40 protein-coding genes, 1 tRNA gene, 2 pseudogenes and 1 CRISPR repeat array (2 of these 44 cut by a window edge) are annotated in these 57,671 nt (G+C 43.3%); of the genes and pseudogenes, 13 read left to right on the top strand and 30 right to left on the bottom strand.

What is annotated here, in order from left to right; all coding sequences use genetic code 11:
* From AC5JM2_RS19640 to AC5JM2_RS19625, 4 genes are all read right to left on the bottom strand, one after another.
* Window positions 1–2,205 carry the 5' portion of a CHAT domain-containing protein gene (locus tag AC5JM2_RS19640; RefSeq protein WP_495836518.1) on the bottom strand. 393 nt of this gene lie to the left of the window's left edge, so only the first 2,205 of its 2,598 coding nucleotides appear in the window; it begins with the start codon at window positions 2,203–2,205; its stop codon lies beyond the left edge, outside the window.
* Window positions 2,206–2,222: 17 nt separating this feature from the next.
* The gene (locus AC5JM2_RS19635; RefSeq protein ID WP_495836517.1) at window positions 2,223–3,035 is read right to left on the bottom strand and encodes a DUF928 domain-containing protein; all 813 of its coding nucleotides are present in this window, start codon (window positions 3,033–3,035) and stop codon (window positions 2,223–2,225) included.
* Between the two features lie 32 nt (window positions 3,036–3,067).
* Complete coding sequence (locus AC5JM2_RS19630) at window positions 3,068–4,774, bottom strand: CHASE2 domain-containing protein (protein ID WP_495836516.1); 1,707 nt, start codon at window positions 4,772–4,774, stop codon at window positions 3,068–3,070.
* 440 nt (window positions 4,775–5,214) lie between these two features.
* Window positions 5,215–6,147 (bottom strand): CHAT domain-containing protein, encoded by a 933-nt coding sequence (locus AC5JM2_RS19625; protein ID WP_495836515.1) that lies wholly within the window; start codon window positions 6,145–6,147, stop codon window positions 5,215–5,217.
* A gap of 565 nt (window positions 6,148–6,712) precedes the next feature.
* On the opposite strand from AC5JM2_RS19625, the gene AC5JM2_RS19620 reads away from it, so the two are divergent.
* Window positions 6,713–8,245 (top strand): SagB/ThcOx family dehydrogenase, encoded by a 1,533-nt coding sequence (locus tag AC5JM2_RS19620; protein ID WP_495836514.1) that lies wholly within the window; start codon window positions 6,713–6,715, stop codon window positions 8,243–8,245.
* 308 nt (window positions 8,246–8,553) lie between these two features.
* On the opposite strand, the gene AC5JM2_RS19615 is transcribed toward AC5JM2_RS19620, so the two are convergent.
* The 9 genes from AC5JM2_RS19615 to AC5JM2_RS19575 all read right to left on the bottom strand — a co-directional run bounded on the left by AC5JM2_RS19615 (window position 8,554) and on the right by AC5JM2_RS19575 (window position 23,403).
* Entirely contained in the window at window positions 8,554–13,632 is a 5,079-nt protein-coding gene (locus tag AC5JM2_RS19615) for an SDR family NAD(P)-dependent oxidoreductase (protein ID WP_495836513.1), read from the bottom strand.
* A gap of 40 nt (window positions 13,633–13,672) precedes the next feature.
* Complete coding sequence (locus AC5JM2_RS19610) at window positions 13,673–14,167, bottom strand: hypothetical protein (protein ID WP_495836512.1); 495 nt, start codon at window positions 14,165–14,167, stop codon at window positions 13,673–13,675.
* Between the two features lie 1,068 nt (window positions 14,168–15,235).
* Window positions 15,236–16,297, bottom strand: coding sequence for an anthranilate phosphoribosyltransferase family protein (locus AC5JM2_RS19605; RefSeq protein ID WP_495836511.1), 1,062 nt, complete (start codon window positions 16,295–16,297; stop codon window positions 15,236–15,238).
* A 67-nt stretch (window positions 16,298–16,364) separates the two neighbouring features.
* A complete protein-coding gene (locus AC5JM2_RS19600; RefSeq protein ID WP_495836510.1) occupies window positions 16,365–17,321 on the bottom strand; it encodes a LysR family transcriptional regulator in 957 nt (318 codons plus the stop codon).
* Between the two features lie 416 nt (window positions 17,322–17,737).
* Window positions 17,738–19,042: an ABC transporter permease gene (locus AC5JM2_RS19595; protein WP_495836509.1), complete on the bottom strand. Its 1,305-nt coding sequence runs from the start codon at window positions 19,040–19,042 to the stop codon at window positions 17,738–17,740.
* Window positions 19,043–19,069: 27 nt separating this feature from the next.
* On the bottom strand, window positions 19,070–20,608 hold the full coding sequence (locus tag AC5JM2_RS19590; protein ID WP_495836508.1) for an efflux RND transporter periplasmic adaptor subunit: 1,539 nt from the start codon (window positions 20,606–20,608) through the stop codon (window positions 19,070–19,072).
* Window positions 20,609–20,765: 157 nt separating this feature from the next.
* Complete coding sequence (locus tag AC5JM2_RS19585) at window positions 20,766–21,344, bottom strand: cytochrome b (protein WP_495836507.1); 579 nt, start codon at window positions 21,342–21,344, stop codon at window positions 20,766–20,768.
* An 84-nt stretch (window positions 21,345–21,428) separates the two neighbouring features.
* Complete coding sequence (locus AC5JM2_RS19580) at window positions 21,429–22,283, bottom strand: intradiol ring-cleavage dioxygenase (protein ID WP_495836506.1); 855 nt, start codon at window positions 22,281–22,283, stop codon at window positions 21,429–21,431.
* A gap of 904 nt (window positions 22,284–23,187) precedes the next feature.
* Entirely contained in the window at window positions 23,188–23,403 is a 216-nt protein-coding gene (locus AC5JM2_RS19575) for a hypothetical protein (RefSeq protein WP_210614153.1), read from the bottom strand.
* A gap of 151 nt (window positions 23,404–23,554) precedes the next feature.
* Here AC5JM2_RS19575 and AC5JM2_RS19570 point away from each other — a divergent pair, with 151 nt between their 5' ends.
* Together AC5JM2_RS19570 and AC5JM2_RS19565 are read left to right on the top strand one after the other, a co-directional pair.
* Window positions 23,555–24,232 carry a response regulator transcription factor gene (locus AC5JM2_RS19570; RefSeq protein WP_495836505.1) on the top strand — a complete coding sequence of 226 codons (678 nt, stop codon included), beginning with the start codon at window positions 23,555–23,557 and terminating at the stop codon, window positions 24,230–24,232.
* A gap of 2 nt (window positions 24,233–24,234) precedes the next feature.
* Window positions 24,235–25,692: an ATP-binding protein gene (locus AC5JM2_RS19565; RefSeq protein ID WP_495836504.1), complete on the top strand. Its 1,458-nt coding sequence runs from the start codon at window positions 24,235–24,237 to the stop codon at window positions 25,690–25,692.
* A gap of 47 nt (window positions 25,693–25,739) precedes the next feature.
* On the opposite strand, the gene AC5JM2_RS19560 is transcribed toward AC5JM2_RS19565, so the two are convergent.
* The 6 genes and pseudogenes from AC5JM2_RS19560 to AC5JM2_RS19535 form a co-directional block, all read right to left on the bottom strand.
* Window positions 25,740–26,135 carry a type II toxin-antitoxin system VapC family toxin gene (locus tag AC5JM2_RS19560; protein WP_495836503.1) on the bottom strand — a complete coding sequence of 132 codons (396 nt, stop codon included), beginning with the start codon at window positions 26,133–26,135 and terminating at the stop codon, window positions 25,740–25,742.
* Complete coding sequence (locus AC5JM2_RS19555; protein WP_495836502.1) at window positions 26,132–26,332, bottom strand: hypothetical protein; 201 nt, start codon at window positions 26,330–26,332, stop codon at window positions 26,132–26,134. The genes AC5JM2_RS19560 and AC5JM2_RS19555 overlap by 4 nt, the downstream gene beginning before the upstream one ends.
* A gap of 59 nt (window positions 26,333–26,391) precedes the next feature.
* A pseudogene (locus AC5JM2_RS19550) lies at window positions 26,392–26,721 on the bottom strand (type I restriction enzyme HsdR N-terminal domain-containing protein); the annotation flags it as partial.
* 165 nt (window positions 26,722–26,886) lie between these two features.
* Window positions 26,887–28,305 (bottom strand): ATP-binding protein, encoded by a 1,419-nt coding sequence (locus AC5JM2_RS19545; RefSeq protein ID WP_495836501.1) that lies wholly within the window; start codon window positions 28,303–28,305, stop codon window positions 26,887–26,889.
* Window positions 28,302–28,487 carry a hypothetical protein gene (locus AC5JM2_RS19540; protein ID WP_495836500.1) on the bottom strand — a complete coding sequence of 62 codons (186 nt, stop codon included), beginning with the start codon at window positions 28,485–28,487 and terminating at the stop codon, window positions 28,302–28,304. The genes AC5JM2_RS19545 and AC5JM2_RS19540 overlap by 4 nt, the downstream gene beginning before the upstream one ends.
* Before the next feature lie 566 nt (window positions 28,488–29,053).
* A tRNA-Pro gene (locus tag AC5JM2_RS19535) sits at window positions 29,054–29,127 on the bottom strand.
* An 82-nt stretch (window positions 29,128–29,209) separates the two neighbouring features.
* Between AC5JM2_RS19535 and lipA the strand changes: the two genes are divergently transcribed.
* From lipA to AC5JM2_RS19515, 4 genes are all read left to right on the top strand, one after another.
* A complete protein-coding gene (gene lipA / locus AC5JM2_RS19530; protein WP_495836499.1) occupies window positions 29,210–30,145 on the top strand; it encodes a lipoyl synthase in 936 nt (311 codons plus the stop codon).
* Entirely contained in the window at window positions 30,145–31,065 is a 921-nt protein-coding gene (locus AC5JM2_RS19525; RefSeq protein ID WP_495836498.1) for an NAD(P)H-dependent glycerol-3-phosphate dehydrogenase, read from the top strand. Before lipA ends, AC5JM2_RS19525 begins: the two co-directional genes overlap by 1 nt.
* Window positions 31,066–31,534: 469 nt before the next feature.
* Window positions 31,535–32,785, top strand: a complete 1,251-nt coding sequence (sigC, locus tag AC5JM2_RS19520) for an RNA polymerase sigma factor SigC (protein ID WP_495836497.1) — start codon at window positions 31,535–31,537, stop codon at window positions 32,783–32,785.
* 711 nt (window positions 32,786–33,496) lie between these two features.
* Complete coding sequence (locus AC5JM2_RS19515) at window positions 33,497–33,952, top strand: Fur family transcriptional regulator (protein ID WP_169153439.1); 456 nt, start codon at window positions 33,497–33,499, stop codon at window positions 33,950–33,952.
* Window positions 33,953–34,088: 136 nt separating this feature from the next.
* On the opposite strand, the gene AC5JM2_RS19510 is transcribed toward AC5JM2_RS19515, so the two are convergent.
* Both AC5JM2_RS19510 and cobN read right to left on the bottom strand, forming a co-directional pair.
* Window positions 34,089–35,249, bottom strand: a complete 1,161-nt coding sequence (locus AC5JM2_RS19510) for a peptidoglycan-binding domain-containing protein (RefSeq protein WP_495836496.1) — start codon at window positions 35,247–35,249, stop codon at window positions 34,089–34,091.
* A 6-nt stretch (window positions 35,250–35,255) separates the two neighbouring features.
* Window positions 35,256–39,179 (bottom strand): cobaltochelatase subunit CobN, encoded by a 3,924-nt coding sequence (gene cobN / locus AC5JM2_RS19505; RefSeq protein ID WP_495836495.1) that lies wholly within the window; start codon window positions 39,177–39,179, stop codon window positions 35,256–35,258.
* Between the two features lie 93 nt (window positions 39,180–39,272).
* On the opposite strand from cobN, the gene AC5JM2_RS19500 reads away from it, so the two are divergent.
* Both AC5JM2_RS19500 and dacB read left to right on the top strand, forming a co-directional pair.
* Window positions 39,273–41,297 carry a GAF domain-containing sensor histidine kinase gene (locus AC5JM2_RS19500; RefSeq protein WP_495836494.1) on the top strand — a complete coding sequence of 675 codons (2,025 nt, stop codon included), beginning with the start codon at window positions 39,273–39,275 and terminating at the stop codon, window positions 41,295–41,297.
* A gap of 462 nt (window positions 41,298–41,759) precedes the next feature.
* On the top strand, window positions 41,760–43,229 hold the full coding sequence (gene dacB / locus AC5JM2_RS19495; protein WP_495836493.1) for a D-alanyl-D-alanine carboxypeptidase/D-alanyl-D-alanine endopeptidase: 1,470 nt from the start codon (window positions 41,760–41,762) through the stop codon (window positions 43,227–43,229).
* Between the two features lie 201 nt (window positions 43,230–43,430).
* Here the strand turns inward: dacB and AC5JM2_RS19490 are convergent, their stop codons facing one another.
* From AC5JM2_RS19490 to AC5JM2_RS19465, 6 genes and pseudogenes are all read right to left on the bottom strand, one after another.
* Entirely contained in the window at window positions 43,431–44,153 is a 723-nt protein-coding gene (locus AC5JM2_RS19490; RefSeq protein ID WP_495836546.1) for a Uma2 family endonuclease, read from the bottom strand.
* 55 nt (window positions 44,154–44,208) lie between these two features.
* Window positions 44,209–45,851: direct repeats of the CRISPR family, unit length 36 nt; unit sequence GTTTCCATCCCCGTTAGGGGCGATGTAAGTGGAAAG.
* A 529-nt stretch (window positions 45,852–46,380) separates the two neighbouring features.
* Window positions 46,381–47,187: an FHA domain-containing protein gene (locus AC5JM2_RS19485; RefSeq protein WP_495836492.1), complete on the bottom strand. Its 807-nt coding sequence runs from the start codon at window positions 47,185–47,187 to the stop codon at window positions 46,381–46,383.
* Between the two features lie 322 nt (window positions 47,188–47,509).
* The gene (locus AC5JM2_RS19480) at window positions 47,510–49,360 is read right to left on the bottom strand and encodes an aspartate kinase (protein ID WP_495836491.1); all 1,851 of its coding nucleotides are present in this window, start codon (window positions 49,358–49,360) and stop codon (window positions 47,510–47,512) included.
* Window positions 49,361–49,392: 32 nt separating this feature from the next.
* The gene (locus AC5JM2_RS19475; RefSeq protein WP_495836490.1) at window positions 49,393–50,334 is read right to left on the bottom strand and encodes a putative bifunctional lysylphosphatidylglycerol flippase/synthetase; all 942 of its coding nucleotides are present in this window, start codon (window positions 50,332–50,334) and stop codon (window positions 49,393–49,395) included.
* Window positions 50,335–50,710: 376 nt separating this feature from the next.
* Window positions 50,711–50,807 (bottom strand): annotated as a pseudogene (locus AC5JM2_RS19470) (IS5/IS1182 family transposase); the annotation flags it as partial.
* Between the two features lie 77 nt (window positions 50,808–50,884).
* Entirely contained in the window at window positions 50,885–51,031 is a 147-nt protein-coding gene (locus tag AC5JM2_RS19465) for a hypothetical protein (protein WP_495836545.1), read from the bottom strand.
* Window positions 51,032–51,201: 170 nt separating this feature from the next.
* Here AC5JM2_RS19465 and gntT point away from each other — a divergent pair, with 170 nt between their 5' ends.
* The 4 genes from gntT (at window position 51,202) to AC5JM2_RS19445 (ending at window position 55,523) form a co-directional block, all read left to right on the top strand.
* Window positions 51,202–52,539 (top strand): guanitoxin biosynthesis MATE family efflux transporter GntT, encoded by a 1,338-nt coding sequence (gene gntT / locus AC5JM2_RS19460; RefSeq protein ID WP_495836489.1) that lies wholly within the window; start codon window positions 51,202–51,204, stop codon window positions 52,537–52,539.
* Between the two features lie 163 nt (window positions 52,540–52,702).
* Window positions 52,703–53,650 (top strand): aldo/keto reductase family protein, encoded by a 948-nt coding sequence (locus tag AC5JM2_RS19455; RefSeq protein ID WP_495836488.1) that lies wholly within the window; start codon window positions 52,703–52,705, stop codon window positions 53,648–53,650.
* 206 nt (window positions 53,651–53,856) lie between these two features.
* Window positions 53,857–54,267: an ester cyclase gene (locus AC5JM2_RS19450; RefSeq protein ID WP_495836487.1), complete on the top strand. Its 411-nt coding sequence runs from the start codon at window positions 53,857–53,859 to the stop codon at window positions 54,265–54,267.
* A 50-nt stretch (window positions 54,268–54,317) separates the two neighbouring features.
* Complete coding sequence (locus tag AC5JM2_RS19445) at window positions 54,318–55,523, top strand: glycosyltransferase family 4 protein (RefSeq protein ID WP_495836486.1); 1,206 nt, start codon at window positions 54,318–54,320, stop codon at window positions 55,521–55,523.
* Window positions 55,524–55,671: 148 nt separating this feature from the next.
* Here the strand turns inward: AC5JM2_RS19445 and AC5JM2_RS19440 are convergent, their stop codons facing one another.
* The 3 genes from AC5JM2_RS19440 to AC5JM2_RS19430 form a co-directional block, all read right to left on the bottom strand.
* A complete protein-coding gene (locus AC5JM2_RS19440) occupies window positions 55,672–56,346 on the bottom strand; it encodes a histidine phosphatase family protein (RefSeq protein WP_495836485.1) in 675 nt (224 codons plus the stop codon).
* Between the two features lie 108 nt (window positions 56,347–56,454).
* A complete protein-coding gene (locus AC5JM2_RS19435) occupies window positions 56,455–57,153 on the bottom strand; it encodes a glycosyltransferase domain-containing protein (protein ID WP_495836484.1) in 699 nt (232 codons plus the stop codon).
* Window positions 57,154–57,364: 211 nt separating this feature from the next.
* Window positions 57,365–57,671, bottom strand: partial view of an acyltransferase family protein gene (locus tag AC5JM2_RS19430; protein ID WP_495836483.1) — the 3' end only. The gene runs 1,025 nt beyond the window's last position; only the last 307 of its 1,332 coding nucleotides appear in the window; its start codon lies off the right edge, out of view — the gene reads right to left on this strand; the stop codon is at window positions 57,365–57,367.

The raw sequence follows: 57,671 nt of genomic DNA, 5'->3' as shown, positions 1-57,671 counted from the left end.
GTCAAGTAAACCGTGAGTCGCCAGGTGAATAATTCTTGCTTTGACCATTTGTTGTTGAACAGCAGCCTTAGTTGCTTGTTTCCCCACAAGCGGTTGAGTTTTGAACAATTCAGCAATATTTTTCGCTTCTGTTTCTGCGTAGGGTAATGACTTGAGTTGTTCTGCTGATTCCCCAATTTTAGGAGCAACCTTGGGCATGGTGGGATTACCGACAATTAAGGCTGAGTTTTTCTGAGCAGCTTGCTGTAATTTGAGTCGCTTTTGGTGAGTCAGTTCAAGTACTTGAACTGAGGGAGCAATTAATATAGTATGTTTTTCAATCAAGAATTTCTCATTCTCGTCTTGCAAAGCAGCGAAAGGAACCAGGAAGAGAGATTCATGAGGGATGAAGATAACACGCGAGTCAGGATTGGTTGGTAGTTCAGCCGCAATCGGCTGAATCAGTAACTTATACATCTGTTTGAGACAACTGTTACCCCGACAGCCCAGAGGACGTACTGTCTGTGTCGTATCTGCTGTCGTCTCTGGTGAGGATACGTTATCAGTTGTTGTTTTGAGAGTAGAACGAGTCTGGCGAACTAAGCCATTAATCACATTATTTGCCACGCCGCGCCCTTCAGCCAAAGTTGCAGCAGCAGTGCGTGTATCCTCTGCAAAATTGACTAGGTTGGTGTTTTTGATGTCAACTTTGTGAAAGGTAATTTTGCCAGTTGGTTTGATAACCCAAATATATAAGTCATCCGAAGCAATTGAATATTCAACCACAGTGGCGTTTTGTTGTTTAGCAATTTGTTGGATTCGTTCAATATTAGGTGGAGCGGATGAGTTCGATTGTTGACGCGCTGCAAGTAACTCTGCAAAAGCCTGTGCTCTACCTCGTTCGGCAATTAAGAGAGCTTGTGTTGGTTGATTTTGAGCAATCAGGGCTTGTTGCAGGAGGCGGTAGGTAACAGCTTGGGTTTCAAAGATGGAGACTTTGAATGTGTCGTTATCGCCTAAGCTAGTTCGTATAGATTCCCAGACTGTAATTGCTTTGTGGAGATTTGTTTCAGCAGCTTTTGGGTTGTTAGAATTGAGCAGGGCAAGTCCTAGATTGTTTAGAGACGCCCCCTCCCCAAGTTTATCACCGAGAGCCAAGGCGATTGACAAACTCTGCTGCTGGTAGTGTATCGCCTGTTTGTACTCTCCCAGTGAGTGGTAAGCACTTCCCAGATTGCCCAGAGAATTCCCCTCACCTTGTTTATCACCGATAGCTCTGGCGATTGACAAACTTTGCTGCTGGTACTGTATTGCCTGTTTGTACTCTCCCAGTGAGCGGTAAGCAAGTCCCAGATTGCCCAGAGATGCCCTCTCACTTTGTTTATCACCGAGAGCCAAGGCGATTGACAAACTCTGCTGCTGGTAGTGTATCGCCTGTTTGTACTCTCCGAGTGAATAGTAAGCATTTCCCAGATTGCCCAGAGAATTCCCCTCACCTTGTTTATCACCGAGGGCCAAGGCGATTGACAAACTCTGCTGCTGGTAGTGTATCGCCTGTTTGTAGTCTCCCAGTGAGCGGTAAGCAAGTCCCAGATTGCCCAGAGATTTCCCCTCACTTTGTTTATCACTGATAGCTCTGGAGATTTTCAAACTCTGCTGCTGGTAGTGTATCGCCTGTTTGTAGTCTCCGAGTGAGAGGTAAGCAAGTCCCAGATTGCCCAGAGATTTCCCCTCACCTTGTTTATCACCGATAGCCCTGTCGATTGACAATGACTGCTGCTGGTAGTGTATCGCCTGTTTGTAGTCTCCGAGTGAGTCGTAAGCAATTCCCAGATTGCCCAGAGATGCCCCCTCACCTTGTTTATCACCGATAGCCCTGTCGATTTCCAAACTCTGCTGATAGTACTGTATCGCCTGTTTGTAGTCACCGAGTGATTTGTAAGCAATTCCCAGATTGTTTAGAGACATCCCCTCCCCTCGTTTGTCTTTGATGCTTTGGTAAATCTTCAATGCTTGCTGGTAAGAACGCAACGCTGCTTGAAACTGGCTGGTATTTAACTGTTGGTTACCTTGCTCTATCAATTTGTCTGCTTCTTCTTTGAGGGAATTTGTGCTTTGAGCTAATACCCGCATTGACGCAAACAGCACTTTTGTAGAGATGAAAGGTGCTGTGCTACTGGCGAGCAGTGCTATCAGTGTTGCAAGGCTAATGCTTTTCAACTGCATATTTTCCTGTCTTTCAACTAATTTCTGCTGTTGTTTTCAGTGCGGTTAGGAAGGGGATAAGTTGTCCAAGTCTGTGGGGCATTTTTAGGTAAACCCATTAATTGCAACACGTTAGCCCAATCAGTCTTTACTTCTGTATCCTGTGGATTGCTACGCTGAAGTTCAGCCAGTGCAGTTAGTGTTTCATACCACAATTTGGCATCAGTATAGAGGGAGACACGCTCTTTTGGTGGCGCTGCTTTTAACTGAGTGTTTAAGGCTGAACTCACAGGAATGCGCTCTAACCTCCCGTTGACGATCGCATCAGCAGCACGATTTTGAGGATTGCAGATAGCAGAAAAAACCCAACGGTACTCCTTACCTTCTTTTAGGGCGGGTACTATTTTTGGCAGTTGAAGGTTAATAATTCCTGGTTGCTGTTTGAGCGCAAAGGTTGCAGAATAAACTTCTTTGTCTTGGCTGTCGATAAGAACGAACTCTGCATTCAGGCGAGAAACAGACAAGTCGGGAATATAAAACCAAAAGGTAGGATGTTCACTGATTGTTTGTTCAACAAAAGGAATTTTATTCTCAGTTGAGGGTACTAAAGCTATAATTTGTTGATCTAAATTAGAACAGCGCCCTCGTACGGCTCCTCCTCGCTGAATACCCTTAACGACTCCTCCTGGGCGAGTGCCAAAGAAAAAACGTTTTATTTTTTCAGTTAAATTCGGGCTGCGTTGTGATTGTTGTGCTTGGGCAGATGGTAAGCTTTGTAGCGAATGAGCCAATATCAAGCTCAAAATACAAGCAAAAGTTACTTTTTGAGCAGTTGATACATATTGGTGCATTGGTTATTGTTTATATTTATTGTTTGTATTTATTACTTATACGTATTCTGTTTGGGCGATCGCGGAAAAAAAGAAACAATATATATCACTACAGAACTCGTACCAACCAAACCTAGTGCAGGTGGGATGAGTGGTATCCAAACACTGGCAAATGTGAGACTAAACCAACAGGTAACGGATAATACTATAATCCCGCTGCCTACGGCTATTGCTAAGGGCTTGAATGAGCGCCAGTAGCAAGCAAAGACAGCACCTATCAAAGACCAACTCCAAATCCAGAGAATTTCTCCACCTTGTGACCAAACAGACAAAAGTGGTCGTTTATCAAGTGCAGTACTGAGAACTTGACTAATCATGTGCGCGTGTACTATGACACCGCTGAGTGTACCATAAGGTGTAGACCAACGGTCAGGAGGTCCTTGTTGCTCGGCGTAACTACCAATTAAGATAATCTTGTCGCGCAGATCTTCATCTTGAAAGTTATTATTTAAAATCTCTTCGAGTGTTAACTCTTTGGCGACTTCGCCAGAACTCGTGGCGCGATAATTTAACAACACTTGGAAGCCAGCAGCATCTACGTCTTGATAACCTCCAGTAAATGGTTGCAGTTGAGGGAAGACAACGCCACCCAGTTGCAGGTTATTTCCAGATGTGAGGGTATCTTGATAGTTACTGTTTTCTTTCAACTCCTGTTCTAAATAACGACGCGCTAGCATGAAGCTAAAAGATTCTTCTGTGCGACACTTAGCTCCTGGTACCCAATCTTGAAACATAAGATGACGACGCACGGTATCATCTGTGTCTGAGACAAAATCACTAAAACTAATATTCTCTGTAGACACTTCTTTTGGTGGAGCCACCTCTTTTTGTGGATTTCCTTGCTCGTCGATTATGGGTACTTTGCAGACGGCAATAATGTTGTTTTGTCCTAGTCGCTTTAAGAAGTCTGGTATATTAGAATCAGCAGAAAAGGGACGATATAAATCTATTCCAATAAGTCTCGGTTTATGCTGCTCTAGTATTTGCAACAAACGATTAAGAGATGGATCTCGTAATGAGCCTTGTCCCTTCTCTCCTCTTTTATCTTGTGCTAAAATATCATCATCTGTAATTTTGACTATCAGCAGACGTTTATCGATACCTTCATCAGGTCGGAGTTGGATGAGGTGATCAAAGGTTTTCAATTCCAACGACTCTAATACACCAAAAAAGCGCAGTCCTACCAATGCAACGGTGATTGTAAGACTCGCAGTGAACACTGTTTTTAGGTTAAAACGTCTGAGTAAGGAAAGGTGAATTCCCTTTGTTCGCCCTGGTAATGTAGCTTTAGTTACCTCAGTTTCGGACGGCGGTTGAGTGAATTGATTTGAATATTGTGTTGGAGGCTGGGTTGTTGAAGTAGAGTAATCTGGTTCTGAGTTTAGTTCTGAGTTGTAATGAGGGTTGAGTTTATAGGCGATCGCATCTAATTGAGGTGCGTATTCTCCTCCTCTAAAAGCAGACTTGAGTTCTTCACAAAGTTTAGAAACAGAGTTTTCTAATCTTCTTGTTTGTAACAAGTAAATCAGTTCTACTGCAAAGTCGTTTGGGGGAAGCAACCAGATAGCACTCAGTTCTCCTGGGTTGATTCCAATTTCTATGCATAATGCTCTTCGTCTGTCGGGTGCAGTGCGTCCGCTTAATTGTAAAAATTTTCGCAGAGTTTCTATATCTGAATCATTCAGGTCTTCTAAAGACATATGATTTTTTGAAGAGGGTGTTTTAAAAGTTTTGTTTCATGCTTTTAGTTTAGAGGAGATTGCTTCCCTCCACTGCGTTGCGATCGCAATGACATCTTACGTTCCCTTATTTCATGCTTTTATAGCAGTTCTGACTTGAGTGTAATACAGATTGTTTGTAGGGGCTGTTCTATACCCATTGATGTCAACTTAAGCCAAAAGCCATTATTGGCAAGCATTTGATCATTTTTGATGTACCATCTAGATTTTCGATCCCCCCTTAATCCCCCCTTAAAAAGGGGGGAAATAAAATCTTAGCCCCCTTTTTAAGGGGGTTGGGGGATCTACAACGACGCTCAATTGGGTGTTTGAACGTGATTGTTGACATGTATGGGCAAGACGAAAGCCCGTACCGAGTTGCGTGTATTGTATGCAAGTGAAATTCGTTATAAAGTTCATTTTCATAGAGAATCGGTATGACAATTGAGTTTAGCTATAATTGCTCCTAATTTAGAACTGTATCCTCCTCCTTTGAAGTCTGACTCCAGTTTTTTACAAAGTTTATAAATTGTTGTTTGTAATTTTCTTTTTTGTAATAAATCAATCAGTTCTACTGCAAAGTCATTTTCAGGAAGTACCCATATAGAACTTAGTTCTCCTGGGTTGATGCCAATTTCTATACATAATGCTCTGCGTCTTTCTGATGCTGCGCGTCCGCTTAATTGTAAAAGTTCTCGTAAAGTTTCTATGTCGGAGTCGTTGAGATCTTGGTTGATTTCAACTAGAGGATTGATTTGCGAATTAACTGGTGATGGGGATTTATCTAATATGTTATTTTTAACTAAAACTGGAATTTGTCCTTGAGAAACATCTTCCATTTGAATAGCAACCAAGCCTTCCTCAAAAGCTCTTTCAATAACATCTTGACTATCTGGATTTTCGTACCCTAGTCCATCATAAAAGCCAATAGCAAATACAATAGCAGCTTTGTCACCAATCGGCTGATTCATGCCAATAGTATAATTAATGTGTTGGCTAATTGCTTGGGCGGATTTTTCGGAATAACAAGCATTCAGTAATACACACTTAACATAATTGGCGTGTAGCTTAAACAATGCTGCTAATCCCGTTGGTGATACGGGTTTATGGTTCCCGCCATCGTCTTCTAACACCAAACTACCATCCTCCATCCCATGTCCACAAAAATGGACAATTTGAGGATGTTCTTCTGCTATGGCACGACGAATATCTTGAGGACGTACAGCAGTTCTAATTTTTATTTCAAACAAATCCCGTTTTACTGCCCGTTTAATAGCTTCTTCAATTTCCCGGATTTCTTTATCTAAGCGTAAACCGTGGGGAATTGCTGTTAAAATTAATACTTTTTGTGGCATTGGCTGAACTCCCGTTACTGCAATACGGTTCGGTTAAGATCCCCCCGCCTGCGGCGACCCCCTTAAAAAGGGGGTAAAAGAGGGTTAGAAGCCCCCCTTTTTAAGGGGGGGTTGGGGGGATCTTCAGGGGATCTTCAAAATATTAAAACGTTAACCGAACCGTATTGCCTGTTACTGCCTTCTTACCCATTTAAACTTTGCACCCTAAACTCTTGTTTGGACAGTGCCGACAGTCCTGAGTCTTGTGGCAGCTTATTCACTGCTTCTACCTTTTTGTTACTGATGATACCATTGCTCATTGCCAGCGATAAGCTAAGTACTCTGGCATTAACGGCAGTTAGATTTAGTTATTTCTAGAAGATTTGTAAAGAAAAAATTAAAAATTTTGAAAATAAAAATTTGGAATCTTACATTTTTGATCAAAAATTAAACAACCTCTACTGCTTGTCTACTTACTCGTTTATGCTCTAATAACCTTCTGTTTGTTCATTATTTGTACTAATTAAGACTAAATGATGATCCGATAGAATGCAAAGATATGTAGCAGAAGCATATTTAAACTCTTATGCCAGAACTACGTCAGTCAATCGCTCAGCACTACCACGAACGAACTAAGTACGATCCGCAGACTATCGCCTCAAAGAACAAGGGGTTAAACTGGTCTAAGCAACCAGTGCCGTTCAAAGAGTACAAAATTGGCTCTACTTTTGACCTCAAGCCCTATATCCAAGAGAAAGCAGAAGCTTTTGTTGACAAGCCTGATGCTCAATGGTGGCAGAGGTTGTCGGGGCTACTGTTTTGCAGCTACGGACTCACAGCAAAAATGCCTTCTATGGGAAATACGGTATATTTGAGGGCTGCACCCAGTGCGGGTGGCTTGTATCCTGCGGAGATGTATGTTGTTTCTCGTGGCACTGCGTTGTTGCCGCCGGGAGTGTACAATTACCAGTGTCGAACTCACTCTCTGATCGCTTGTTGGGAAAGTGATGCTTGGCAAAAGCTGCAAGAAGCTTGTTTTTGGCATCCAGCTTTGCAAAAGACGCAGTTAGCAATTATTATTACTGCAGTTTTCTATCGTTCAGCTTGGCGATATGAAGATAGAGCTTACCGAAGAATTTTTTTGGATACAGGACACCTGTTAGGTAATATGGAGTTAGCTGGCGCTATGACTCAGTATCGCCCTCACCTGATTGGTGGCTTTGTAGATGAGGCGGTGAATGAATTGCTCTACATCGATTCTCAACAGGAAGGTGCGATCGCCGTGATCCCCTTAGCAGACTTGCTGGATATTAAGCAAAATATACTCACAGGACCAACAGCTTTACCCTCTGCGACAGAAACGAACTATCCTGATATTCCCGATGGTAAACTCCTGAAATATTTTCATGACTGCACGCAAATTCCACCAGGAACAACCAGTAAACTCACTGCACCTGAAGTCAAACAAGAAAAATCTTTAGAGGATAAATATAACTTCCCTTTCTGTGAAAAAATCTCTACTGTTAGCCAACCTATCCACTGGGGAGAAAAACTCGATGGACTAGAAGTGACGATTCTCAAACGGCGTTCTACCCGTGCTTACAGTGGTGATGATTTAACATTTGATGAACTAAAAGCTTTACTCGATTTTTCTTACCAACCTCAACATTATGTTGACCAAGGTTTTGATCATTCGACTGATTACTTTGACTTAAATTTAATAGAAACATTTATTGCTGTTTCTGGGGTAGAAGGTGTTGAGGCAGGGTGTTACTATTATGCGCCCAAAGCACAACAATTACGACAAATTCGTTTTAAATACTTCAGAAAAGAGTTACACTTTCTTTGTTTGGGACAAGAGTTAGGACGAGATGCAGCAGCAGTCGTTTTTCATACAGCTGATTTAAAATCAGCAGTCGCTCAGTATGGCGATCGCGTTTACCGTTATCTGCACATGGATGCTGGTCATTTAGGACAAAGGCTAAATCTAGCTGCTATTCGCCTTGGTTTGGGTGTTAGTGGTGTTGGTGGTTTCTTTGATGACAAAGTGAATGAAGTACTTGGTATTCCTGCGGACGAAGTTGTGTTATACATGACTACGTTAGGAAGACCGAGGTAGTTTGCAACAGAAGTGGTGTGGGATTCAAGCCAGAATACCCAATAGGGGAAATAGGGGAAAAAGAGGTTTTGTTACTAACGACCATCTTTACAGCGCTTTTCAAGTAAATAAACTAAGGGGTAGGGGCAAAGACTAGACGTGCCTTACGAAGATTTGTGGTTCAATTAACAGAAAATAGCTGTAAAACCCTTTCCCCCCTGCACTCTGCACCCTACTCCCTTGCAGCCTTAATGATAAGTCTTTAATCGGACACGATATTACACCCCCTAGTTCTTGACACCAATTCTCCCCCGCTATACCCGTTCGCGTTAGCGGTGGGAGGATGTCAACTGTGCAGTATACGCCTTTTCTAGGCAAAGCTTCAATTGCTCTGCCAGCATTGCTACCTCGGGTTCTTCAAGGAGGGAAAGGTGAGAACCGGGAAGATGATAGACATCTACTCCAGCGGTTACCTCGCTCCAACCAAATTGCGGATCATACTTTACACCGACAGCATCGTCCCGATTCTTATCGTCAGTCCGAAAAACAATCATTCGACCAGGATACGCTTTCAAGGTGTACTGCTCGATTGCTTGGACGTTAGCAGCTATAACATCTAAGTGTTCGTCGCCTTCAGGTAAAACTTCGGACTTTTCCAGCAAACGCCGGTATTTGTCTCGGATATGGTACGTGCCCCACTCAGTCCAGCCCACAAGCTTTTGCTGTAGGTAGGTAGGTCCTTTTTCTATAAAATTATTTATGTGCTCGAAAATTCTTAGCGCAAAGGGTAACCGCTTCTCACTACCCGGACGAGAAGTATCAAGCATAGCCAGAACAGCGACTTTCTCACCTTGAGAGTGGAGTTGTTGTGCTATTTCGTAAGCAATTATACCACCCAAGGAGTAACCTCCTAAATAGTAAGGACCATTGGGTTGAATCGTTTGGATTTCTTTAATATAGTGTGCTGCCATGTCTTCAATCCGGGTTAAAGGAGGGTGTTTTCCATCTAACCCTTGTGGTTGTATTCCATAAACTGGTTGATCCGAACCTAGACGTAATGCTAAAGGACGGTAACACAGGATTTCTCCGCCAAGGGGGTGGATGCAGAAGAAAGGTGGCTTGGAACCCTTGGGTTGAATTGGTACCAAAGATGACCAAACTGCAACGGATTTGTCCTCACCAAGCGCCGCTATCAAAACCTGCTCACCAATTGCTTTTTCTTCTTCAGAATAGAGCATCTTGGCAAGAGCTTCCACTGTACCTGATTGGAAAAGGGTGGATAAGGGAAGTTTTTTGCCGAATCTATTCTCTATCTGTGCGAATAAGCGTACTGCCAGCAGTGAATGTCCTCCCAACTCAAAAAAGTTGTCATGAATACCCACTTGTGGAACACTCAACACTTCTTGCCAGATGCTAGCAATTTGGCGTTCCAACTCGTTCCTTGGTGCGACTCGCTCAGCTGCGCGACGCTTCCGACGTTCTGTGGTGACTAGTTGCTCTCGATCAATTTCACTCGTTGCCAAAAGCGGCATTTCTTCAAGCTGCACAAAATCACAGGTGGATGGAGTCCCGAAGCGATCGCTCACCTCTAACTCTTGCAACTTGGCTACAGGCACTGGACTTATTGAGGCAGTAAAATGTGCGGATAATTTCTGGATACGATAAGATTCCGTCTTAATGTATCGTCGAATCGGACGTTTACTTGCATCCAGTCCCACCAAAAGTTGTGTCTGATTATGATGCAATAAAGTGAGCAATGATTGCAAGCCTTGCTCACTTGTCATGGCATGGTATCCTCGGGCGAGCGTCAAATCTTTCATTTGGTAGTTGCGGCTCATGCCCACCTCATCCCACATACTCCAGGCAAAGCAATAGCTGTGCAATGAACTTTGATGTCGCTGGTAGTGAGAAAAGGCATCCACAAAACGGTTAGCAGCCGCGTAAGCACCCGCACTAAACCCTCCAAAGAAACTGTTCACCGAAGAAAAGCTGATGAAAACACTCTCTGGCTGGTTCTTGATCAGTTGATGCAGCGTCCATGTACCAAAAACCTTGGGACGAAGTGTCGCGGCAAAGCTATCCGGCGTTTCCTCAAGTAGCAGGCGTCTTGTAGGAATCCCTGCTAAATGGATAACTCCATTTAGCTCGCATTGCCAGCTGGCACAATGCTGCTCAACCACCTGTTGCAACTGAGTCAAATCACAAACATCAACAGCTTCATAAATGACTTCTCCTTGCAGTTGCTCTAAGGATAGATAAGCTCGAATCCGCTCAGAAACAGCATTTTCTTGTTGCAGATGAGTTTCCCATGTACTTCTTTCCGGCAGGGGAGTTCTACCCACTAACAACAAACGAGCACTATACTGCTTTAGAAGATACTTAGCAATCTCTACACCAACGCCTCCTAATCCACCAGATATCAGATACATTCCCCTTGGTTGGAAGGGAAGTTCTTGCTTTTCTTCCTGGCGCAAGTCCACCTTTTCTAGGTAAGGTACTAGACGCTCTCCATTGCGGTAAGCGACTTCTTGCTCTTTTTGAATGAGTTGGAGTTCTTGAAGAATGTATGCTGCATTGACTTCGCTGTTTTGCACGGGCAGATCGAGATGACGAGTATCCAACCAGGGCAATTCTGCGGAGATTGTTTTAATAAGTCCTGGTATGGGCGATCGCTCGCAAGCAATTTTTTCTTCTTTTGAGGTGACTTGGCTGAAGCTTGCAATTACCTGTAGCCGCACTGGCGTATCCGAACCTTGAACTTGCTCCAATGCCTGAACTAAGAAAAGCAGACTATAAACTCCTCGCTGTTGTGCCTGCTCTAGCGCTTCCAAGCTAGAGATTTCTCCAGCATACTGGTCATAAGTCCACAAATGTAAGATTTGTTCAATTGGAAGCTTGTTTGTTGCTTTTGAGACAAATTCCAGCAGTTGTCGATAGTGGTCAGGATTTTCCGGAGCAATGCGATAGCGATTATCAGCTAGTTTGGCAAAGTCTGTCCCAGCCTCAATGCGAACATAAGGCTGGTTGAGTTTACCTAGCTCGGCGCACAAAAACTCTCCCAAACCCAATGAGTCCAAAAATACCAAAACAAGACCCGTCTGGGGTTTAGTGTCTAAAACAACCGTTTCTTTCCGTCGCCATATTGGGCGGTAAAACCAGTCTGGCAGAGTCTTGTCATTTTCAAGCAAAATATCAACTTGCTTGAGTATAGAATCAAACTCACCAGCTTCAAAGCTCTTTTTGAGTTGCGCGTGCTGAATTTTGCCAATTGAGGTCTTAGGTATTACCTCTTTTTCAACTGGGATCAAATAAGCAGGTTTTATTCCTATCTTGCTAACAACCTTCTGACGAATTTCTTTTAACAGTTCTTCTAAGCGGTTATCGTCAGAAATAGAAGTGTGGAAAAAGACAATGACTTCATCAGTATTACTACCAACTTGCCGAGTTGCACAGGCTGCTGTGTAAGACACTTCCACTCCTGCAACCGCTTCCACCACCTGTTCAATTTCATGAGAATAGTAATTAACACCGTTGATAATAATAATATTTTTTGTCCGCCCTGTAATGGTTAGACGCCCGTTATGCAGAAATCCCAAATCCCCAGTATTAAACCAACCATCCTCAGTGAATACTTCTTGGTTGAGTGCGGGATTTTGATAATAACCTGAGGTGACAGTAGAGCCTTTGACTTGCACATAGCCAATTGTTTGCTCGTTGACAACTTCATTTTTGTCATTCACGATGCGAAGGGAAATCCCAGGAATGGGGGAGCCTAATTCTGCAAAGGAAGCATATTCTGGTATTGAGGTGTTTAGCAAATATTCTTCAGAAGAAGTCACACCTGAGGAAGTTTCAGCCATACCCCAAGAAGAATGCATCGCATTATCTGCTAGCCCGTGAGGTGAAAGCAGTTCTCGCACCTTTTGTGCTGTCTGAGGGACAATAGGCTCAGCCGTATTTAGAAAAGACTTGACTGAGGATAAGTTCCAACGCCGCTGCTCGATTTCAACACTACGTTCGCTCAGCAGGGCAAAAGCAAAATTTGGTGCCCAAGTCGTCGTCACTCGATAGCGCTCGATCAAATCGAGCCATTTCAAGATATCTTGCAAAACTACCGTAGTCGGAGCATGGATTTGCTGGCATCCTAAAAATATACACCTGATGAGACACCGAATCAACGGACCAGGGTGATCCAAGGGTAGCCAGTTCAACGAGATATCTTGGCTTGTAAGATGATTGATTTGGGATGTGCCAACGACACTGCTTATAATATTACGATGCGTCAGCGTCACCCCCTTGGGCATACCAGTACTACCAGAGGTGAGCAATAATAATGCTAAATCATCTGGCTGGCTGGAGTACCAATTTTGATCTGGATCGTGCAATCGCAAATTCTCGACTGTCTCAACTTGCAAGTTCTCAAGGTTCAACTGATTGGACAGGGTGCTAATCTGAGGGGTAATGCTATCATTAGTCAGCACTATTGGTTGGTCCAAAACCTGCCAAGCATTTTGTAGCTTTTTAACATTACTGTCGGATGGATCGTTGTAGTTAGATGCGATCGTTATCGGTACTGGGACAAACCCTCCCAAAATGCAGCCCCAGAATGCCAAAATGAAGTCTTGATATCGGTCTAATTGTAAAATGACTTTGTCTTGAGGCTGAAGATCCAGCTTTCTTAACCCTGCTAGCAACCGTTGTGCGTCTTCAAGCAATGCCTCATAAGACTGAATTGTTTCGGAACCGTCAGAGTGGATGTAGACAATTCCTCGCTCTGATGCTTCTTTAGCAGCTCTCAGTAGCACTTGCGAAAGATTTTTTGGAGCATCCGTTGCTAACTTTAGCGGTTCACCATGACTGATGGCAATAGAGTCTGACTTCTGTGTGCTTGCTTGAGGAACAATTTTGGTGGGGTGAGGTGTGCTGTCATTACCAACTTTCCACTCAGGTAGCAAATCCAATAGATGCAGGGGGGGGATTTTCTCGTTATACTCTTGAACCACTACTGCGGCTTGCTCGATTTCGGGGAGCGATCGCACTTGCTCTTCCCATTGCTCCATTAACTCAGAGTCGATCACTTCCAAATTTAATAAAGCTTGTTCGTCTACCAGTCCTTGCTTGGTGAGCGGCAGGCTAGACACCATAACATAAGCATTGGGCATTTTAGCAGCAGGGAGCACGCCTTGCAAGTGGGACTGTAGCTTCTCCAACGAAAATGATCCTGCCGCAACCAGATAAGCAACTAGCTCTGGTTTGGAAGTTTTTCCTTCCCGAACCAGTACCACACAGTCGTCAATCAGCGGATAGTCCAGCACAGCTGCTTCCACGATTTGCTTATCTGTCATATCATCCGGTAGCTTCTTTTTCACTGTTGAGAGAACAGTAGTCTTGTTGCTGATATCGTCCATATTTCGTCATCCTTCGTTCCTATTACTTAGTCAATAGACATTAACCTAGCCACCCGTGTGTCGCATTTTCCTCTCTGAAATCTACGAAAGATATCAGAGAGGAAAATTTATGCCTTGTACCAGTTATAGTGCAACCATTTTCTGTCCTTCTCCCTGTTGGAAGATGACAAACGTTATTATACAAATTGTTTATCTGTATATAGAAAGCATCTTTTCTTTTTGCGTGTCTTTTTTTTAACGGCAATCGAGGAGACTTTTTTAGTTGTTCAAAAGGATTCGCGATACACATGATTGCGTCTGCTGTTTGGGCAATCCCTTTGTTTTTTGCATTTGAGTCTTCTTTAATTTTTTGGAATTTGATGAAGGTTTTTCGAGTGTAAAAGGACATAGAAAAGCTATTTTTCACGAATATCATAAATGAGCTTATATAATTTTGTTGTTTTTGATTATTACAATTGTCAAATAAATCTTCAGAAATAACTTGATAACAGAGATTTTCTTCGCACGATGCTTTAGGAGCATCCCAAATATTCAAGTTTCTGCCCGATACAGTACAAGCATCTTACTTGCTATCGTGCGCCAACTTTCCGGTTCACACTACGTTTACACGTATTAGGATGTTCCCTTACGTTTTTTTATTTTCTGGACATCTGGCTTTCTTTCAGTACAGTTTTTGATCGGTTAGTGATTTGAATTAAATTTCAATGTATATTTAATGACTTCAGGTTAATTCTTGCAATTTTAGGCTTTATTCAATTTCTTACAAGACAAGAACTCATCATGTAAAAAATCAGCATTCATTTTGGTACAATTACATCTAACATAATAATCAAAGTTGCTAGTTCTAAAAAATAACAATATAAGTACCAAATATTCCTGATGTTTTAGAAAAGAATCAAAATAGAAAGTTATTTGATTTTTTCTAACAGACCTGGAAATCGAGTTCATAACTCATAACTCTCATTTGTTGAAACCAATCTTTATTATGAGTATAATTCGGTTTTCATGAACTTCGGCTATTAGACAAAAAATGAATTTATAAATTGTTCTGCATAGGATGATATAACATGCTTCAAAACATGGTTTTCGTTTTGTTTTAATACGCTTTTTACGAGTAACTGGTAATCGATATTAATAGATAATTTTACATTTTTTAAATAAACTTAGCGTTGTTTTATAGCATTTTTCATATAATCTTTATTTTTTCTTTAAAAAAGATCACTAAATATACTAGTAATACTAAATCCGCTTTTGTAACCCCCTTTTTATCCTGGCACAGGTGCGGCTATACAGACAAAGTCCTTCTTGTGCGGACTAATGGAAAAGGGGTCATTAACCCGGATTGGTATTATACCAAATTGTCTTTGATGGTATTATTTGCTCGGAAGTTAGTCCAGTAGCGACTTTGATTCCAAACAAGACTAACTATGGCAACTTGGTATAATAATTGCTACAAATTAACTCTGAGTAATTATAAATTTAATGATCACAGTAATTTTACACAGACGTTATCAGACAAAATTAAAATCTAGATTAGCTACCAGTCAAGCTATCCATTTAAAGGCTGACAACTACAAGGACAGTATGCGGTAGTATAAAATTATTAGCAAAGGCTTGAGGAAAGTTCTTCTAACTTCTGAGTGATCACACCACTGGTGAATAATTCCTTTGCCTTGATAATACCTTCACGCATATCTGAACAAATTCCACAACGCCAAAGGTAAAATCCTCCATTCCACAAAGCTGTTTCCATCAGAGGTGAGGGTTTACCATTCAATACTCCCTGTATATTGGCAATTAATTCTTCAGTGGTACCGAGAGGTTCATTCTTTGTCGTGAAGCCGTAATCACGAGGGGACAGGTGTAAACGTTCTATTGATATATTGCCTGTCTCATCCAGTTCTGAAGTTCTGGTTATGCCAATGATAGCAGTGCGATCGCGTGGTAACTCGCAGCTTCCCTCCAACCCTTTTACTGTTGTCAATTGAGTCACCCCTCGCAATGCTAGGGTGTTTTGAAACAACATTTCTGTGGGAGGATGAACAAACCCAGCAATGATATGAGCATTTCCTGCATAAGGACACCAAATGAGTTCCATTGTCGCCAAAGGTGGACGCTTGCCAAGCTGGTCGCGGTACTCCCAGATACTATTTGTTAAGGGGAAATGCTTAGAAGTATAAACAAAGCCAAGTCCACTTTTCTCAAACACTTGCTGAGTTTTTTCTAATGATAGTCTAGTCCAATCAACTCCTAAACCCTGCCAAATATTTACTAATGGCACTCCGTACTTTGTAGGGAAACAATCTCCACCGTGCATAATCACTGGCTGTCCGCTTGCTGCTAGTAATAAAGCCGTTACTGGGCTAATCGGTGCGGTGCGAGTTCTGCCATCATAAGGTATGCCTAAAACTATCACAGGTCGTTCGCAGGTGATTGGTTGCAGTTTTGGTCCTAGTTCATCATAAGCATCTAACATTCCAGCAATTTCTTCAGCCGTAGGACGTTTGATGCGATGAGCGATTAAAAATGCCCCAATTTGTGCTGGTGTCGCTTCTTTGCGCAGCATCATCTTCATTGCGGTGGCTGCTTCAGTGCGAGTTAAGTTCTGTCCAGTATGCTCACCACTAGCTATCTTTTTAAGTAAATCTCTGAATACTATGCTCATATTTTTGTCCTTTGTCGTTTGTCAAAAGTCAAATGACAAACGACAGATGACTGATGACTTATAACTGCTAACAAGCCGACTTTACTAAAGAATCCAATTGTGGTGGTACATTGTCCCTAACCAACTGCCAAAAATGCTTGATAGGAGGAATCTGAAGTCGGTCTTGAGTTGTGACCATAACGACCTGCCGAGTCAAACTAGAACTCTCAGGTGAAGAACTATTACTGTTAGTGTTGCAGGCTAGGGAACGAACTGCAAGGCTAGGGTCAATACGTGCTTCAACTAGTGCCGACTGTGGTAGCATAGCCACAAGTTCCCCTTGGCGCACGACTCCCCGGAAAGCATCTAGAGTATTCACTTCTAAAGCCGCATGCAGTGTGACTTCTAACCGTTCAAATCTATCTTGTATCAGGCGTTGCATCCCATAACCATCCTTAAACACGACTTGCGGATAACGAGTGAGCTCCGACCAAGGGATGCGTTCATATTGGGCTAACGGATGATTTTTTGCGACTAAAACTTCTATTGGTTCATCATACAGCACTTCTACTAGCATTTCTTTGCCAGTGCATAAGAAGCGATTATTCATGACGATTGCCAAATCCACGAGTCCATCTTTGAGGACTTTTAAGGCGCGATCGCTACCCAGCGATGTCACCCGCAATTGGACTTGTGGATAATCATGACAAAATTTTTGCAAAACTGGTGGCAGGTAATAAGCACATAGTGAGTGAATTGCTGCGACACAAAGTTCTGGCTGCTTTCCTGCCAATAAATCAGCAATTTCCTGTGTAGCACTTTGCCACTCTTGGCATATTTTTTGAGCACGAGGTAGCAAGCGTTCACCCGCCAACGTCAGCTTTGCTTGGCTGGTTCTATGAAAAAGTTCTAACCCCAAATCTTCTTCTAATGCTTGAATTTGCCGACTAACAGTCGATTGGGTGACACCGCGTGTTCGTGATGCACCTTGAAAACTACCAGTTTCTGCGATCGCCAGAAAGGCTTGCAACTGCTCTAGTCGCATCTTGATGTAGCCTGAAGTACACTTATGGCAATATTTAAGTTATCGTACTTTCGGGCCCAAATTAGTACTGGTTGTTACCGATGATTTTTGCTGAGAAATTTTTTGACAACTTTTTTACTCAAAGGTTCTATCTTCATACCAAGTTGGATTCATGACTTACACCCCACCCCTATCTCGTTCAAAAAGAAGTTCGGGTTTAAGTAGATAGAATTGTCAGAAATTCTTCTAAAGAACTCACAGTGATTGCCTACGGCAGAGCTGCGCTTAACGCACTATCCATCAAACTTTCTAATTGTTCCACACTCTCGCCCTCAAACCTTGCTTTTATTTCTTGAGATATTGACATAAAAACAAACATGTGTATTTAAGACTGTTTGCGTGAGTTGTTGCATGAAGCATCTTTGACATGAATTCTCCTAATCACTCCTCAGTGCGGTGATTGGGTCAAGTCTAGCAGCATTGCGAGCTGGGATGACGCCAGCCAGCAGTCCAATCACAAATGTCAAACCAAAGCCGAATACAATCGACCAGGGCGAAATTACGAAGGGAAATTTGAACAGGTTTGAGGCTGCGAAGGCGATCGCAACTCCAAGGCATATACCAACTACCCCTCCCATGATTGCAATCACCACTGCCTCAGCTAAAAACTGCGTCAAGATGGCAGTACCAGTCGCTCCAATCGCTTTACGAATCCCGATTTCTCGTGTCCGTTCGACCACTGACACAAGCATGATATTGGCAATACCAATGCCGCCAACAATTAAAGAAATTGCGGCAACTGCCACTATCATTACGGTAAAAAGCTTGGATGTACTGGTGAGCGTTTCGATGATATCGGCTGAATTCACAGTCCGAAAATCATCCGTTTCTCCTTTTTCGGGAAAAATACCGTGTCGTACCCGCAACAGATTCGTAGTTTGATACTGGGCAGCATCTAGCAGATCCTGGCTTTTGACTTTGACATAAATTCCTCGGATGGCAAGTCCCTTGACAGCGTTGTTTCCCACTAACCGGGCAGACATATTGGTAAGCGGGATATAAATTTGTTCATCCGGGTTTTGTGGACCTTGCGCTCCCTTCGTCTCCATAACGCCAATTACGTCATAGGTTTCTCCGGCGATGCGGATTTGTGCGCCTTCTGCGTTGCTTCCTGTTCCCAGCAGTTCATCTCGTGCGGTGGGACCCAATATCGCCACAGCTTTCGCTGAATCGACTTCCTCCTGACTGAAAAATCTACCTGTTTGAGGATGCGTGTTGCGTACATCTGGATAATTAATATCAGTTCCAATAATGGTCATCGAGTCGTTGTTTCCGGCATAAACGACTTGGGAATTTTGTTGCAGGAAAGCAGACACCCGGTCAACACCTAAAACTTCTTGCGCGATCGCCTGAGCATCTTCTAGAGTTAATGTTGTTGCACTACCACTGCCTTGCCGGACTCCGCCACTTCTGGCTGCACCCGATTGTACTTGTAAAATGTCAGTTCCCAGTGATTGTAATTGTTGCTCGGTTGACTTTTGGGTGCCTTGACCGATCGCGGTAACGGCGATCACTGCTGTAATGCCAATGATGACGCCTAACATGGTTAGCAGGGTGCGGAGTTTATTACTCCACAGTGCCTCTAGAGCCATCGACAGAATTTCAGGTAGGGACACTGATGAACTCCCAACCAGAGCAGATGCCTGTTTAACCAGTGGTTTGCGCTCACGTGATTTTGTCATTGCTAAACCTCGCTTGTAAAATCAAGTCTAAAAACCACCGGGAGGACGACCCATACCACCAGAACGACCACCCGTCCTGCCAGAACGACCACTTCTATTACTATCCCTGGAACCCGCTGGCGCACTCACCAGAACTTTTTCATTTCCTTGTAAACCGGAGCGCACTTCGGTTTTGTTACCCACGGTCAATCCGGTTTGAATTGGCACAAATCGAGTCTTACCATTTTCCCTAAGTACCCGCACTCCAGTGCCATTTTCCTGGCGGGCGATCGCCACAGTTGGCACAACAAGCACATTGTTTAAGTTCCCTGCATTGAATTTCACATCAACATTCATGCTTGGAAGTAGCAGAGTTTCAGGATCGGTGAGATCTACTCTCACTTTCAGGCTGGTGACGTTGGATGTCACAGTTGCCTGGGCTGCAACCTGGGCAACTTTCCCCTGAAAGGTTTTATCAGGATACGCATCGGCTGTAATAGTGACCGACTGCCCGATCTTAATTTTGCTAATATCGGTTTCAGCAACATTTGCCACAACCTGATAATTTGATGCCAGCGACAGAATCGAAGAAGAGGTTGATCCCGAAACCGAACTCCCGGATGTTGTAGGTGTCACGAAATCACCCGGATCGGAATACTTGGAAGTCACAATCCCACTAAATGGGGCACGAATGACCATGTCTTGAATTTGTGTTTGAATCGTTTTCAGGCTGCCCTGCTGCTGAACCACCTGAGCGCGTGCGGAGTCAATATCTTCCTTGCGGTTTCCCGCTTTCAGCAGTGCTAAAGCTTGCTGTCTTTGCTCTACCACCGCCTTTAATTGCTCGATATCTTCTGTGCGTGATCCTGCTTTTTGCAATGCCAGGGCTTGCTGCGCTTCATTTACCGCAGCTTCGGCGCTGTCCTTGTCCGCACGTTTTTGGTTTACAGTTTGAAGCGAAATGGCACCAGCATTGTATAGTTGCTGATTGCGCTGGAAATCATCTTGAGCTTTTGTTAAACTTGCTTGAGCGCTTTTTAAACGTGCCTGTGCTTGAGCAATATCTTGAGGGCGGTTACCTGCTTGTCCTTTTTGCAGATTCGCTTGGGCTTCTTCTAATTGTGCCTGTGCTTGAGCAATATCTTGAGGGCGATTCCCTGCTATTACCTTTTGCAAATTCGCCTGGGCAGCAGCCAGAGATCCCCGTGTTTGAATCAGTTGCCCTTGCAGGTTTGAGTCATCCATGTATGCCAGGATTTGCCCTGCTTTTACAGAGTCACCTTCATCCACCAGTAAGCTCTTTAGCCGTCCAGAGCTTTTGGGGCTGACGTTGGTCGATTGTTTGGCTTCAATGATGCCGTTGGCTGAGATGGTGATGGGTAAGGTTTCTCGCTGGACTGGGACTGTCTGCATTTTACTTCTGGCTTCCTGAGCGGAGGAAATCACCGTCTGATGGTAAACAAGGTATCCACCCCCCGTCAGTGAACTGAGAATAAGTAACCCCGTCAGCCACTTGGTTAGCTTGTCTTTGACCAAGCCTTTTCCTAAAGGCTTGAATGTGGTAGGTTGGGGAGAATCAAGTGTCATAGGCTGCTTTCCACCTTGAGTGTAAACAAAGTTATTACGTTCGTGCTTTGTGCGCCTCCCGGAGGGAGCATCGCTTTTGCTTCGTTGTATTGAAACTACAAGGAGTTGATACTTTTAATTACAGCAGCACAACATGACAGCTTGCCCTTTGTGTAAATTACAATTTTGTAATTTGTTTTGCACTGTTATCCTTGAAAGTTCGTTTCCAGGTTCTACGGAGAAACTGACGTTGCTCAATTATATGCAGGATAACCAGTGTCAGCAAAGTGTACGATAGCCAGAAGTGTAGATTGCGAGCGATAGCACCAACAGAACGATTTTCCTCAAACCAATTGGGCAATGTCACAAAAAAGAACGGAATTTCATGCCCACCTGAGTTTGATAAAAAAATGCCGCTGATTGGAACAACCAGCATCAGCAGATAAAGCACTAAATGCAGGGAAAAGGTTTTTATCCACTGGGGTGTCAGTTTGGGACTGCGCTTGAGATACTTTTTCGCCATAACTTGCAGTAGGGTAAAAACCCTCAAGAGCAGTAGAGCGAGAACTAATACACCGAATGATTTGTGGATGTTGTACAGAGAACCTCTAAAGAAAACTTCACGCGGCAAGCGAGCCATCACCATACCAAGCAAGTAGATGACAAGAAAACAAGCCGCCATCACCCAATGCAGTTTCCATAACCGCCCAAACGCATCATTTAATCGTCGTTTCAAGGGAGTTGGAGTGTTTGGCATAAAGACCATTAATTGGTAGAAAATAGAAAAGCTTGACAGTGCCAAGCCGTTATAGTGTCAGACTAACCTTAAAGTGAAACGGTATTACACGGAGGCGGGAAGCCTTTCACGACTTTGTGGAGGTGCTGTCTCGTTCGGTGCAGTACTGTTCACGCCATCTGAAGCCGAATCCATGTTAAGCCCAATGTTGAATGTTGCTGCATAACCATCGGTTGTTTGGGTGAGCGCGAGCAATAATTGGTCTCCACCATTACTGAAGATCCCGTCTCCAGCATTCCTTAGCGTGCGTTGTCCTTTGATTGCGTATGGTGAGAGTGCGTGTACTTGATCTGTGATCGAGTCATCAAAGTACAACTGTGACGTAAACTCATAACTCTGCCCTGATGTCGCATCCGTGCGAACCTTAAAGTGCATATGGACTGTTCTGCCTTGGTACCAACCGGGATAGTTGGTTGTGAACTGGACGGTTCCATCCGTATCTGTCACTTGATAGCCGCGCAGAAACTTTTGCCCGACGGTATTGAAACTTGGATCTGACACGTCGGAATAGACGCCTAGTGCGTCACAGTGCCAAATATCCACAGTGGCATTTGCAAGCGGCGTGCAGCCAGTACTCCCGACTGTAGAAACACGTAGCGTCAGTTGGAGTGGCACACCTTCTTTCACCGAACCGTTTGCCGGATCGGAGCGGATGTCCGAGCGGTTGAGCTTGTCGTCCACGAAATAGGGTCCTTCGGTCTGCTGCGGACTCACGACACAGTTCGGCAACGTAGAATCTGCTGTAGATGATGCTGCTGTGTCTGTACTCGACTCTGCCTGTGCAAGGCTGGACTTTCTAGATATGAATACAACAAGCATTGCACCTGCTGCTGCTCTGGATAAAGCAAGTACCTCTCTTCGACTCATAATCCGACTTACTTGACGATTGTTGTTTTTCATGCTGCCTTATAAAATAGATGGACACAATTAAACTGCACAGGCAACACCGTGCATATTTCTCCTCTTCTAAGGGAGAGCAGCAACGGTGGGGGAATCGGGTGGAACAAATCTTGCGTTGAAGTCAGTCCATCTACTTATCTGCCTCCAAAAGTTGACATTTATGATTCAACAGACACAAAATGACAGTTCGCCCTGCTTTTGGATTACAATTTTGTAATTTAAAGTTCGTTTCGCGTTTTTTGCGATAAGCATATCGCAAGCGGGCTTATCGCTGCGAAGTGCGAGATCCTCTCCAGTGTTAACTTCTTCGTCGTAAGTCCCACACTCTAATGGCACTCGGTTTAGTGTCGGGATATAAGACGGGCAGCGACGATTGCATTTTTAATTTATTTTTACCAAAGGTAAAAGAAAGAAAAGATGTATGTTAGCGGAGCGGCGCGTTAGCGCGAAGTTGCCAATATTCCTGGAATTCACATGTTTGATGTTGTATCATATTATTGGTCGCTGACCCTCCTGATTGTGTCGGAACAGATAGGTTAAGTAGCGGTACGACGCTTACCACAGAAAGATCAAAGCTCAGGAAATCGGTGAAACCGCTGGAATGCAAAAGCACACTCCATGTTAAACCTCGAAAAATAATTCAACAACCTGCGGGAGGCGGGTTGCTGCCAGGGTACACACGGGTGTACGGGAGTAAGGGACGCGTTCCAAACCTCCGGAGGACAAGTAAGACCATCATCGTTTTGAGTGACGAATACCCTTGTGGTATACCCAACGTGGCATTGACCAATGAAACTGGAAGCCCCCATCATAAACGGTACTCCGTTTTGATGGTGTGTACTTCACTCTGCGCTTTCAAACGGTTATTAAGTTATTGAATCCTACGCAATTTTGAGCCGTACCCTCAATTAGGACGTCGGGGAGGTTGGGGAGGAGGACACTTTTTACCTGGGCGGGGTTTGCAAGCCTTGGGTTTAGGAGGTTTTCTATCGGGCCGTTGTGCAATCTGTGTGATCCGATTCGATGGAACTTGGGCGATCGCTTGCTCGGCTACAGCAAAACCGAATGTGCCAATTACAAAAGGAATCGCTGCTGTGGCTAACACTCGACGAATATTCATCACAATCAACCTCTAAAAGTATTTGATAATCACATTGATAATTGAGCCACCTGAAAATGACAGCCCGCGTTGTATTTGAATTACACTTTTGTAATTTGAACCAAATGGTAATGAATCTAGAATGGAGCAATAGGTCGAGTAATGAATTGTTGTGAATGTTCTGTTTGTCGAAGACGAAGCAAAAATTGCTAACTTTGTCCAGGCTGGACTGAAGGAGCAGGGATTTGTCGTAGATTATTGCGACAACGGTGATGAAGGATATCTGCGAGCATTAGACAATGAATACGATGTGATTGTGCTCGACATCATGGTACCAGGTAAAGATGGACTATCGATTCTTAAACAACTGCGGCGCTCAGGTCGAAATGCCCCCGTAATTTTGTTGACGGCTCGCAATGAACTGGACGATCGCCTGTCCGGGTTGAATTTGGGAGCTGATGACTACATTGCTAAACCGTTTTTTGTGGAAGAGTTAGCGGCTCGAATTCATGCTGTTGTGCGCCCGAGTGTGGGCGATCGCCAAAATTTGCTTTCGGTTGGCTCTCTCAAACTTGATCGGATCACGCGAAAAGTCACTTGCAATCAACAAGCAATAGAACTTACCAGCCGCGAGTTTAATCTTCTGGAGTATCTTATGCGCTCTCCTGGACGGGTTTTCACTCGTACCCAAATCCTGGAACACGTTTGGGGCTACGACTTTAACCCCAACACCAATGTTGTGGATGTTTGTATCCAGCGAATTCGTAAAAAAATTGACCCCGTTGATGAAGTAGGCTGGATTGAAAGCATTCGAGGGGTTGGATATCGGTTTCGCAAACCAGATCCATGATTATGAAACTGCGTTCGTTTCGACTCCGGATTGCCCTATTGTCTGCGGGTTTGGCTGGAAGCGCATTAGTAGGGTTTGGTGCAGTCTCCTGGTTCCAGATTTACAATACTCAGATCGCTCGCCTTGATGCACAACTGTTCAATCAGTTGATACGGGCAAACCGTTCACCTCAACGAGAGCGATGGCAATTCTACGGAGAGTCATTACCCTATAGCTTTGGAACAAATACAAAAATCCCCATCGCCGTGCTGGTGCTTGACACAAAGGGCAACACACTTTATAAATCCAACGAAGTGCCTGCCGATAAGGACGTGAATCGTCTGTTGCTTAGGCGTCTTGAGTTGACACCTTTGCCACGGTTTCCTAAAGAACCACCGCCAAAACCCGAGAGTACAGATCCACCTGTCAAGCCACCACCGTTGCTTCGCCCACGACGCCCACCTGAATTCGTCACTCAACAGACAACAACAGGACTTTGGCGGATTGGGGCACTTAAATTTCCCAATGTTCAGGTTGCGATCGCCGTTAGTCTGGAAGCCGTTGATCAAGAGATGGGTACCATTCGCAATATCTTCCTTGTTTCAATTCCAGGAGCGCTTTTGCTAGTTGCTTTTGGGGCATGGTTCGTTTCTGGTGGTGCTTTGCGTCCCATCCGGCAATTAACAGGCGTTATTCAACAAGTGACAGTTAAAGGGCTAGATCAGCGGATTCCGATTGGGACAACGGATGTTGAATTTGTCGAATTGATTCAGGTGTTTAATCAAATGCTGGAACGCCTGGAACGCAGTTTTACACAAGCTTCCCGCTTCAGTGCTGACGCAGCTCACGAACTGAAAACCCCACTGACGATTCTGCAAGGCGAACTGGAACGAACACTGCAACAGGTTGACTCTGGAAGTGAAGTCCAACAGCGCTTAAGTAATTTGTTGGATGAGGTGCGTCGCCTCAGTGGTATTACACGGAAACTTTTGCTGTTGTCTTTGGCAGATGCGGGACAAATGAAGTTGTTTCTGGTTGAGGTAGATATGTCTGAGTTGCTCATGGAGATGTTAGAAGATGTGGAACTCCTGGCTCCCCACCTGAGTGTGCAAACTGACATTAGTGATGGGCTACGGGTACAGGGCGATCGCGATCTCCTGATTCAAGTTCTGCAAAATTTATTTAGTAATGCTATCAAATACAATCTCCCTAACGGCTGGATACAAATTCACGCATGGCAAACTCAAACAACTCTGCATGTAACGATCGCCAATGCTTCAAAAGAGATTTCGGTGGGCGATCGCTCGCGCATTTTTGACCGCTTCCATCGCGGTGATCCTGCTCGAACCCGCAAGGTAGAAGGAATCGGACTGGGACTCAGCTTAGCTCGTGAAATTGCTCGGGCACATCGTGGCGATCTCACCCTTGACTCCACATCGGATGGGCAGACGGCGTTTACTCTCACTTTGCCGATGACGTGACTGTATGTCGATCAGTTCGGCGCGGGTTTCAGCTTCGTTCATAGTCTTTACTTGAGATTGGGAATGATCTGAATCAGTCCAGTCTGAAAGGCTGCGTCGTAGGTGATAACAGGCAAGCTTTCGAGTTCAGCCTGAGCCATGATCATGCGATCAAAGGGATCTCGGTGGGCAATCGGTAGGCTTCCTGCTCTAAGCGCATGGGCTGAGGTGATGGCAAGTTCGATAAATTTAGCCTGATGCAATATCTGTGAATATTGCTCAACGAGTTGTTTGGCTTCGGGTAGTTTACCGATGCGGTATTTGGTGGCAATTTCCCAAGCGGAAGCACTGCTGACAATGATGCGATGATCTGGGTTGCGAATGATATCTCGGCAAGTGGTATCGAGTTTTGGATCGTCAAAGAGCCACCACAGCAGGATATGGGTGTCGATGAAGTAGCTCATTCCCATTGCTGTTGTTCCTCTTCTGGGAGTGGTTCAAAGAAAGCATCGCCGAGTTGTCCTTTCAATAAACCAGGGGTGCGGGGTTGTGTACGTTCTTGACTTAAACCTAGTCGAAAGTAGTGAATTAGGTCATAAAGTTCTGCTAGTTTGTCTTCGGGGATGTCTTGTAGTTCTTGGACAATCTTCTGGATCAGCATAAGTCAAATTTTTGGTGGTTGTTAATGAATAAGTTTGGCGCGGGTTTCAGCTTTGTTCATTCTGTCCCTGTGTGCATATCTACTTGGTAGATACCGATGCCATTTGTAGAGTAGGCAAATCGAGTCTGCAACTTTTCGGCGTATTTTTTGGCTTGTCCTAAACCTTCGGTATCTGGTAAGTCGCGTTTTTTGGCTTCGATGACGGCGAGTTTTTCACCACGATAAACCAGCACATAATCGGCGATGTCTGCTTGGGCGCGTTTACTGTTGCCAATTAAGCGACCAGGGGCAATAACTTCGCGGCGGATGCGACTACCTTCGATGATACCCCAGCCTGCGGCTTTGAGTGCGGGGTCAATTAATTCGGCGCGGGTTTCGGCTTCGTTCATATTTCGCTCATCTCGATTTGCGTTTAAGCACTTTTATGCTGCTTATGCAAAGATTTCAGGTTTTGAGAGTGACTCATCTCGATTTGCGTTTAAGCACTTTTATGCTGCTTATGCAAGGGTTTCAGGTTTTGAGAGTGACTCATCTCGGTTTGCGTTTAAGCACTTTTATGCCCAAAAAGGGAGATAGCGAGCATAGCGGGTTGAGGTTGATTCGGACTCGTCCGTCTTAATCCAACCATTTTCTTTGGTAGCTCCTATAATCTGAGAAACGATTACTGCCTTTGACTCACTTAGGCGAAACCGCTCCCGTAGGGTTTGGTTAGACATTCGTTGATTGCTGACATACAGCAGACAGCAATGCTGGTAGCAGGCTCGAATTCGGTCTGTTTTGCTCATGTCGGCAAAATCCTGATGAGCAAACAGCACTGCTATAGTGCGTGTGTCACCTACTCGAAAATCTGGTGCGGGTAGTTGAAACACTTCTGCTGTGCTTACAACTTTATCAATGCCACTGCCTTTTTCTTCACATATACCGAAACGTCGCATTACGTCAGCGAGTTGTTCGTTACGGGAGCGATTTTCATCAATAAATCGCTCTACCTTAATAGGTGGGATACCAGGATTAGATATCTCAATGCGATCGCTATACATCTCGATCATCACTGAAGTACCTGTTGCTAGAAAATCCTGATGCACCAAAGCATTAGCAATAAGTTCTCGTAAAGCCTGTTCCGGAAACATCTTTACTTCTTCCCGCACAACTTCCTCGATAAAGCGATTTTGCGGTGCTGCTGAGTGGACAAAATCCACTAACCCCTCAAAGCCAACGGCATATCCTCGGATACCTGTCGTATCATTACGAGTTTTTAGCTTATCGATACCTTCATAGATCACAACACGGGGTGCTTTACGAGCCAATGCCGGGGAAAAGGCATCCAGTTTTTTTGCCAAAAGAATGGCAGCTAGATTTGTGATTGTCCAACCCTGTGCTGTTTGTTTAATTAAATGTTGGCTCTGCAATCGTTCTAGGACGGCATCGCGGGTAGTTGGATAGGGAATTTTTAGCAGTTCAAAGTATGTTTGGGTATCTAGGAGGGCGATTACATCGTCCGGACTAGCGTTACATTGAGCAGGTTGGCAAAACCAATCTTGTTGCTCTTCGGCAAAAATTTTCTTGAGTACATCTGGTGTCATCGGCACCAAATCTTCTCCCGCCCTCATTAGGTAAGCTCCATCAAACGCTAATGGTTGCCCGACGGGACGGGTTGGTACTTCAAAAACCAAGACTCGTCCATCAGAATGCAACAATTCTGTAGCGTCTACCCGAAATCTGAGTTTGTCCACGATGCGAGATTTGATATCGTTGAGGTCGGTTGCGCATAGAAAAGCTTGGGAACCTACGACACGACGTGGACGTTTGTCGGTTACGCCCAAAACCAGATATCCACCACCTTCGTTGGCTAAAGCCACGCAGTAGCGTAACAATTTGGTTGTATCATACTGTTGCTTGGCTTCTTTGAATTCTAACCGTTCTGTTTCTGCGGCTGCATTCAGCCATTTTTCAAGGATTTCAAGGGTAGTCATGCAGCATTTACCTCTTGAACGGCTTTTGTTGTCTGATTGGCGGTGTCTGTGGTGAGTTCGCCAGTAAATGCTTTTTGCAGAAACAGCAGCCAAGAGGTTTGCTCGGTGTAATCTAACTCTGTAGTACAACCCGCCTCTTTCCAGAGAACATCGTCAATATTTTTAAAAGTTTGCTCGAACATTTAGCTTTACTGTGGGATTTTTAATATTAATGGCTTGGCTCCTATCTTGCACCTACAAGGTGAAATGAGCGTACGATTCCGTTGAATGCTAAATCACGCTTAAAAGATCCTACATAGTTACTTTAATGCAAGACTTCCAAGTATAAATTGAACTTCCCGATTGATGTAGGTGTAACCCGGATTTCTCACAAAGACTAAGAAAACAGGGGTCAAAAACTGCCAAAACTTATATTTTAAGACTATTCCACCAGTTTTAAGCATAACCCTTTAACTCCCCTGCAACTTTTCACCAGCAAGGGAATCTTTTTTGTGCAACCAATCTCTAATCGCCTCCTCCAAAGCCGCAGTTTGCGTCACTTATAGACGCACACAGGCAATGTCATTCGTTCGGGATGATTTCAACGAGCATACACTTGAAATAGTGATGCTCTCAGTATTGAGAATCATGCTCCATACAAACAAGTCGCCGACATTAATTTGTTAAGACGACAGTTAATTCGTTAATTTCGTTAATAACGACATTAATCTGTTAAGGATGACAAATAATAGTTAATCAACAACACAAATCGGGATGACTGGATTCGAACCAGCGGCCCCTTCGTCCCGAACGAAGTGCGCTACCAAGCTGCGCTACATCCCGACACAATACGTCCTACATTATATATACAGTATCACAAAGGTTGACAAATGAGAAAGTGGTATGCAAATTCATCCACCAATCGATGAAGCTTGCTAGGATTTACAATGTACAATTTGGGAAACGGATTGTGACTGTTAAACCAGACTGGTTGCGGGTAAAAGCGCCTCAATGGGAGCGTGTTGGTAACGTTAAAGAAATTTTGCGGGATTTAACCCTCAATACGGTTTGTGAGGAAGCGTCCTGTCCAAATATTGGTGAGTGCTTTAAAGCTGGAACCGCCACATTCCTAATTATGGGACCAGCTTGCACGCGTGCGTGTCCCTACTGCGATATTGACTTTGAAAAAAAACCCAAACCTCTAGACGCCACGGAACCAGCACGACTGGCAGAAGCAGTACGCCGCCTGAAACTCAATCATGTGGTCATCACCTCTGTGAACCGAGATGACTTGCCAGATGGTGGGGCTTCGCAGTTTGTCAGATGTGTTGAAGCTGTTCGCACTATCTCTCCCCACACAACAATTGAGGTACTCATTCCCGACTTGTGTGGTCATTGGGAGGCGCTGGAGTTGATTCTCCAAGCACAACCAGAAGTTCTCAACCACAACACAGAAACTGTTCCTCGTTTATATCGACGGGTGCGCCCGCAAGGAAACTATGAGCGGACAATGGAATTATTGCAACGTTCTCACCAAATTGCTCCTTGGATTTACACCAAATCCGGTATTATGGTGGGACTTGGTGAAACGGATGAGGAAGTCCGTCAAGTCATGCGGGATTTACGAGCGGTAGATTGCGACATTTTGACTATTGGGCAATACCTCCAACCCAGCCAAAAGCATTTGAAAGTCGATGAATTTATCACCCCAGAGCAATTTGCTGCTTGGAAAGCTTTCGGTGAAGAAATAGGTTTTTTACAAGTTGTCTCCTCACCATTGACAAGAAGCTCATATCATGCGGAAGAAGTAAGAGGATTAATGGAACGTTACCCCCGGCAAAAATTAATGACCAATGACTAATGACTCATCCAAAATCAGTAGCAATTCTGGGTGCAGGTGCTTGGGGGACGGCTCTTGCAACTCTTGCAAAGACGAATGGTCATAAAGTGGGCATGTGGTCGCGCCAGGGTTCTCAAACGCTGGCGGAAATTGTACAAGGTGCTGATGTTGTCCTTTCTGCTGTTTCTATGAAGGGCGTGAGATCTGTAACTTCTCAATTACAGTCTTTAGCCATTTCCCCAGAGACAATTTTTGTCACAGCGACAAAGGGCTTAGACCTCCAAACTACTTGTACACCATCACAAATTTGGCAAGAAACTTTCCCCAACCACGCAGTAGTTGTGATCTCAGGTCCCAATTTATCTAAAGAAATACAACAGGAGTTACCTGCTGCAACGGTTGTAGCAAGCAGTGCGATCGCTGCAGCAGAATTCGTGCAAGTAGTGTTTTCTTCAGATCGTTTTCGCGTTTACACCAATTATGATATCTTGGGAGTAGAGCTGGGTGGCACACTAAAAAATGTGATGGCGATCGCCGCTGGTGTCTGTGATGGCTTGCACTTGGGAACCAACGCCAAAGCAGCTTTACTCACCCGTGGATTAACAGAAATGGTTCGTATTGGTGTCCATTGGGGTGCAAAATTAGAAACATTTTACGGTTTGTCTGGCTTGGGTGATCTGTTAGCAACCTGTAACAGTCCCTTGAGTCGCAATTATCAAGTTGGCTACCAGTTGGCTGTTGGTCAAACACTGGTCGAAATTCTCGCTCATATAGAAGGAACTGCTGAGGGAGTCAACACCACTCAGGTTTTGATGCAGCTATCCAAGCAGCAAAATATTCCCATGCCAATTACCGAGCAAGTTTATCGCTTACTCCAGAGTGAAGTCACACCCCGACAAGCACTTTCACAACTGATGCTGCGAGATATGAAGCCAGAGTAGAACACCACGGGAAGCACAGGATCACAGGGAAAAAACTTCCTAACTCCCTTATTGTCCACATGATATAACTAATCATTTTTGAAGGAAAATTCGTAAATTATCAGGAAAGCACCTAGGGACTCATGTAGATAGGACTATGCATATAAAGAAGAGAATTTTTCACGAGTATGTATTTATACTTTACAGCATAAACTACAGTTAAAATTATGTGAAGGTTCAAATTTTCATCAGGTCATTCGCAATTTAACGCCCCTTAGGAAATTTAAATAGCTATTGGTTCATGGGAAAGCTACTGCAACCGAGCTTTCGGGAGCATTGTGTAAAAAAAAACAAGTAGAGGTTTTTTGAAAAAAAAACCCTAAATGGAACCCTCAACCGTGTTAGTTCTTCAAGAATCACGGGAACAATAGCAACAGTTAATTAGCTGACCGTAATCTATTGTTACCTGGAGCCATTGAGACAAATCTTTATGCCAGCAACATCTTTTTACGCAGATGCCGCTTTCAATAACAAACAATCTGATCCAGTCTTTGACCCAGATATCACGGTTGACGAAACTGAGTTGCCGATGGATGAACTTGAAGATCTGGAGATAACTTCTGTTGACTCTGCTAACTTAGGTGCAAATCTTAACCGACGCAGCACAGATCTAGTACGTCTATACCTTCAAGAAATTGGCCGAGTTCGATTACTAGGACGGGATGAAGAAGTTTCAGAAGCGCAAAAAGTCCAGCGCTATTTGCGGATGCGAATACTTCTGTCTAAAGCTGCGGAAGAAGGAGATGAGGTGATTGCACCATATCTCCGACTGATTGAAACTCAGGAGCGTTTGGCATCTGCATTAGGACATCGTCCTTCTCTTGAACGTTGGGCGGGTGCTGCTGGTGTAAGTCTGTTAGAGCTTAAGCAGATTATAGGACTAGGAAAACGGCGTTGGGCTGAAATTGCCAAAATGACTGTGGAAGAACTGGAGAAAATTCAAAGCAATGGACTCCAGGCAAAAGAACACATGATTAAGGCAAATCTTCGCCTTGTTGTCTCCGTTGCTAAGAAATATCAAAATCGTGGTTTGGAATTGTTGGATTTAGTCCAAGAAGGGACTCTTGGTTTAGAACGAGCAGTTGAGAAATTTGATCCAACCAAGGGTTATCGCTTTAGCACCTATGCTTATTGGTGGATCCGTCAAGGAATTACAAGGGCGATCGCAACTTCTAGCCGCACTATCCGCCTACCTGTCCACATTACAGAAAAGCTGAACAAAATTAAAAAAGCTCAGCGTAAAATCGCACAAGAAAAAGGTCGCACTCCAACTTTGGAAGATCTTGCTCAAGAGCTAGACATGACTCCTACACAAGTGCGGGAAGTTCTTTTGCGAGTTCCTCGTTCTGTTTCTCTAGAGACAAAAGTTGGTAAGGACAAAGACACAGAGTTAGGAGAATTACTCGAAACTGATAACATCACTCCAGAAGAGACATTAATGCGAGAGTCTTTACAAAAAGACTTGCAAAATCTTCTGTCAGACTTAACAAGCCGGGAGCGTGATGTGATTTTAATGCGGTTTGGTTTGGCAGATGGTCATCCTTACTCCTTAGCAGAAATTGGACGTGCTTTGGATTTATCACGGGAACGTGTACGACAAATCGAGTCCAAAGCCTTGCAAAAGCTGCGCCAACCAAAGCGGCGCAATCTTATCCGCGACTACTTGGAGTCTTTGAGCTAGTTAGTCGATAGTCAATAGTCAATGATTACTACTCAAAAAGAAGAATTCGGAATTCCGAATTCCGAATTCTCAATCCAATTAGTAAGAACTTGAACTCATCACTGTCTTACTGACCACTAAATCTTTGATAAGAGTGAGTTCCTGATTCCATTTTTATCCGCTGTATTCTTACGGCACCGCTGTGCCGTATCCGTAAAGTGTACGGACAGGCGCGTTCAAAGTAGCGTGTTATCTGGATATAGGACTGTATGAGTATCTTCTTTATAACGAGCCTGTTTTAAACAGCAGATACCTTTGTCCGGAGACATTGGTACAGGACTTGCTCACCACTTATACATAAATATACGCCCTAACTCATCACTTCTAAGTAGTTTGTGGGTCAAAAAACTTATACATTCTACACACAAGGCAAGATGCCTATTCTAAAAGACTTTTGACTTTAGGCTATTGACTCATTTTATCCTCGTTCCCAAAACTTTTCACTAACTTATGGCAAGTTATTTTCATCTAATAGCATAACAATCTTTCGATTCGCCTTTGAGAACATTTATACAGGATAGGATAAGCGATCGCTTGTTTTTTTACTTACTGCTCAAAGTTTTTAAATTTACCTTTAATATTTAATAACTCTTCTCAAGAACCTTTGATTATTGCAAATTAGTCCAAATTTTTGCTATATTCGCAACTAATGGACTTTGTTGAGAAAATTGTATGACAGCTTATACAGCAGCCTCGCTAAAGGCAGAACTTAATGAACGTGGTTGGCGTTTAACACCCCAGCGCGAGGTAATTCTACACATTTTTCAAGAACTTCCGCAAGGAGAACACCTCAGTGCTGAAGATCTTTACGAAAGGCTAGAAGCCGAACACGAGGGAATTAGCCTATCGACGATTTATCGCACTCTCAAGTTGATGGCGCGAATGGGAATCTTACGAGAGTTAGAACTAGGAGAAGGGCATAAACACTACGAACTTAATCAACCCTATCCCCATCACCACCATCACCTGATTTGTGTCAGATGCAACACGACAATTGAGTTCAAGAACGACTCGATTTTAAAAATTGGAGCGAAAACAGCACAAAAAGAAGGTTTTCACCTCTTGGATTGCCAATTAACAATTCATGCTGTTTGTCCCAAGTGCCAAAGAGCACTCATGCCACTGTAACACTTGGGTTTTAGGATTCAAGAAAGCGCTGGCTGCAATGAAATATTTTGGTAAATTTCATTAGCAGCTTTGAACTTGTTGTTATGGGAGGTTGGCAAACTGTTAGATATCGACACTACCAACACCTGAGCGGATGCTAAAAGCGTCCGCTTCTGACGTTACTCAAACTGATACCGTAGAATTGTTGTGCTTGTCTAATAGCTTTCTTTGTCTCGTCTCCCATCACACCATTAAGAGCACCTTTGTAAAAACCCTGATCCCGTAGTCGTCTTTGAATCTCCAAAACGTTAAAATCACCACTTGTGGGAGCATCATTTGCCATACTGTACAATTTAGCGCGGGTTGTTGGACCAGCAATACCGCTTGCAGCTAGGTAATTATCTGTCTGGAACCGGCGTACAGCATCTGCTGTATTAGGACCGAAGTAACCGTTTGGCTCTCCTTGTAAGTATCCTGCGTTGATTAATTGTTCTTGAAGAACTCTTACAGCCTCACCACGATCGCCCAACCGAAGTTTATCTCCAGTGGTAGGTTGGTTAGTAGGTGAATCTTCTCCATAACCAATAGAGGATGTTGGGAGTTTTGCTTGGGTTGCTGATCCGACAATTCCATCAGGGGCTAAGTTATAAGCTTCTTGGAACCGCTTGACAGCTTCTTCAGTAATTGGACCGAAAACCGATGTGGCGTTACCTGTATAAAAGCCTGCAATTCGCAATCGTTCTTGTAGAACTCTAACATCTTCACCTTCATCTCCTTTTTGGAGAATGTTAGAACTGCTACGCTTGTTAGTGACTGATGGATTCTCAGAACTGGTTGTTCTAGTTTGAGAGTTGTTTGTACTGGTTGCTCTGGTTTGGTTATTTCTGGTGCTGATCTTTGTCGCTTGGGAAGTTTCATTAGAGGTACGCCAGTTCTCTAATTTTTCTAAAGTTACAGATCCAGCAACACCGTTAACATCTAAACCAGCCGCTCTTTGGAAGCGGCGCACACCAGCTTCTGTCTCAGTGTCGTATACTTGAGTGAGGGAAGCTTGATAGAAGCCTGCTGCTTTCAACTGTTGTTGTAGAGTTTTTACAGAAGGACCGCGATCGCCTTTCTCAAGTGCTAGAGCGCTGCTCACACCACCCAGAACAGATAAACCGAGTGCTAAAGGTAGCATATATTTCCAAGCTTTACCAGACAGACGTTTCCAATCCGGTGCTACTGTTTGCTTAAACAAACGGCTGAGCGATATTAATTCACTGGAGGGTAAGTCCTCGTAAACAGATGATACGTGTAAATACGCAAGATTTTCCATAATTTTTTACACCATTTGTTTTCCTTCAATAGCTGCTTCAGCTTGATGTACTATGTTTCGTAAATGTTCCAGTGTTTGTGTATTTACATCGTCCCATAAACCGCGCTGATGTGCTTCCAACAATCTTTCAGCCATATCACGCAAAGCATATGGGTTTTTTTGATAGACAAATTCCGAAACAACTGGATCGAACAAATACGCCTCAGTTATCCCCTGATACATATAGTCTTCCACACATTTTGCCGTGGCATCGTAGGCAAATAAATAATCAACAGTTGCCGCCATTTCAAAAGCACCCTTATAACCGTGGCGCATCATTCCTGCTATCCATTTAGGATTCACAACGCGAGAACGATACACTCGTGCGATTTCTTCTTTAAGTTGACGGACTTGCGGTTTGGCTGGAATGGAATGATCACCAAAATAAGTTTGGGGATTCTCTCCCCGTACAGCACGTATTGCAGCTGTTAAACCACCCTGAAATTGATAGTAATCATCAGAATCAAGCAAATCGTGTTCGCGATTGTCTTGGTTGTGTAACACTATCTGCATTTCTCGCAACCGCATTTCAAATGCTTCTGGCGCGGAACGTCCTTGTTGAAGGGATGAAGGGGATGAGGGAGAGACTTCTAATTTGGAATTGTCTTGTACTGGTGCATCGGTTGCTTCCTGCGCTTGTGTTGCTGACGAAGAGTAGGCATAGCAACTCCAGTTGATGTAGGCACGAGCTAGATCTTGATCATCTGTCCAGTTTTGTCCTTCAATTAAACCTTGGAGTCCTGCACCATAAGCTCCTGGCTTAGAACCAAAGATGCGGTAGCGCGATCGCACTCTTGCGTCTGGTAAACTTAAACCAAGTTGTGTCCAATACTCAGTCTCTTGACGCACTTGCGCAGCTAGAGGATTTTCCTCTGACGGTTCGTTTAAACCTGCCACTGCTTGCACAGCCGAGTCGAACAAATCAATCAAGTTAGGAAAAGCATCCCTAAAAAAACCAGAGATTCGCAACGTGACATCCACACGCGGACGTCCCAAAACAGAAAGCGGTAAAATTTCAAAATCTACCACCCGTCGTGCCGCACCATCCCATACAGGCTGCACCCCAAGTAAAGCTAACGCCTGTGCAATATCATCACCTCCAGTCCGCATCGTGGCAGTTCCCCATACAGATAATCCCAGTGTTTTCGGATACTCACCTTCCTCTTGTACATAACGCTCAACAACTGTCTCAGCAGCTTTTCTACCTACATCCCAAGCAGTTTCCGTTGGTATTGCGCGGATGTCAACAGAATAAAAATTTTTACCAGTTGGCAGAACTTCTGGACGCCCTCGCGTTGGTGCGCCAGCCGGGGCACTGGGGACATATCCACCATCGAGTCCGTGTAACAAATTGGTAATTTCTTGGTGGGTTTGTAGTAAAGAAGGTAGAAGGGTAGCACGTATCCAGTCAAGGACAGTTGGGAGTGAGGAATTCGGAGTTGGGAAGTCGAAATTCTGAATTTGGAGTTCTTCTACTAATTTGGCGGCTTGTTCTTCTAAAAATTCGACAGCATCGCCGACACTGCGACAGGAGTGTTGAGTTTTGTTACCTAAACTCTGAATATCTTGGGCTGATAGCTGAGTACTAAAATCAGTCGTGAGGGGATCAAAATCTAAACCTAAATCTTGAGCCAAAGCACGAGTCAGCCCGACATGATGACGATTGGGATGACGTGCGATCGCAACAATTAAATCTCGCAACTGTCGTCCTTGAGGACATTGCCCAAAAATATGTAATCCATCACGGATTTGAGCTTCCTTCAATTCACAAAGATAACCATCAAGTGAAGGTAAAACTGAAAAATCAAAACTAGAAACAGAAGATTCTTGTTTTCGCTGAATCCCTTTTCCCTTTTCCTTCAATTCCAAATCCAAGAAAAGATTTTCTTGTACAACCAGTTCGCGTATGCGATCGCAAATCATTGGTAAACGAGATGGATCTAAACTTTGCGCCTCATAATACTCATCAATCAAATTTTCCAAATCATGTAAAGAACCATAAAGTTCTGCACGAGTTAGAGGCGGCGTCAGATGATCCACAATCACAGCTTGAGCACGACGTTTCGCCTGGGAACCTTCACCAGGATCATTCACAATAAACGGATACAAATGGGGAAGCGCTCCCAAAGCCACTTCTGGATAACACTCACTCGACAAAGCCACACTTTTACCTGGTAACCATTCTAAATTTCCATGTTTCCCAACATGAACAACAGCATCTGCCCCAAAACATTGTCTCACCCAATAATAAAAAGCCAAATAATCATGAGTTGGCTCCAAATCAGGCGCATGATAACTCAAACTTGGATCAACATCATAACCCCGCGCTGGTTGAATTCCTACAAAAATGTTACCAAGTTGAATTCCTGGAACCGCAAAACTCTCCTCTCTCTCTTTCTCTGTGCCCTCTGCGCCTCTGCGGTTCGTTTCAAAAACACTTCCCCACCTTTCGCCAATTCCCTTCTGTACAGCTTCTGGTAACGAAGCAAAAAACTCCTGATACTCCCCCAAACAAACAGACTGTAGAACCGGACGCAATTCCCTACCTTCCGAGTCATTCGTCACCCCAGCAGTGAGACATGAAATCAACTCATCCCCAGTGTCAGGCAAATTTTCCACCTGATACCCAGCCAACTGCAAAGCCTTAAGAATTTCCACACAACTGGCGGGCGTATCCAACCCGACACCATTTGCAAGGCGTCCATCACGGTTCGGGTAATTTGCCAAAATCAACGCCACACGACGTTCTTGAGGAGGTTTTGAACGCAAACGTACCCAATTAGCGGCTAAAGAAGTGACAAACTCAATGCGATCGCCTACTGGTTCATAGACGACGACATCAGTTTCCAAAGAGGAACTGCTACTTTGTATCGTCTTAAAAGACACAGCACGAGAAATAATTCGCCCATCCACCTCTGGAAGCGCCACGTTCATAGCCATATCACGGGGTGAGAGTCCTTGAGATTGTATCCCCCATTGCTCAATTGAACCACCACTGAGGATAACTTGCAACACTGGCACATTTAATTTTTGCCACAAATCAATCTGCGGTGTTTCTGTTTCCAACCGGGCTAAAGAAAAACTCGTCGTATTCAGCAGCTGGGCAATTTGCTGAGTGTCTTTAGGTTGAAAAAACTCACACAATTCTTCTTGAACATCAACATCACGCAAAGAAGAAACAAAAATTGGAACTGGCTGTAGATTTTGCTTCGCCAAACCATTGCACAAAGCATCAATTACCTTAGTATTTCCCGCCAGATAATGAGCACGGTAGAAGAGAATTCCTACTTTAGAAGTGAGGGAGTTATTTTTCTCCCTGCTCCCTGCTCCCTGCTCTCTCCCCCACTCATACAACCCCACGCGGGGAACAAGTTGCGGTGATGGAGGATTAAAAAAAGTTGAAAAGCAAGTATCACAAATAAACTGCAGAGCGTGGAGAAAATTTTCGACTCCACCTTCGTTAAAGTATTGCCAGACCTGATTCACAGTACTCAAAGGTAGGGTAGACTGGGAGATGAAATCGGGGTCTATTGCGTCATCTCCTGGCATTACAATGAGAGTTGTACCATTACGTTGGACAATTTCTTGCACAACTTCTAAGCCATAAGCCCAGTAAGAGCGTCCTCCTAATAAACGGAGAATAATCACGCTTGCGAACTCTAAAACTTTTTCGGCATAGTTATCAATACTGACTTGATGCTGCAATTGCAGCAAGTTGGCAACTCTTAAAGCAGGGAATGTCGTGGGTAATTTGGGTACAGCAGCCGCCAAAGTTTGAATGTCCGTATCAGCAGACGTCAGAAATACTATGGGAGCAGGGGTTTGTTCCAGAAAAATGATACTTTCCGACTGAGGATTCCATCCTCCCGATGTGGCATTAATACGATGCATAATTTTGTCTTAACGTCTTAAACTGTTGGTTAGGACACAATACAAAAATTTTTGAGCAATAGCAAAAAGCCCCTTTTACTCCTGTTTCTAACAATGTCTAGTTCTGCCGATTTGAGTTTCTCTCGAACCTTGCCTAGTAATGTGTTTGATCAGCTTGAAGAATTATTGCAGCAAATGGCTCAAGCAGTAGGAAAGGGGGCTTTACTACTCACAGAAGCTGTGTTGATTCCAATTGACATACCTCAAGAATGGCAGACACAACGCTTTATCGTAGTCGTTTCTGAACAGTTTAGTGCTCTGCTTGTTGGTTTTCCACAACAGATGGGTGAGCAAAGGGGGCAGGTTTTTGACTCAGCACTGAATGTAAGGTTGAGTTTGGACTCAGAAGCGATCGCCTCCTTTGTTTTGAACTTAAGAGATTTGTTTGAACGAGATTCCCATATCTATCAAAAGCTTGAACAATATAGTCAAATTCCTACTGCTAATGATGCCCAGCTTCAAAGTCAATTCTCACTTTTGTTATTAAAGTCTTTTTTACCCCAACAGAATTCTGAGGTAACAGAATTATCACCTCAAATTTATCCTCATGTTTCTGTTTGTCAACCAGTGGAACAAGCCCTGAAAAAACAGATTGCTCAGGAGCGACTGTTGAATCAAGTGACAACGAAAATCCGTAAAACTTTGGATTTGCATGTCATTATAGCAACGGCAGTTGCACAAGTTCGAGAGTTTTTACAATTAGATAGGCTTGTCGTTTACAAATTTGAAGCATCAAGAGTCAATAGTAAAGAGATAATAAACCTTTCATCTATTTCATCTGCGCACTTCCCTATTCCTCCTCAGCCTGACTATGTTCATTGGACAGGCTTTGCGCCAAATACACCGCAGGTATACCCAAAGAAGGGAACTCAAGGCATTTCATCATCCAAAGCCTCCCAGCAAGATTTGCTTAATCAGGCAGGTAGTATTATATATGAAGTCTGTGCTAATGATGAAATTCCGTCAGTTCTCAATAACAAAGAAGAAAATAGCTTAGCGCGAACAACCCTATATTGGGAAAAGTTCAGCAAAGGCTTAACCTTAGCAGTGGATGATGTTGAGAAAACTTATGTTCTGCAAGAGTATTTGTTGAATTTTTTTAGAGAAGCTAGAGTGCGCGCAAAGTTGGCTTCTCCAATTATGTATGAGGAAAAACTTTGGGGACTGTTGATTGCTCATCAGTGTAACGCGCCACGCCAGTGGACTGAAAGTGAGAAAAATTTGCTCAGTTCTGTAGCCGAACAACTTGCGATCGCCATTCACCAAACAGAGTTAATGCGATCGCTCACTCAAGAAAAACAAACCCTAGAACAACGTGTTGTTGAGCGCACAATGGCGTTGCACGACGCGCTTGTTGCTGCTGAAGCCGCCAACCGCCTCAAAAGTGAATTTCTTGCTACCGTTAGCCATGAACTGCTTACACCTTTAACTTATGTTATCGGCATGTCTTCCACTTTATTACGTTGGTCTTTTGGCGAGTTGACTCAACGCCAAAGAGATTACCTGCAAACTATCCACGATAGTGGAGAACATTTATTAGAAATGATTAATGATATTCTTGATCTGTCTCAAATTGAGGCAGGCAAGGCAGTTTTAGATATCACAGAATTTTCATTAATAACTATAGCAGAATCTGCACTTAACGCGCTTAAAGAAAAAGCAAATACTCAGCGAGTCAATCTCAAACTTGATGTGCAACTCAACGCGCCGCGCGACATGTTCAGTGCTGACATCAGGAGAGTGCAACAAATTTTGTGGAATCTGTTAACTAATGGGATAAAATTCACACCAGAGGATGGCGAAGTCATTTTACGTCTTTGGGTAGAAGACAACACTGCTGTATTTCAAATAGAGGATACCGGGATAGGAATTCCAGAAGAACAGGTATCACAGCTATTTGAGAAATTTCACCAACTTGATACACCTTACCATCGTCGTTATGCAGGAACTGGATTAGGTTTGGCTTTAACTAAACAACTTATAGAACTTCATCGCGGGCGAATTGAAGTGGAATCTACCGTTGGTGTTGGCTCAATTTTTACCGTCTGGATACCAGCACAAGCTTGCAGTAATGAGTGAGTGCAGGGGGAAGGGGGAAGGGGGAAGGGGGAAGGGGGAAGGGAGCAGGGAGTAGGGGGAAGGGAGTAGGGAGCAGGGAGTAGGGAGTAGGGAGTAGGGGGAAGGGAGCGTCAAGATTAGATAATCTTTTGAATCAACACCTGATATCCCAAGCTGAATCAGGAATTGATAACTTTTGTTTTCTTTGTGGAGTTGGCATTTTGGCAACTTTGCCGATTTTGTCAGGAGTATCGTAGGTGTTAATACGTTCTTGCACAAAATATAACACAGTACGAGGCTCAATCCCTCCTCTTACCGATTAGCAACTGGGTCTTGTACTCCACGACAGCATATGATGAGTAGTCATATTGTGTCGTGGTTTTCGTATCCTCTAGGTGATAGACTAGGGGATTTTTTTTTGGAACAGTCTATACAATAAAACATTCATGAAGCAAAAACCATTACTTAATATTTATTCACATAATGCCGAAAAGAATCTCTCTTGGGTTCCTGCTGCTATTCTTGGGAACCCAAGTAGGTATCACCACTAAAGCAGTTCAAGCACAAACACAAGTTGTACCAACACAAACTACCACAAAATCAATTTGTCCTGCCCAACTGGGAGCATCGATAGATGCTGTGATCAATCGTCCTGTATTCAGTCGATCGCGTTGGGGTATATTAGTACAACCCTTGTCTTCTACTCAAACTCTTTACAGTCGGGATGCCCAAAAATACTTTACCCCAGCTTCCACGACGAAACTCCTGACAACTGCTGCTGCACTACAGCAATTAGGGACAAATTTTCGTATTCGCACTTCTGTGTATGGCGGTGGTAACGGGGTTTTATATATTGTGGGTAGAGGAGATCCCAGTTTAGGTGATGCACAATTAACTGTTTTGGCAAAGCAGTTGAAACAGAAGGGTATTGAGAGAGTTAATCAGTTGATTGCTGATGATACTTATATTCGAGGAGATATTGTTAACCCCTCTTGGCAATGGGAAGATATACAGTCAGACTACGGCGCACCTATTAACAGCTTAATTTTAAATCAAAATGTTTTTAATATAAGACTTTTGCCGCAAAGTGTGGGACAACCTCTCAAAGTTATCTGGAATGATATTAGTGAGGCTGCACAGTGGCAAGTTATTAATCAGTCGGTAACAACAGCAGAAAACCAACCAAATTCTATCAATGTTACTCGTGACTTGAAAGGAAAAATTTTGCAAATTCAAGGACAGTTGGCGCTTAATTCTCAACCTGAGTTAGTCAGTTTACCTGTTCTTTCTCCTGCGGAATATTTCTCTCGTCGTTTTCGTAGTACTTTGATAGCAGAGAAAATTCCTGTTGTGCAGACTTTGGTATCATCAAGTAATGGCAAGAATCTAGAGGAATTAGCTAATGTGGAATCTCCTGCGCTTTCTGAACTTGTCGCTCAAACAAATATTAATAGTAATAATCTTTTTGCTGAGTCGTTGTTGAGGGCATTAGCTATTAAGAAACCACCGACAGAGAATCAAACTTCTGCTGATGCTGGTTTGGAAGTCATGAAAGCAACGCTTACCCAAATGGGAGTTGATTCAACAGGTTACTCTTTGGTAGATGGTTCGGGGTTATCTCGTAAAGACTTAGTGAGTCCAGAAGCTTTGGTACAAACTTTGCAGGCGATGGCAAAATCACCAGCAGCTTTGGTATATCGAGCATCTTTACCTGTTGCAGCCAGAAGCGGGACTCTAAAAAGTCGCTTTCAAAATACACCTGCTGAAGGTATTGTTCAAGCGAAAACTGGCACGATGGGCGGTGTTGTTTCCATAGCAGGATATATCAATACGCCCAAATACAGTCCAATCGTTTTCAGTATTATGGTAAATCAAAGCGAACAGCCTGTAAGAGTTGTGCGGCAGGCTATTGATGAAATTGTAGTATTGTTAGCTCAACTGCAAAATTGTTAAATATCACTTAGCTTACATCTTGCACCAGTTGCGTTATTGCAATTTTTGTAAGGTGGGCACTGCCTAGAGTTCGCTCTAAACCTTATTTTTACGTTGTGGGCAGTGCCCACCCTACGGTTATTGAGAATGGTGCAAGATCTCACTTAGGGAACAGGGAATAGGGAATAGGAAGACGGTTTCGCGTACAAAAAGTCTAAAAAACTACTCGATGACATCGCCAAAGCGATCGCGATACTTTTTCAACACATCCTCTAGGTTTTGCGATCGCTGACGTTCTTTTTCCAATTCCTGTTGTGCTTGTTCGGCGCGTTGCTTTTCTTGTTCGGCGCGTTGCTTTTCTTGTTCTAGCTGCTCGTTTACTTCAGCATAAGAGAAAAACTTGCTACCATCGGGACGATAGATTTGCAACTCTTCGCCGGATGAGTCAAACCGGATACCCAAGCGGGGACTTACCCAGTTTGCTATTTCTCCAATCACATCTAGTCCATCGTCTGCTTTCAACCAGCCTCTCAAAATATTCTTGTCTGGATCGTAGATGTAATATTCTTGAACTCCGTAGCGATCGTAAAATAAAAGCTTTTTGTCCATCTCAGTAGAACTGTTACTGGGAGAGAGAATTTCAAAGACGACTTGCGGCGGAATGTTGTCTTCTTCCCATTGTTTATATGAAGTGCGATCGCCCTTTGTTCTACCAAGCACTACCATCACGTCTGGTGCTGTGACAATCGTATTTCGACCTTTTAGTGGATACCATAACAAGTCCCCAGCCACAAAGACATTTGGATCATCAGCGTACAGCCAATCAAGATTTTGCTGAATCTGCACAATCCAACGGAACTGCTTGGTATTATCTGCCATTGGCTTGCCGTCGCTTTCTGGGTAAATAATTTCTGATGGAGTTGTTGCGAGGGGTTGAGAAACCATAACCAAGCTTGTGACTCTGGATGCTTCAAAGTTAGCACAATATGGCATTAGTAATGTTTCCATCCCCGTTAGGGGCGATGTAAGTGGAAAGCACAGAATATCAACGTAGAAGTCAGGGAAGGAGTGTTTCCATCCCCGTTAGGGGCGATGTAAGTGGAAAGCCGCGGTAAACGTATACGAGACTCGATGCCAGCAAGAGTTTCCATCCCCGTTAGGGGCGATGTAAGTGGAAAGTTGAGCAGTACGGCAGTGTTTGCTCTGGTGGAAGATACGAAAAGTTTCCATCCCCGTTAGGGGCGATGTAAGTGGAAAGACCAAAAACAGACATACGCATTCCCGGTCTAGTTCAATCGTTTCCATCCCCGTTAGGGGCGATGTAAGTGGAAAGAAAACTTTAGAGAAAATCGCATCGGAGCGTTGCGGATGTTTCCATCCCCGTTAGGGGCGATGTAAGTGGAAAGGGTAGTAAGTGGAGATCGGCAAAACCTTTCTTACAAGTTTCCATCCCCGTTAGGGGCGATGTAAGTGGAAAGTCAACATTTTGAAGAAGGAGTGCTGGAATTGGTCACGTTTCCATCCCCGTTAGGGGCGATGTAAGTGGAAAGACATGACAATGCCTACTCAAGGTATGAACATGATGATGCGTTTCCATCCCCGTTAGAGGCGATGTAAGTGGAAAGGTAGTCCTAGCATCAAATGCTGCACTTATTCCTTCGTTTCCATCCCCGTTAGGGGCGATGTAAGTGGAAAGGGCATTGCAAGCATTAAACACTAGCCCTAACTTCGTTTCCATCCCCGTTAGGGGCGATGTAAGTGGAAAGATTCCGCAACTTCTGCTTCGCCTTCTCAACCTATGGTTTCCATCCCCGTTAGGGGCGATGTAAGTGGAAAGGAGCTGGTAGCCTGGCTTTTGGTAAAGAGATAGTAAAAAAGTTTCCATCCCCGTTAGGGGCGATGTAAGTGGAAAGTTCCCGGACCGTTGTAGTTTTGATTTTGATTTAATTTAAGGTTTCCATCCCCGTTAGGGGCGATGTAAGTGGAAAGCTGACCATTATGGTCTAATTTACGGGACTACATGTGTTTCCATCCCCGTTAGGGGCGATGTAAGTGGAAAGTAGTTGATAATAGAGATCAAGATAGAGGCTTACAAGTTGTGTTTCCATCCCCGTTAGGGGCGATGTAAGTGGAAAGTTTGCTGGACTCTTGGTTTCCGTAGTTATCGGTTCATGTTTCCATCCCCGTTAGGGGCGATGTAAGTGGAAAGGCTATTAGCATTCCATCTTTTTCTATAAAATGGGAAGGTTTCCATCCCCGTTAGGGGCGATGTAAGTGGAAAGCATTTTTTTGAACAGAAACCCTGGTGCCTTCGCCAGTTTCCATCCCCGTTAGGGGCGATGTAAGTGGAAAGGAATATTCCTGGCTTCAATGGAGCACTAACTCCAACCGTTTCCATCCCCGTTAGGGGCGATGTAAGTGGAAAGGTTTCCTAAACTTTCTGAATGGAGAGAAAAATATCGTTTCCATCCCCGTTAGGGGCGATGTAAGTGGAAAGTTATTGCTTCTAACAAACCTCAGGTCAGTACAACGTTTCCATCCCCGTTAGGGGCGATGTAAGTGGAAAGTTAAAGCTGATCCTATCGAAACTGCGGCTGGTATAGTAGCGTTTCCATCCCCGTTAGGGGCGATGTAAGTGGAAAGAGTTCACTTCTGGAAGCCTTACTGGGAGAGGGTTTTAGATACCCCAATCGACGCGCCCCTAAAAAGTAATTAAACTTTCTCCACAATAAATAAATTTTAGCGTCTGAAAAGCTTACTGGGTAAGCAATCGACACACCTTAACGAAGTTATGCGGTTTTCAAGGATCGGGCGAGGTGTGTCGATGGACTCAACACGCTGTCTTAAAAATAGAGTATATCACTTATGATTGTCAAGTTTTTTACAAAGTACGTGGTTTTGTTTCAACATTTTTCAATCAACTGCACAGAGCCATACAAGTCGCTTAGAGGCACAGAAGCATTAGCTGTTGAATCGGATCACGTTGACGAGGATTGTGTTGGCGATCGTCATAATAAGTAGGTCAACATAAAAAAACATCAAATACGATTCTTGCGATTGCTGAGTCCCAAGGGGACACGCTGCGCGAACGCTCCACTGCGTTTTGTATGCCCTTCGGGCACGCTACGCTAACGCAATGACATTTCACGTTTAATTAGGTTGAGCTACTTAACTATCTCTTAAATAATCCCTTCAAAGAGTGCAAACTATAATTCAAGACTTTGCCCGTATTAAACAATTGATATCCAGCGAATAATAAAGCAGATGATGCCAGGATAGCGAAAAGATTGACTGATGCAAAAAGATTGCCTGTGAACAACATGATTGCAACTCCCAACCCGATCAAAACCCATCCTATTTTACGATTTAGATGGCGTCGGCTTAAAACGATAGCTCCTGCAAGACATAACAATATACTAGGGATACCTATAAATAAACCAATTCGAGAGTTTGTAGATATGATCAAAATCCCTAAAACCATCAGCACTAAGCCGACAAGTTTACTCGGACGATCCACTTGATGTTGTTTGTTGTTTTCAGTCATCTCAGGCTGTACTATCCGAGCCTGAACAACTGTGGGTTGACGAGTCAGTCTGGAATAAGAAGTCGAAGCAAAATTTTGTTTCTGTTGAAAAATGAAAGTTATATTTCCTTGTTGACCTAGGTCTATCTTGTCTCCTAAATTAAGGGGGTAGCGCTTTTTTGGCTCTAGTTTGACACTATTAAGAAATGTGCCGTTGGAGCTTCCCGTATCAATAATATAATAAGTATTTTCTTCTACCTGAATTTCTGCATGAAGCCGAGAAACAATATCGGCATTTGGCAAAGCTAAAACATTGATGTCCGGTGTAATTTGCTCGTTTGGCTTACCAATCCGAAAAATCGGAAGATTTGGTGGCAATTCAAAAGAGGTGTTACTTTGGAGATGAAAAAGCTCTAAATTTTGTCCTGTTGTGTGTGATGTGCTGAGGTTTGGCATAACCTGCTTTTAAGGAGCAATGTTTTAATTTATCTAAAATATCTTTCTTGTCTGACAACAAAGATGCTTCGGTGATCATCTTAAACTTTATTGTCTTAATTTTAATACTTACAGATTCAAAAAATATTTGCCACAGATAACCCCTCCCCTTGCTAAGGCTACCGTGTACACACCGAAGCGCTCAAAACCTCACCCTCGCTTTTAGCTGCGCTAAAATCTTTCCCTCTCCTTAGTAAGGAGAGGGATGCCCGATAGGGCAGGGTGAGGTTGCGAACGCGAGTGCGTCTCGTAAGACAGAAAATCTCTGTTTCAAAACCAACCATCAAGCAGGCACTTGAATACTCTGACTACCCGCCAGCCCAAAGGCTGTATGAATGACTTGCAACGCCTTCACGCCTTCTTCTTGCGCGACAACACAGCTAATCTTAATTTCCGAAGTCGCAATCATTTGGATATTAATTTGGTGCTGGGATAGTGCTTCAAACATTGTAGCCGCGATGCCTGGTTGTCCGACCATGCCTGCTCCCACAATACTGACTTTGGCAATATCATTATCCAGGACGACTTCACCCCATCCATATTCTGCTGCTGATTGTTGAAGCATTTTTTGTGCTACTTGTGCATCTATTCTGGCAGTAGTGAAGGCAATATCCCGCGTAGGAATGCCATTCATCATACGACATCGCTGGGACTGAATAATCATGTCTACGCTGATATTGTGTTCTGCCAACAATCCAAATATCTTCGCAGCTGTTCCTGGACGATCCTGTACTTGACGAATAGCTAGACGCGCTTGCTTCATATCCAGGGCGACACCTCTGACGGGAGGGAGAGAATGAGGGAGAGAGGGAGAGAGGGAATGAGGGAGAGAGGGAGGGAGGGAGGGAGGGAGGGTCAAATTTCCTTTGTCTTCTTCAATTTCAAAGGCGGTGCGAAGGGAAGCAACGGCGCGATCGCAATCTGCATTATCAATTACGCAACTCACTTTCACTTCACTCGTAGAAATCATCTGGATATTAACACCTGCTTCTGCAAGAGTCGCAAACATCTTCGCTGCCACACCAGGACGCCCAATCATCCCCGCACCTGCAATACTAACTTTAGCAATATTGGGCAGTACCATCACTTCCGCTTCTTCATTTTCTGTTGCCTTTTGAGAACGCAGAACAGGGGCGATCGCTTGTGCTACAGCTTCCGCCTTTTTTAATATTGGTGCCATCACGGTAAACGCAATGTCATTCGTATTACCTTCGTGAATTGATTGAATAATCAAATCCACATCCACATTCTGACGTGCTATCTCCCCAAATAACCGCGCTGCTACACCTGGTTTATCTGGAACACGTAACATCGACACTTTCGCTTGATTGGTATCAAATTCAATTTCATCAACGGAACGAGCAATTTCCAAATTCACAAGTGCTCGCGGACGTGGCGCTGGTGAAATCACCCAAGTTCCAGGTTCATCTGTCCAACTAGAGCGTACCACCAAAGGAACGCCATAGTTCCGGGCAATTTCCACCGCACGAGGATGCAAGACTTTTGCCCCCAAGCTTGCGAGTTCCAGCATTTCGTTGCTGGTGATTTGATCTATCAGTTGTGCTTCTGGAACCAAACGGGGGTCTGTTGTTAAAATCCCTGGTACGTCAGTATAAATTTCACAAAAATCTGCGTGTAAGGCAGCTGCCAAAGCCACCGCTGAGGTATCTGAACCGCCACGTCCCAATGTTGTAATTTCCAATTCCTCTGTTCTGGTAATCCCCTGAAAGCCTGCTACGACAACAACTTTATTTTGATTAAGATGTCGCTGGATGCGTTGTGTTTCGATATGTAAAATTCGCGCTCGGGTATGGTCGGCTTCAGTAACAATTCCTACTTGCGCTCCTGTCAAAGAAATAGCTGGATGTCCCAGTTCTTGCAAAGCCATACTGACTAAAGCAATGGATATTTGCTCACCTGTGGACAGCAACATATCCATTTCCCGGCTGTTGGGATTTTGTGAGATTTCGTATGCTAGCTTAACGAGTCCATCTGTGGTTTTTCCCATAGCGGAAAGCACAACAACAAGAGAGTGTCCTGCAATAACCGTTTTGCACACGCGCTGTGCAACAGCTTGAATACGCTCTACTGAACCGACAGATGTACCACCATATTTCTGAACTATGAGCGCCATAAGTTTTATGTAGTCAATTGTCCCTAGGAATTCTATTTGTTAATTATATTTCTTGTACCGTGTTTAATTTCATAGAGTCCCAGTAAACTTGTTGCTATTAGCAAAGCCAATAAGTCGTAAATTGCTCTGTAAGCTAGTGTTGCACCCAAAACAACTACAGGAGAAACTTTAGCAGACAGAAAATACAAGATGACAATCTCAAACACTCCTAACCCAGCAGGGACGTTACTTACTACACCTGCAAACATAGCGAGTGAGTAGGTTCTCAACACGTCCAGAAAAGATACACTATTGGCAGGAAGCAGCAAATAAAGAACTGCTGCAGCTATCATCCAGTCAATGCTAGAAATGACGACTTGAGCAAAAGCTATCTTGAAAGAAGGAAAACGAAACTCTTGGCGACGAATGACTAACGGTGTTTTAATAAAAATACTTCCTAATAAATAAGAAATAACTATTAATAGGAAAATAACACCCAGAGGACGTGTGTCTGTAAAAGGTAAATGTATTTGGGTGGGGATTTCCAAGGGGTTGAAGAGAAATATTACGCCAGATGCGGCAAAAACTCCTAACCAAAAAGTAAAATTGGCAAAAGCAATAACTTGGGCGATCGCCAGTGGTGATACTCCCCAATTGGAATAATAACGATAACGGATAGCACTGCCAGTTACCAAAGCAAAACCTATGGTGTTGCCGAGTACAGAGCTAATAAACCCAGTGAAAGCAATTTTTCGCAGAGCCAGAGAACGACCAATATAGCTAAAGCCTAGAGCATCATATGAGACCATCACTAGATAGCCTATGTTTGACAATAAAATTGACAAACTTAAGTGCCTTTTAGGAATTTTTCCTAAAGAGTTCAAAACATCTTGGTAACGATACTCACGTAGTTCGTGGCTAATTGCCCATAAAGAAAGTACCAACAAGCACAAGCCAAACAACGAACTGAAGTTGAGTCGGAGTTTTTGAAGCATAGCGGAACCAGGGAAAGGGGGAGACTACAGACGTGGAGAGAGTAGAGGGAGAAGACGCCTTCGTGTACCAACAAAATCGCGGCAAGGTAATATTACAGATTTTATTAAATTAGGAGAAATTTGGTAAGAATTCAGGAGCCAGCAATTCCTGAGTCAGAAGAGTTAAAAATTCCGTTGAAAATTTGATGAAAGGAATATACCAAAAATCATAGACTCCTTATAAATTCTGATTTGTGATCTCATTGGTGCTGAATTCTTATACCAATTCTCTGTAAACTTGCACTTAATACTTACTCTTTCATTCTTGGTGTTCTTGGCGTCTTGGCGGTTCGTCTAATAAATATTAAGTGCATCTTCATGGAGAATTGGTATTACCAAATTCTTTTTCTGTACGCTGCATGACCTGAACATGAGCTTGAATCATCAACCAAACTCAAGCGTGCAAACTTATCACCGTAGAAACCGATAACCCAGAGGAATTCGACCGAAGAATAGACCTCTAGACCAAAAAGCATTAGACGGCGTGCCGATTGCCTCCAATCATTGCTTTTCACGTATGCTGACATGTGCTGCCACAATCTTCCACCCTTGCTGTGTGCGCACTCAAGTCTGTTGCTTGCCGACCTAAGTTGTTTGGTGAAGTATTACGGGTGAATTCTGTGCTGGCTATAGCAAAATCATGACCGTAAGTTGTGATAATAGTGTTCTGTTAATTCCGAGCTAAGTTAGTTGGATTACGCCCCTTACGAAACTCTTAGATTGCCTGATAAGCAATACTCTCCTCAAGAGCATCATAGTTAATTGTGGTGAGGAAAGAACAAAGGCCGATAAAATATACTTAAATATCTATCCTAAGGGATTTTAACATTGCTTCAATACGACTTTCTATCTCGCTTTTTAAAACTCGCTACTGTCAACGTAGTGTCTAATATTACAATACCCTTGTCCGGTGCAATCAGCGTAGCTTTCCTGGGACACCTCTCAAGCATTAGTTATTTAGCTGGGGTGGCATTAGGTGCTATTTTGTTTGATTTTCTCTACGAGAGTTGTTCCTTTATCAAGTCAGGAACAACTGCCGTTATATCTCAAGCCGCTGGACGAGATGATCAAGAAGCAATAGTTCTAGCAGGTCTACAAAATGCCTTAATTGCTTTAGGATTGGGTATACTTTTTCTGCTATTGCAATACCCTCTAGGGAAGCTAGGTTTTCTGTTGTTGAACGCTACTCCAGATGTGGAACTGGCCGGTATTGCTTATTTTAATACCCGGATTTGGGGAGCGCCTGCGGCTTTGGTTAACTTAGCCTTATTTGGATGGTTTCTTGGACAAGAAAAAAATCGCAAAGTCCTTTTCCTTGCTATTGTTGGAAACGTTGCTAATGTTGTACTGAATTATCTTTTCATTGTTCTTTGGGATTGGTCAAGCATGGGGGCTGGATTGTCGCAAGCTATTAGCCAATATCTAACCTTATTTGTAGGGCTTGTGATGATTATCCGTGAAGTCCCGTTAAAAGAAGTAGGTAATTTAACAGGGAAAGTCTTTAATTTGTCCGCCTTCCAAACTCCTTTTGTTCTAAACCGCAATCTATCTGTTAGGTCTGTAGTTATCGTATCTATTTTTGTCCTTTTCAATGCTTTTAGTGCAACATTGGGAACTAGTGTTCTGGCTGAAAATGTTTTACTTCTTCAAGTCGTAGCATTAAGTATGTATATGTGTGATGGAGTAGAATACGCTACTGTGACTTTAATCGGTAACTTTCAAGGTCAAGGAGCAAAACATAAATTTGTCCCACTTTTGCAAATTGCATTAGGAACTAATTTGGCTATTGCTTTAGTAGTTGGGGTGGCTGCTGTCTTTTTTCCTGATCCTATATTTAATCTGTTTACGAACCATTCTGAATTGATAGAAGCAATTAGAGTCTATATCCCCTGGGTGCTTCTTGTTGTCGTGGGTTCAGGATTCGCTTATGTTCTAGATGGATATTTTGCTGGCTTGGGTGAGGGAGTTGCTGTACGCAATACATACATAATCAGTGGCTTGCTGGGATTCATTGGTCTATCTTTATCAACCTTCTATTTTCAAAGTAATCATTTTTTATGGTTGGCTTTATCCATGTTTATGTTGTCTTGCACTTTAACTTTGGCAATACAGATACCTGTGACTTTGCAATCAAATGAGGAAAACGAAGCTGTTGCCAACTCATAGAGTAATCCTTTTTGATTTCTGAACTGATTTGTATAGGCAGGCAATAGGCAATAGAGAACAGAATTGTTTAGAAATTATTTAGAATTCCTGTATAATTTTCTTGACTAATTGTGTCATTTTTTTTCGTAACAGAAGTAAAAACACCAGTGAAATACGAAATACCATGAAATACAGAAAATTAGGTAACAGTGAATTGCGTATTTCTGAAATCAGTCTTGGTTCTTGGGGTATTAATGAGGGTGTAGAACGGCAAAATGCAGAGGCTTGCATTTATAAAGCCTTTGACATTGGTATTAACTTTATTGACACTTCTAATTCTTATGCGGCTGGTGGCGCTGAGTCATTTCTGGGGGAAGTATTACAAGGAATTGAGCGATCGTCGTATATCCTAGCAACCAAGGTCTTCTTTCCTACGTCACCTAGCGATCGCGGACTGTCAGCAGCCCAAATCAAAAAACAAATTGATGCTTCCTTAAACCGATTGCGTACCGATTATGTTGACCTGTATCAATGCCATCGCTACGATCCGGATACACCTTTAGAGGAAACAATGACAGCACTGACTGAGGTGGTGCGTCAGGGAAAAGCTCGTTACATTGGCTTTAGTGAGTGGAGTCCAGAGCAAATTCAGTCTGCGCTCGATATTGCTGATGTTGAACGCTTTGTTTCCAGTCAGCCTCAGTATTCTCTGCTGTGGCGCAAACCGGAAGCTGAGGTATTTCCATTGTGTGCAGCTAACGGTATTGGTCAGATTGTCTGGTCGCCATTAGCTCAAGGTGTACTTACAGGGAAATATCAGCCAGGACAAGTTCCACTTCCAAATTCTCGCGCTGCAAATGAAAAAATGAATTGGTATTTGCTGGAGGAGTTGTTTAGCGATGACACTCTAACAGCAGTACAGAAACTGAAACCCATTGCCCAAGACTTAAAGTTGAGTATGCCACAATTAGCTCTGGCTTGGGTACTAGGCTCTGAGTACGTATCTTCAGCCATTATCGGTGCTAGTCGTCCCGAACAAATTGTTGACAACGCTGCTGCATCAGGAGTCCAACTTGATAGGGACGTATTGGCAGCAATTGACCAGGTACTGATATCAGTTGTTCGCAAGTGAAGATAGTAGTTATCCCGATTTCGGAAAGATTCTCAAGATTAAACCAATGATGACTTAAATCATCAAAAAATTTGCGCGCTCTGCCGCTATGCTGCTGCGTTTGCGCAGCGCCCCCTTAGGGGCTAGCTATCGCCTTGGAAACTCTTGAGTTTACAATGTAACAGCCTTCGTGTATGATTTCCCTGTCAAGGTAGAAATAAAATTCTATGGATAGCCTGACTAATAAGGAAGTGGTTAGACAGTTTTTTGAAATCTATAACAATCAAGATTACGAAGCTGCGTACAAATATATTGCGCCGAATTATATAGATCATGGACTACCTCAAGTCCGAAGTGTCGAGGACGCGATTGAGATATTGAAGGCGACTCACAAAGCTTTTCCAGATATCAAAGTGGTAATTAACGATCTCATTGAGGAAAATAACAAAGTCGTATTTCGAGGTCACTTTACAGCTACACACCTGGGTGAATTTGTTGGTATAGCTCCTAGTGGAGTGAAAGTAGAATTTGAGGCATTAGAGATATTCAAGATTGAGAACCAGAAGATTACAGAATCCTGGGGATATTGGCCACTTTCGGAAATTTTGAGCCAAATTCAGGCTTGCGAGAAGGTCTAGCCGTGATTCTATCTGTGTGAAATTATACAAATACCACTAGTTCCACAGTTATGGTTCTAGCACAGCAGAAAATTAAAATTACCTATATCTTCACGCACCATATTCGTTGGGTTCCCTTTGAATTGGTTGCCACATATATCGACAAGAGTAAGTTTGCAATTGACTATGTCATTCTTAATGAAGGCGATCCGATCATCTCCTTTTTGGAGCAGATTAATATTCCTTGCACTGTGACTTCCTATCAGGACTATAGCAATACCCCAGAAATCGTCAAATTTCTCTACGAACACTTGATCGCAAATAAAACCGACATTGTTCATACCCATTGGTTCGCCGGAAGTTTGGCTGGAATGCAAGCTGCTTATTACGCCCATGTTCCAGTACGAATCTTCACCAGGGAACATCCTTCGATTAAATACTATTCGCGTCATGCTCCAAGCAAGCATCGCTTGATATGGGAATGTGCCACCAATGTTATTGCTGTTACCAACAAAAGCAAGCAAGGCATGATAGAAGACGGCATCCCCGATGATAAAATCACACTGATACCAACGGGATTTGATATCAGTGAATTTGAGAATGTAGATTCTTCGCGTATTGATCAATTGCGATTTAAGTATCTAGAAAATCATCAAGGTCCTGTTATTGGTGTGGCTGCAAGGTATGTCAGATGGAAAGGAGTTGAATACGTCATTGAAGCACACAAGCAGGTTCTCGAAGCTTATCCCAATGCAATCTTAGTTCTTTCAGGGACACATACCAATCGTGCGGATCTGGAGGAGAAAATTCGTAATGCGCGTAAAGAAGACATCGTTGCGCCTCAATACGATGACATTATCAGTATCACAGACAAGTTGGCGCAATTACCTGAGCATAGCTATATTGAAATCCCATTTGAAGAAGACCTTTTCGCTTTGTTCAGATTATTTGATGTTTTTGTCCATGTGCCTACTGATGCAATTCAAGAAACGTTCGGACAAGTCTATGTAGAAGCAATGCTTTCTAAAGTTCCATCTGTTATTACTCTTGCAGGTAGTGCTTTGGATCATGCCATACATAAAGAGAATGCCTGGGTTGTAGATTACAAAAACAGCGATCAAATTGCCCAAGGCATCCTAGCACTTTTAAGCGATTCATACTTTAGAGAAAAGGTGATTAACAACGCTTTTCTCTCTGCCCAACGATACGACATAAAGAATCACATACAACGACTTGAAGAATTTTATGTCTGTGAGCTTCAAAAGAGAAGGAAGTAGCATTAAGCGTCAAACCTATGGATTTTTTCATTTCAATCGCTTTCGTTCCAGATAATCTCGACCTAAGGATTTAGGTGGTGGGGTATTGAATTGAATTTTTGAACAATCTCTACAAGCTATGGTTAACCCTAGTGTACAGACCCCTTTTTTAATTCCTCAAGCTTATAGCTGAATCCTTACTGAAGGTCTCTATATTTTCGAGATGACTCACATCATTCCAAACAATAAGACTCCACCGCCCGTTAACATACTCAAAAGTGCAAAAGTTCCCATTATGCAGCTGGAAGCGCCAACTATTTCCAGGTGGGAGACCAAGTACCATTTCAAAAAAACCCATCAAGACACAACCATGAGTGACCACCACAACGGTTTCATCTAAATGTCGTTCAGCGATCTGCGCTTCGCAGCAGCGCTTCGCTATCGCATTCAGAACACGAAAGCCTCTGTCTCTACATTGCCTTAAACTTTCTCCTTGCGGGATGACGTATTCAAAGCCAATACGTTCATAGTCTTGCCGTTCCTGTGGAAACTTCTTGTGCATTTCCAAGACTGTTAATCCCTGAAATATTCCCATATTCCACTCTCGTAATTCCGAGTCAAAAATGACTTTCTTTCCACATACTTCAGCAATAATGTTGGCTGTTTGAACAGCACGACCTAGGTCACTGCTGTAAAAGGTGGTGAATGAAATACGGCGTAAGCGATCGCCAATGGCATAAGCCTGCTGGATGCCTTTGGGTGTCAATGGACTATCGAGTTGCCCCATCGCCTTGTTCTGTACATTCCACTCGGTTTCTCCATGGCGTACAATGACTAGTTTCATTTTTTGTTATCCTCTGGATGGCGATTGATCACGAAGACTCCATTTCTACGGCAGAGTTTTGATTTCCAGACTCATTTGACCAATTTTGAATCAGCCCTGCTAAAATTTCTAAATATTGAAAACTCTCCGTATCTCCTCGTAAGCTTGTTTCTGTATTTCCAGCGCCAGCCAGGTTACATGAACAAAATAAGACTTCAAATTGTCACAGCGTAGTGGATTGTTGTCGTAGGTGTGGGTGCAGCAGAATTGAAACGTGCTGTCGATATCCATGTTCAACAGACCTAGTTCAGAGTTTTCTAACATGAATCGCGAAATGACACGCTGGTCATTCTGACGGGAATCCATCATATATTTATCCACAAAATTATTGGCAATATAGTTAAGCATACGGAAATAAGCCCATTTATAGCCAATGATAAAACCACTGTTGAGATACTTTGCTGGCTGCCCTAAATAGTTAGACAAAAAGAAGGGAAGTACATCGGCACTGTGATGGCAGAATACAGTTTCGGCACCAACAATAAGATCTTTACCTGTAGCGCTGAAGTCTGCTACCAATCCGACGGGATCGTAACGAATGCACAGCACATCATAGGCATCCGTAAAGACGATGATTGCGTCGTCAGCAATATCGTTATCAGAAGCTAAGAAGTCGCGAACCTTGAATATCTTTGAGAGGAGTCCTAGGCGAGGACTGTAAGTCTCAAGGATACGCAAGTTCCCTCGCAATGATGAATACAGTGGCTTAACCTGTGGACTGTCCGCGTCACACAGGGTAATGAAAACAAGTTCTTCAAACATTTGCATAAGCCTCAACTCTTCTTCATTTCTTAATTCCAATAACAAAAGCTGTACACTGAACACTTATTTCTATTAACCTGCTTAGACCATCATGCACAAGTCACATCATGCCAAGCCTAATTTCGCTCTTCCTGATTTTTTCCTTTTTCTTTTTATTTCAGTGTAGGAGGAAAATAGATAACTTAATAATCTCTCTGAGCTATAAAACTGCCTTTGCTTAATTAGATTTTACCCCTTTTTCAAGTTCAATAGATACAGTATCGACAGCCATTTTTCTAGGACCAAGAATTTCTAATAAGAAGGATGGGCTGAAATAGTATTTAATCTTAGGTTGTATAACAAGCTCCAAAAAACTTGATAATGATATTGTGATAACAAGCCAAATTAATAAACCTAGTAAAAAACTCAAAACTGTTCCCTGCCAAGGAAAGTATTTATGCATTAGTATTGCAATCGGCATATGTAATAGATAGAATGCATAAGAAATACGACCCATAAAAATCATTTTTCTTAAGCAGTTAGCA

This window comes from Brasilonema angustatum (genome assembly GCF_059505445.1).
The sequence above is the reverse complement of the archived record's forward strand: the minus strand, read 5'-3'. Positions and strand labels throughout refer to the sequence as shown.

Coding starts and splice junctions, on each gene's coding strand:
- AC5JM2_RS19485 (WP_495836492.1), bottom strand. CDS start 47,187: ATGCCAAACCTCAGCACATCACACACAACAGGACAAAATTTAGAGCTT.
- AC5JM2_RS19580 (WP_495836506.1), bottom strand. CDS start 22,283: ATGAAAAACAACAATCGTCAAGTAAGTCGGATTATGAGTCGAAGAGAG.
- AC5JM2_RS19560 (WP_495836503.1), bottom strand. CDS start 26,135: ATGAGCTACTTCATCGACACCCATATCCTGCTGTGGTGGCTCTTTGAC.
- AC5JM2_RS19590 (WP_495836508.1), bottom strand. CDS start 20,608: ATGACACTTGATTCTCCCCAACCTACCACATTCAAGCCTTTAGGAAAA.
- AC5JM2_RS19555 (WP_495836502.1), bottom strand. CDS start 26,332: ATGCTGATCCAGAAGATTGTCCAAGAACTACAAGACATCCCCGAAGAC.
- AC5JM2_RS19435 (WP_495836484.1), bottom strand. CDS start 57,153: ATGCAAATGTTTGAAGAACTTGTTTTCATTACCCTGTGTGACGCGGAC.
- AC5JM2_RS19635 (WP_495836517.1), bottom strand. CDS start 3,035: ATGCACCAATATGTATCAACTGCTCAAAAAGTAACTTTTGCTTGTATT.
- AC5JM2_RS19440 (WP_495836485.1), bottom strand. CDS start 56,346: ATGAAACTAGTCATTGTACGCCATGGAGAAACCGAGTGGAATGTACAG.
- AC5JM2_RS19585 (WP_495836507.1), bottom strand. CDS start 21,344: ATGCCAAACACTCCAACTCCCTTGAAACGACGATTAAATGATGCGTTT.
- AC5JM2_RS19545 (WP_495836501.1), bottom strand. CDS start 28,305: ATGACTACCCTTGAAATCCTTGAAAAATGGCTGAATGCAGCCGCAGAA.
- AC5JM2_RS19445 (WP_495836486.1), top strand. CDS start 54,318: ATGGTTCTAGCACAGCAGAAAATTAAAATTACCTATATCTTCACGCAC.
- AC5JM2_RS19450 (WP_495836487.1), top strand. CDS start 53,857: ATGGATAGCCTGACTAATAAGGAAGTGGTTAGACAGTTTTTTGAAATC.
- AC5JM2_RS19625 (WP_495836515.1), bottom strand. CDS start 6,147: ATGCCACAAAAAGTATTAATTTTAACAGCAATTCCCCACGGTTTACGC.
- AC5JM2_RS19600 (WP_495836510.1), bottom strand. CDS start 17,321: ATGCGACTAGAGCAGTTGCAAGCCTTTCTGGCGATCGCAGAAACTGGT.
- AC5JM2_RS19510 (WP_495836496.1), bottom strand. CDS start 35,249: ATGGAAAATCTTGCGTATTTACACGTATCATCTGTTTACGAGGACTTA.
- AC5JM2_RS19615 (WP_495836513.1), bottom strand. CDS start 13,632: ATGGACGATATCAGCAACAAGACTACTGTTCTCTCAACAGTGAAAAAG.
- AC5JM2_RS19620 (WP_495836514.1), top strand. CDS start 6,713: ATGCCAGAACTACGTCAGTCAATCGCTCAGCACTACCACGAACGAACT.
- AC5JM2_RS19630 (WP_495836516.1), bottom strand. CDS start 4,774: ATGTCTTTAGAAGACCTGAATGATTCAGATATAGAAACTCTGCGAAAA.
- sigC (WP_495836497.1), top strand. CDS start 31,535: ATGCCAGCAACATCTTTTTACGCAGATGCCGCTTTCAATAACAAACAA.
- AC5JM2_RS19500 (WP_495836494.1), top strand. CDS start 39,273: ATGTCTAGTTCTGCCGATTTGAGTTTCTCTCGAACCTTGCCTAGTAAT.
- AC5JM2_RS19540 (WP_495836500.1), bottom strand. CDS start 28,487: ATGTTCGAGCAAACTTTTAAAAATATTGACGATGTTCTCTGGAAAGAG.
- AC5JM2_RS19480 (WP_495836491.1), bottom strand. CDS start 49,360: ATGGCGCTCATAGTTCAGAAATATGGTGGTACATCTGTCGGTTCAGTA.
- AC5JM2_RS19525 (WP_495836498.1), top strand. CDS start 30,145: ATGACTCATCCAAAATCAGTAGCAATTCTGGGTGCAGGTGCTTGGGGG.
- AC5JM2_RS19490 (WP_495836546.1), bottom strand. CDS start 44,153: ATGGTTTCTCAACCCCTCGCAACAACTCCATCAGAAATTATTTACCCA.
- AC5JM2_RS19565 (WP_495836504.1), top strand. CDS start 24,235: ATGAAACTGCGTTCGTTTCGACTCCGGATTGCCCTATTGTCTGCGGGT.
- lipA (WP_495836499.1), top strand. CDS start 29,210: ATGAAGCTTGCTAGGATTTACAATGTACAATTTGGGAAACGGATTGTG.
- cobN (WP_495836495.1), bottom strand. CDS start 39,179: ATGCATCGTATTAATGCCACATCGGGAGGATGGAATCCTCAGTCGGAA.
- AC5JM2_RS19575 (WP_210614153.1), bottom strand. CDS start 23,403: ATGAATATTCGTCGAGTGTTAGCCACAGCAGCGATTCCTTTTGTAATT.
- AC5JM2_RS19595 (WP_495836509.1), bottom strand. CDS start 19,042: ATGACAAAATCACGTGAGCGCAAACCACTGGTTAAACAGGCATCTGCT.
- dacB (WP_495836493.1), top strand. CDS start 41,760: ATGCCGAAAAGAATCTCTCTTGGGTTCCTGCTGCTATTCTTGGGAACC.
- AC5JM2_RS19515 (WP_169153439.1), top strand. CDS start 33,497: ATGACAGCTTATACAGCAGCCTCGCTAAAGGCAGAACTTAATGAACGT.
- AC5JM2_RS19605 (WP_495836511.1), bottom strand. CDS start 16,297: ATGAGCATAGTATTCAGAGATTTACTTAAAAAGATAGCTAGTGGTGAG.
- AC5JM2_RS19455 (WP_495836488.1), top strand. CDS start 52,703: ATGAAATACAGAAAATTAGGTAACAGTGAATTGCGTATTTCTGAAATC.
- AC5JM2_RS19475 (WP_495836490.1), bottom strand. CDS start 50,334: ATGCTTCAAAAACTCCGACTCAACTTCAGTTCGTTGTTTGGCTTGTGC.